Here is a 56,408-nt window from a genome sequence, read left to right as displayed (position 1 = left end):
TTGCCGTCGCCCGCGTGGGCCAGGGTGCAGATCGGCACGTCGTGGCGGGCCGCGATGGTCTCGATGGCGCGCACCGCCTCGGCCAGCCGGGAGCGCGGCACCGCGATGTCCTCGATCAGGGGCCGGCCCAGGCGTTCGATGGCGGGCAGCGCCTGGCGGCGGGCGGCCAGCAGGGGCGCCGGGTCGGTGGCGCTGCGGATCGTGGTGGCGCCCTTGGTCAGCACCTCCAGGGCCCGGGCGGCCTCGTCGGGCCCGCCGTCGGTCTGCACGATCAGCAGGGCCGCGCCCGCCGCGCGCAGGGCCGGGTCGACGGCGTCGAGGGTGGCCTCGTCGAGCAGCTCGGCCAGCACGGGCTGGATGCGGGCCTCGGCCAGGGCGACCGACGCGGCCGCGGCCGCTGCCACGTCGGGATAGGACGCGGCAATGGTGGCATTCGGCGGGGGCAGCGGGCGCAGCCGCAGCGTCGCGCCGACCACGATGCCCAGCGTCCCTTCCGAGCCGACGAACAGGGCGGTCAGGTCGTAGCCGGCCACACCCTTGAGGGTGGCCCGGCCGGTGCTGATCCGTTCGCCGCTGGACAGCACGACGTCGAGGCCGAGCACGGCGTCGCGGGTGACGCCGTACTTGGCGCAGCGCAGGCCGCCCGCGTTGGTGGCGATGTTGCCGCCGATGGTGGAGACGGTCAGGCTGGCCGGGTCGGGGGCGTAGCTCAGCCCGTGCTCGCCGGCCGCCCGGTCGAGGTCGGCCGTGATCACGCCGGGTTCGACCACGGCGACCCCGTCGGCCGGGCGGATCTCGACGATCCGGTTCATCCGGCTCAGGTCGAGCACGATCGCGCCCGCCCCGGCGGCGCTCGAGCCGGTCAGGGCGGTGCCGGCGCCGCGGGCCACCACCGGCGTACGGGAAAGGGTGGCCGCGCGGAGAACCTCCTGCACGTCCTCGGGCGTACGGGGGAAGGCGACCGCGTCGGGCAGCCCGTCGGGTTCCCATCCCGAGCGGTCGAGGCGCCGGGACGCGCGCAGGCCGGGGTCGCGCGACACGATCATGCGACGGGCCGCGACGGGTCGGACGACCAGGCCGACCACGATCCGGGGTAGAGGGCGGCGTCGATGCCGGCGACGGCCAGCGCGACGATCTCGTGGGCCGCGGTCACGCCCGATCCGCAGTAGACGCCGACCGGTCCCGTCACGTCCGCGAAGCGTTCCCGCAGCTCCGCGGCCGGGCGGAAGAGCTGGTCGGCGCCGAGGTTGCCGGTGGTGGGCGCGGAGACGGCGCCGGGGATGTGCCCGGCCCGCGGGTCGATCGGCTCCACCTCGCCGCGGTAGCGCTCGCCCGCCCGGGCGTCCAGCAGCGTCCCCCGCGACGGCAGGCCGGCGGCCTCGTCGGCGGTGATCGTGGGCAGGTGACCGGCCCGCAGCACGACGTCGCCGAGGGCCCGGGGCCGGGCGTCGCCGGTGGCCTCGGTGTGCCCGGCGGCCCGCCAGGCGGCCAGCCCGCCGTCGAGCAGGCGCACGTCGGGCACCCCGGCCCAGCGCAGCAGCCACCAGGCGCGGGCCGCGGCCAGCCCGCCGGTGTTGTCGTAGACGACGACCGAGCGGCCCCGGGTCAGGCCCCAGCCGCGGGCCGCGGCCTGCAGCCGGTCGATCGGTGGCAGCGGGTGGCGGCCGGCGCCGGGAGCGTGCGGACCGGCCAGTTCGGTGTCGAGGTCGACGAAGACCGCGCCGGGCAGGTGGCCCTCGCGGTAGTGGGCCCGGCCGTCGGGGTCGCCGAGCGCCCAGCGCACGTCGAGCAGCAGCGGCGGTTCTGGCTGCGCGACCCGGTGGTAGAGCTCCTCCACTCCGATCAGCACCGGGCGGTCGGTGGTCGTGCCTGGTCGCACCGGCTCGGGCACGGCCAGGCCGGGCAGGGTGGCCACCAGGTCGGTGTCGTCGAGCGAGACGGGTGGCGTGCCCTCGGCGACCGCCCGGTGGATGCGGGCCTGCAGCGCGGCGGTGGCCGGGACGGGCACCCCGTGCAGGCGGCCGAGCAGCACGATCTCACCGTCGAGGTAGTCGCTCTCGGGGGCGCCGGCCCGGGCCAGGCTCTGCCGGGTCGAGTTGCCGGCGCGGGACCGGCCGGGCACGTCGGCCACCCGGAAGTCGCCGGGGGCGGGGGTGGCGGGCGTGATGCCGGCGGCCGCGTAGACCGTCCGGGCCTCGTCCTTGAGCAGGGTCAGCGCGGCGTCGCGGAGCTCGCTCGGCGGGTAGAGCGCGTCGAGCGTGTTGACCAGGTTGCCGAGCAGCTTGGCGGCCTTGTGCGACACGATGTCGGTGGTCTCGTGCGCGACGAACCCGGCCCGGCGCAGGTCGGCGGCGATGTGCTCGACCGCAGGGTCGGCCGTGAACGGGTAGCGGCCCAGCCACAGCACGGCGGGCGTGGGCCAGCCGTGGTTGACCACCTCGCCCGGGGTCACGAAGGTGGCCGGGATCCACACCACGGCCCCGATCACGCGGGCGAACGAGCGCAGCGCGGTCCGCTCGTTGGCCAGCCCGTTCTGCAGGGTGACCACGGGCAGCTCGGCGGCCGCGACGCCGGTGCCGCCGTCGGCCCGCTTGACCGGGCGCCAGGCCCACTCCCGTACGGCGGCCTCGGTGTCGGTGCTCTTGGTGGCCAGCAGCAGCACGTCGTCCGCGGTGAGCTGCACCTCGGCCGGGCCGGCGGCGACCGGCACCGGCAGCTGGTGCTCGCCGTCGGGGCGCAGGTAGGTCAGGCCGCGTTCGCGCAGGGCGGCCAGCTGGGCGCCGCGGGCGATCAGCAGGGTCTCGGCACCGGCCCGATGCAGCTCGGCGGCGAGGGAGGCGCCCACCGCGCCCGCGCCGATCACCACGTAACGACTCATCGCATTGCCCTTCTAACCTATGGAAGCACTAGGAATTAGAAGCATGGTCGCGGCCGCGGGCCCGTGTCCAGCGCCAAATCCCGATCGGATCGATTAAAAGTTCTTATCAATCGGTTGTTAGCGTCCGGCGACATGGGACCTGTGCTGGACATTCTCGCGCTGCGCAGCCTGGTGGCGGTGGCCGACTGTGGTGGCTTTCACCGTGCCGCCGAGGCGCTGCGGGTCAGTCAGTCGGCGGTCAGTCAGCACGTGCGCCGCCTGGAGAAGGTGATCGGCCGTCCGGTGGTCGAGCGGCAGGGGCGGGCCACCGTGTTCACCCCGGACGGGCAGTCGCTGCTGGCGGAGGCCCGGCGCGTCCTCGCCGCGCACGACGCCGCGTTGCGCCGGCTGCTGGTCGGGCCGGAGCGCCCGGCCGTCACCGTCGGCACCACCGAGCACGCGGCCGACCTGCTGCTGCCCGCCATCACGGCCGCGCTGCCCGGCCATCAGGTGCGGTTCCGCATCGACCGCACCCGCCGGCTCGACGCCGCGGTCGACCGGGGTTCGCTCGACGTGGCCGTGCATCTGTCCGAGGCGTCGGCGGCCGACGGGGTGCCGGTCGGATCGCTCCCGCTGACCTGGTACGCGGCCACCGGCTGGGAGTCGCCGGCGGGCCCCTGGCCCGTGGTGGCCATCGAGGAGCCCTGCGTGTTGCGGCGCCGGGCGCTGACCGCGTTGACCACGCGCGGGCTCGACCCGTACGTGGTCTGCGACAGCGGCTACGTCGCGGGTGTGCTCGAGGCGGTGCGCAGTGGGCTGGGGGTCGCGCTGATGGCCACGGCCGCGACGACGCCCGACGGTCTGCGCGAGCGCGACGACCTGCCCGCGGTGCCGCCCGCGGCGATGAGCCTGCGCGCCCGGTCCGGGGCCGACCCGCAGGTCGTGGCGTCGGTCACCGAGGCCCTGCACGCGGTGCTGGCACAAGGTCGTCGATAAGTAAAGGTGATCGATCCGATCGCGAATCGGTGTTGGACGCCCTTCCCAAAGACCTACTAGCTTGGTAGGTGTTATAGGCAATCAGCCCAGCCGGAAGGTCCATCATGACGCTCGCCCACGAGACCGTGGTCCGCACCTGGAACGAGCCCGATCCCGTCCCCCTGCGCGGCACGTTCATCCTGTTCCCCGGGCGGGGCGAGTCACCGCAGGTCTACGAGCGCCTCGGCAAGCGGCTGGCCGCCGACGCCTACCGGGTGCACGTGGTCACCTCGCCCAGCGACTCCGCCGAGCAGGCCCGTGCGCAGCTCGACAACCTGCTCGAGACGGCCGACCCGGAGAAGCCGCGCATCGTCGCCGGCTCGGACGGGGGTGCCGCCTTCGCCGCCCACCTGGCCGCCGTGGGTGCCCTGCCCGGCGTGAACGCGCTGGTGCTGGCCGGGTTGCCGACCACCGCGGCGGCGGGCGCGAGCCGCGACTGGGGCGACGAGCTGGACGCCCGCAGCTTCTGCCCCACCCACCGCGGCAAGATCAACACCGTTTCCCTCGTACGGCCGGGGGAGCTCTTCACCGACCTGCCGGCCGACTGGTTCGCCACCGGTGCGGCCGCCCGCATCGCGCTCCCCGTGCTGGGCCTGCACGGCCGCGACGACAGGGTCAGCGCCCTGGCCGACGCGGCCGCCTTCTACGCCGCCGTGCCCCGGGCCGAGCTGGTGAGCATCGCCGGCGGCCCGCACGATGTGCTCAACGACCAGACCCACCGCACCGTGGCGGCGACGATCGTGCTGTTCCTGGAGCGGCTGCGCAACGGCGGCGACCTGGCCCCGATTGCCGTGCCGGTGACCCGATGACCATCCAGTTCATCAGCGCCGTCAACGTCAACCCCAGCAACGAGCTCAACCGGCTCGGCCGGGCCGGCATCGACCTGCCGTTCTTCACCCGCTACGTCAACGCGCTGGAGGACGCGGGCTTCGACTACACGCTCTGCGCGTACGCGTCGTCGTTCTCCGACCAGTTCGCGATCGCCAACCAGATCGTGGCCCGCAGCGAGCGGGTGGCGCCGATCGTGGCCCTGCGCCCCAACACGATCTACCCCACGGTCGCGGCCAAGGCCCTGGCCACGCTCGACCAGTTCGGCGCGGGGCGGGCGGTGGTGCACTTCATCAGCGGGGGCAGTGACGCCGAGCAGGCCCGCGAGGGCGACTACCTGACCAAGGACCAGCGGTACGCCCGTACGGCCGAATACATCGACATCGTCCGCAAGGTCTGGACCAGCACCGAGCCGTTCGACCACGAGGGCGAGTTCTACACGTTCGAGAACTTCCTCAGCCTGGTCCGCCCCACCCACGGCACCATCCCGGTCTCCGTCGGCGGGTCCTCGGCCGAGGCGTACCGGGTCGGTGGCTCCCGCGGCGACATCTTCGGGCTGTGGGGCGAGCCGCTGGCCGACACGCGGGCCCAGATCGACGCGGTGAACGCGCAAGCCGCGGCGGCCGGGCGCACCGACCGCCCGCGCATCTGGGTCACCTTCCGCCCGATCATCGCGGCCACGGAAGAGCTGGCCTGGGCCAAGGCCGAGCGCATCCTCGGTGTGCTGCAGCAGGGCGGCCCGAGCTCGTTCCGGTCCGTCCTGGGCGGCGCGGCCCCGCAGAACGTCGGCTCGCAGCGGCTGCTGGAGATCGCCGGCCGCGGGGACGTGCACGACCGGGCGCTGTGGACCCCCACCGCCACCGCCACCAACGCCGCCGGTGCCTCGACCGCCCTGGTCGGCACGCCCGAGACGGTGGCCGCGGCGATCCTCGACTACGTCGACCTGGGCGCCGACCTCATCTCGATCCGCGGCTACGACAACCTCAACGACCTCATCGACTACGGCCGGCACATCCTGCCGCTGGTGCGCCAGGAGCTGGCCCACCGGGAAGCCACGGGGCAGCGCGGCCCCCTGCAGGACGAACACCCCGGGGCATTCGCAGAGAGGACCCCCGCATGACCGACTTCGACACCACCATCCCGCCCACGGCCTCGCCCGAGGTGGAGTTCATCAGTTTGTCCCACCTCAATCCGTCGACCGAGCTCGAGCCGATCCCGACCCGCGGCATCGACCTCAAGTACTTCCGGCGGTACGTGCGGTCGCTGGAGGAGGGCGGCTACGACTACACCCTGCTGCCGTACGGGTCCGGCAGCGCCGACTCGTTCGTCACGGCCAGTGCCGTCGGGACGCTCACCGAGCGGATCAAGCCGATCGTCGCGCTGCGCCCCAACACCACGCCCCCGACCGTGGCCGCGCAGAAGCTGGCCACCCTCGACCAGCTCACCGAGGGCCGCGCGGTGGTCCACCTGATCTCCGGCGGCAGCGACGCCGAGCAGGCCCGCCAAGGTGACTACCTGCCCAAGCACCAGCGGTACGCGCGCACGTCGGAATACATCGACGTGATGCGCCGCTCGTGGACCGAGCCGGCCGCGTTCAGCCACGAGGGCGAGTTCTACAAGTTCGACGGCTTCGGACCGGGCTTCGCGCCGTACGGGAATCCGATCCCGATCTCGATCGGCGGGCAGTCCGACGAGGCGTTCGCCGTGGGCGGGACCAAGGCCGACATCTTCAGCTTCTGGGGCGAGCCGCTGGCCGACCTGCGCAGCGAGATCGACCGGGTGCACGGGCTGGCCCGCGACGCCGGTCGCAGCACGCTGCCGCGCATCTGGGTCACCTTCCGGCCGATCATCGCGCAGACCGACGAGCTGGCCTGGCGCAAGGCCAAGGTGTACGTGGAGAAGATCGCGGCCAACTTCGCCACCGTCCGGCCGCAGCTGCAGGGCACCCCGCAGAACATCGGCTCGCAGCGCGCCCTGGCCTTCGCCAACCGGTCCGAGCTCTACGACCGGGCGCTGTGGACCCGTACGGCCGCCGTGACCAACGCCGCCGGCGCCTCGACCGCGCTCGTCGGCTCGCCCGAGACGGTGGCCGCGGCGATCCTCGACTACGTCGACCAGGGCGCCTCGCTGGTCTCGATCCGCGGCTACGACACCCTGGCCGACGCCGTCGACTACGGCCGCTTCGTGCTTCCGCTGGTCCGGCAGGAGATCGCGCACCGCAAGGCGACCGGGCAGCGCGGCTCGCTGCAGGCCGAGCACCTGGGCAACTACCGCCCCGAGTACGCCCAGTTCGCGAGCACCCCGTGACGTACGCGTTCCCGGCGCCCGATCTCTGCGACGCCGCCCTGGCCGCGGTCACCGCAGAGATCGCCAAGACCGCGGGCGAGTACGACCGCACCGGCGAGCTGCCGTGGGCCGGCATCGAGGCCGCCCACCGCGCCGGGCTGCTCACCGCCACCGTCGGCCGGCAGTACGGCGGACCCGGGCTGGGACCGCGCGAGACCGCCCGCATCCTCATCGCCATCGGCGAGGGCGACGCCTCGGTCGGCCTGATCGCGGCCAACTCGCTCACCACCCACGCCGCCCAGGCCGCCACCGGCAGCTGGCCCGCCGCCCGCTACGACGACCTGCTGCGCCGCTCGCAGACCGGGCCCGCCCTGGTCAACGCGATCCGGGCCGAACCCGAACTGGGCGCCCCGGCCCGTGGCGGCCTGCCCAGAACCACCCTGACTCCGGCGGCCGACGGCTGGCGGCTCAACGGCCGCAAGGCGTACGCCACCGGCGGTGCGGGCCTGGCCTACCACGTCGTGTGGGCGGTCGAGGGCGAGCGGGTCGGCCACGTGCTCGTCCCCGGCGACGCACCCGGCATCACCTGGATCGACACCTGGGACCACCTGGGGCTGCGCGCCTCCAACACCCACGACGTGGTCTACACCGACGTCGCGGTGCCGGCCGACGCGTTCGTCGAGATCCCGCGCGGGGCCGGCGGCGTCTACCGCGACCCGGCGGCGGTGGCCGGACCGGGCAGCTTCGGCCATCCGGCGCTCTACATCGGCGTGGCCCGTGCCGCCCGGACGGCCTTCGCCGAGTTCGCCCGCGGCCGGGTGCCCGCCGCGCTCGGCCGACCGATCGCCGAGACCGAACGCATCCAGGTCGTGGCGGGCGAGATCGATCTGCAGATCACCCAGGCCGAGACCCTGCTGTACGGCGCCCTGCTGCGCGCCGAGGCGGGGGAGAAGCCCGACTTCTCGGCGATCAAAGTGGCCATCGCCCGCTCGGTGATCGCCGCGACCCAGACCGCGGTGGCCGCCCTCGGCAACCCCGGACTGTCCCGCCACAACCCCCTCGAACGACACCTGCGCGACGCCCTCTGCATCCGTGTGCACCCGCCCCAGGAGGACACTGTCCTGCTGGCCGCGGGCCGCCGAGTTCTTAAGGACACTCCCCGATGAAGCTCTTCAAACCCCTCGCCGCGACGGCCGCCGCCCTGCTGGCGCTGACCGGCTGCGGCAGTGGCGGCGGCGACCAGGCGGGCGCGGCCAACGGCACGCTCAAGGTCTCGTTCTGGCCCGACAACGCCGCCTTCCCCTGCATCGACCCGTTCCAGGTCTACTGGATCGAACACCGCTCGATCATCCGCAACTTCGCCGACTCGCTGACCGACCAGGACCCGGAAACCGGCAAGATCGTGCCGTGGCTGGCCCGGAGCTGGCAGATCAGCCCGGACGGCAAGACGTACACGTTCAAGCTGCGCGACGGCGTCACCTTCGCCAACGGCAAGAAGCTGGACGCGCAGGCCGTCGCCGACAACGCTGCGGGCTGGATCGCCACCGTCAAAGCCACCAACGGCGCCGCGTTCGGGGCCTCCTACGTCCAGGGCCTGACCGGGGCCAAGGTGGTCGACCCGCTGACCGTCGAGCTGCAGCTGTCCCAGCCCAACTCGTCGTTCCTGCAGGCCACCTCGACCACCAACCTGGCCATCACCGACCCGGCGGAGTTCCAGCTGCCCCCGGCCGAACGGTGCACCGGCAAGGGCGTGGTCGGCTCCGGCCTGTTCCAGCTCGACCACTACACGCCCAAGGTCGAGACCGTGCTGACCAAGCGGGCCGGCTACACCTGGGGCTCCGAGCTGGTGCAGAACAAGGGCGAGGCCAAGGTCGACCGGGTCGTCTTCAATTACGTGGCCGAGGACAGCGTCCGCACCGGCAACCTGATCAGCGGGGCCACCGACATCGCCTGGCCCCGCAACCCGTTCACCCCGCAGGACAGGCAACTGATCGAGAAGAGCGGCGACACCGTGGAGAAGCGGGCGCTGCCCGGCCCCGCGTACGCGCTCTACGCCAACACCTCGGCGGGCAAGCCGCTGGCCGATGCCGCCGTGCGCAAGGCTCTGTACAAGGCGATCGACCTCAAGACGTACGCGGGAACGGTTTTCGGGCCTGACTACCCCGTGGTGCAGGGGGCCTTCAACTCGACCACGCCCTACTTCAAGGCCGAGACCGACAAGCTCGCGTACGACCCCGAAGGCGCCCAAAAAATCCTCGAGGACGCCGGCTGGACCGCGGGCGCCGACGGCATCCGGGCCAAGAACGGCACCCCGCTGCGGCTGGAATACCCGATCACCCAGGGCACCGCGGGCGCCGAACTGCTGCAGGCCCAGCTCAAGCAGGTCGGCATCAACCTCGAACTGCGCACGCTGACCACCGCCCAGCAGGCCACCTACACCAAAGAGGGCGCCTACGACCTGGCCCAGACCTACTTCACCCGGGCCGACCCGGGCGCGCTGCAGTTCATCCTCAACCCCGACGTGGCCAACTCCAAGGCCCTGGCCCAGCGCTCCGCCTCCCCCGAGGTGATCAAGGGCATCCAGGGCCTGTTCGCCAAGGCGCTCGGCACGACCGACGCCCAGCAGACCGAGCAGGCGTACGCGGAGCTGCAGGACTACCTGCTCGACCAGGGCGTCGTGTTCCCGCTGTTCGAGCGGCTGCAGTACGCCGGGGTCAGCGACAAGGTGAAGGGTTTCGCGTTCACCTCCGAGAGCTTCCTGCGGCTCAACGACGTGACCAAGGGCTGACGACGATGACCAGGTATGTCCTCGGCCGGGTCGGGCAGGCGGTGGCGGTGCTGTGGGCCGCGTACACGCTGACCTTCGCGATCCTCTACCTGCTGCCCAGCGACCCGATGGAACTGCAACTGGCCGCGGCCGGGGTGCAGACCGACAGCCTGACCGCCTCGCAAGTGGACGCGATCAAGCAGCAGTTCGGGCTCGACGAGTCGATCGGGGCGCAGTACTGGCACCACCTCACCGGCCTGCTGCGCGGCGACTTCGGCACCTCGCTGACCCAGCAGGTGCCGGTGAGCGACCTGCTGGCCCAGCGGATCGGGCCCACGCTGCAGCTCAGCCTGAGCGCGGCAGTGGTGTCGCTGGTGGCCGGCTCGGCCCTGGCCTACCTGGCCACCTTCGTCACCCGCGGCTGGCTGCGCACCCTGCTCAGCCGGCTGCCCGCCCTGGGCGCCTCGTTCCCGCAGTTCTTCGTGGCGCTTTTTCTCATCCAGTTCTTCTCGTTCCGGCTCGGCTGGTTCCCGGCCACCGGCACCACCGGGTTCACCTCGCTGGTGATGCCGGTGCTGACCATCTCGGTGCTGGCGTCGGCGGTGCTGGCTCAGGTGCTGATCAAAAGCTTCGACGAGACGCTGGCCCAGCCCTACATCACCACGGCCCGGGCCAAAGGGCTGTCCCGGTCGGCCGTGCATCTGCGGCACGCCTTCCGCAACGCGGCGCTGCCGGCGATGACGATCCTGGGTGTCATCGTCGGGCTCACCGTCACCAGCTCCATCGTCACCGAGACGGTCTTCACCCGCGAAGGTGTGGGCAAGCTGGCCCAGGAGGCCGTGCTGGCCCAGGACGTGCCGGTGGTGCTGGCCGTCGTCACCGTGGCCGCGGCAGTGTTCGTCCTGGTCAATCTCGTCGTTGATCTGCTCTACCCGCTGCTGGACCCGCGGATCGTTGCTGTCCGGCGGGGTCCCGCTTCCGGCTCACCCACCTCCTCCACGTCCCCCACCTCGTCTTCGCCCGCCTCTTCCGCCTCTCCCGCTTCCGTCGCCGAAGGAGGCGCGCTGTGACCGCCACCCTGGCCGAGCCCGAAGTGGAAAGCCCCGAGATCACGCCCGAGCCGGCGGCCGGCCGGTTGACCGCAGCCCTGATCCGGCGCCCGCTGGTGCTGCTGGCCCTGCTCTACGTGGCCTTCATCGTGGTCTCGGCGTTCTGGCCGAGCCTGTTCACCTCGTACGGGCCGATCGACACCGACCCGGGCTCGGTCGCCCTGCCACCCGGCCTCGACCACCTCTTCGGCACCGACATCTACGGCCGCGATCTGTGGAGCCGGGTCCTGCACGGGTCGGCGCTGACCATCCAGGCCACGCTGATCGCGCTCGGCATCGCCGTCGTGGCCGGGCTCACGCTGGGCATCGTCTCCGGTTTCTTCGGCAGCTACACCGACTCCCTCCTGATGCGCTTCGTCGACGTGCTGCTGGCCATCCCGGGCCTGTTGCTCGCCCTGTCCATCGTGACCGCGCTCGGCTACGGCACCGTCCCCGTGGCGGTCGCCGTGGGCGTCGGCATCGTCCCCGGATTCGCCCGCACCACCCGGGCCGAGGTACTGCGGGTCAAAACCCTCCCGTACGTGGAAGCCGCGCGCGCCGGCGGCGCGTCGTGGACCCGGGTGCTGCTGCGGCACATCCTGCCCAACTCGTGGGGGCCGGTTGCCGTGCTGGCCGTGCTCGACGCCGGGGTGGCCATCATCGCCATCGCGTCGCTCAGCTTCCTCGGCTTCGGCGCCGCCCCACCCGCCGCCGAATGGGGAACCCTCATCGCCGACGGCCGCAACTACCTGATCACATCGTGGTGGTTGTCCCTGCTGCCCGGCCTCTTCGTGGCGTTGCTGGTGCTCAGCCTCAACCACATCTCCAAAACCCTGCAGGAGCTGACCCGATGACGCTGCCCTTCCTCGTGTTTTCTTCCGCGCCGGAGCTGACCCGATGACGCTTGTCCGCATCAGGGGGCTCGACGTCGGCTACGCCCGGCACCGCGCCGTCCTGCCCGCCGTCACCGGGCTCGACCTGACCGTCGCCCAGGGCGAAGTCGTGGCGATCGTGGGGGAGTCCGGCTCCGGCAAGACCACCACCGCCAACGCGCTCATCGGCCTGCTGCCCGCCAACGGCCGCATCACCGCCGGCTCGGCCGTCGTCAACGGCGTGGAAACCGCGGGCGCCAAGGAACGTGTGCTCCGGGGCCTGCGCGGCTCGGTGGTGGGGCTCATCCCGCAGGACCCGATGGTCGGCCTCAACCCCACCCAGCGCGTCGGGGCCCAGGTCGCCGAGGCCGTGCGCCTGCGCGGCGTGCCCGGCCCGCGCGCCCACACCGAGGCGCTGGCGTTCCTCGAAGAAGCCGGCGTGCCCGACCCGGCCCTGCGCGCCCGCCAGTACCCGCACGAACTCTCCGGCGGCCTGCGCCAACGTGTGCTGATCGCGATCGCCCTGGCCGGCCGGCCCAAACTGATCATCGCCGACGAGCCGACCAGCGCCCTCGACGTCACCGTGCAGAAACGCATTCTCGACCACTTGGAAGGCCTCGTCCGCGACCAGGGCATCTCCCTGCTCATCATCACCCACGACCTGGCGGTGGCGGCCGACCGCGCCGACCGCATCGTGGTGATGCGCGACGGCCGCAAGGTCGAGGAGGGCGAACCCGGCCAGATCCTGCACTTCCCGGCCCAGCCCTACACCCGCCGCCTGGTCGAGGCCGCGACGCCCGCTTTCCCGCGCCCGGCCCCGGTTCCGCCCGCTGCGGCGCGCCCCGAAGCGGCGCGTCTCGCCGAGCCGGTGTCGCCCGATGTCCCTGGCTCCGAAACGGTCTCGCGCCCCGCCGCGGCTCCGGCCGCCGCCTCCGAGGCGTTTCCGCAGGTCGTGGCACACCTGCCCGGCTTGTCCGAGGTGGCGAGTGGTGCAGCCACCGTCCTCCCCCGCCCACCCAAGGGAGATGCGGGCGACCATAACGCGAACGGGACCGTGATCCACGGGTGTCCACAGGGGAACGGCGAGACGATCCCCACCCCCGTTCTGGCCCTCCACGAGGTAAGCAAGATCTTCTCGGTCAGCGACCCCCGGCGCGGCCGGCGCGGCTTCAACGCACTGGAGCACGTCAGCTTCGAGGTGCCCCGGGGCCGCACGCACGCGCTGGTCGGTGAGTCGGGTTGCGGCAAGACGACGACCCTGCGCATCGCCCTCGGCCTCGAAACCGCGACGAGCGGCTCGGTGCGGCTGGACGGCACCGAGATCGCCGGGCTTTCCTGGAGCCGGATGCGGCCGCTGCGGCGCAAGGCCCAGCTGGTGCATCAGGATCCGTTCGCCACGCTCGACCCCAAATTCTCCGTACGGGAGTCGATCGTCGAGCCGCTGGTGTCGTTCCGGGTCGGCAACCGCCGCAGCCGTGAGGCCCGCGCCCGGGAACTGCTCGACCAGGTGGCGCTGCCCGTGTCCTATCTGGACCGTAAGCCGCGCGAGTTGTCCGGCGGTCAGCGCCAGCGGGTCGCCATCGCCCGCGCGCTGGCCCTGCAGCCCGAGCTGATCATGTTGGACGAGCCGGTGTCCGCGCTCGACGTGCTGGTGCAGGAGCAGATCCTGCGGTTGCTGGCCGAGCTGCAGCGCGAACTCGGGTTGTCGTACCTGTTCGTCTCGCACGACCTGGCCGTGGTGGCGCGGATCGCGCACACGGTGTCGGTCATGAGCGGCGGCCGCATCGTCGAGCAGGGCCGGGTCGCCGACGTCTTCACCGATCCGGGCAGCCCCCGTACGAGGGAACTGGTCGACGCCGTCCCGGGCCGGCGCGCCGATGCCGCCTGATCCGCCGCGGACGCCGTTACCCGCGCTCAAAGCCCAGTTCCGAGGGGCTCGCGACCATCCCGGCCCCGCCCTCGTGGCCACCCTCACCGGCCTGATCAACGGGGCCACGATGGTCGCCGGGGCGCTCGCGATCGGCTGGGCCACCGACCACGTCGTCCTGCCCGCACTGAACGCGGATTCCGTGCCTTCCGGCGCCTGGTGGACGGCCGCCGCGCTGATCCTGGGCGTCTCGGCCGTACGGTGGAGCACGATTTTCCTGCGCGGCCTGGCCACCGGGCGCGTGCAGTACCGGGCGCAGGCCGAGACCCGCCGCGCCGTCGTGCACCGCTATCTGGTGCTCGACCAGCAGTGGCACCGCGATCGCAGGCCCGGCCGGCTGCTGGCTCACGCCGTCTCCGACGTGGACGCGCTGTGGTCACCCATGCAGTTCGCCTACTTCGCGTTCGGCATGGTCTTCATGCTGCTGCTCGCGCTGACCGAGTTGTTCTTCCGCGACCTCGCGCTGGGCTTGATCGGCTTGGCCCTGGTGGTGCTGGTGCTCGGACTCAACGTCGTCCATCAGCGCCTGCTCGCGCCGCGGGCCCGCGACGCCCAGCAGGCCCGCGGTGTCGTCGGCGGCGTCGCGCACGAGTCGATCGAGGGTGACGCGGTGGTCCGCAGCCTGGGTCTGGCCGACGTCGAGGATCAGCGTTTCGCGCCCGGGGTCGAACGGCTGCGCCGGGCCGATCTGCGGATGGCCGGTATCAGCTCGGTGTTCGACCCGGTGCTGGAGCTGCTGCCCACCGCGGCCGTCCTCGTCGTGCTGGCCGTCGGCTCGCCGCGCGTGCAGTCCGGCACGCTCAGCGTCGGTGATCTGGTCGGTGTGGTCTACCTGCTGATCACGGTGGCCATCCCGCTCAACGTGATCAGCCGGTTCCTGTCGATGCTGCCGATGGCGGCCGCCGGTCACGAGCGGGTGCAGTCGGTGCTGCGGAGTCAAGACCTTTCCCCGTACGGCGGGGAGCGCCTCACCGGAGACCGTCCCCTGCGGGTCGAGCTGCGCGGGGCGGGCATCACCCGGTCCGGCCGCCGGTTGCTGCGCGACGCCGGCCTGACCCTCGAGCCGGGCACGACGACGGTCGTGGTCGGCGCCGTCGGTGCGGGCAAGTCCACGCTGCTCGACCTGGCCGGCGGGCAGGGCCACCCGTCGGCGGGCGCGGTGCTGTTCGACGGCGTGGACGTACGGGACCTGGCCGCCGGGGTGGTGCCGTCGACGGTGGCGGTGGTGTCGCAGAACGCGTTCCTGTTCGCCGAGCCGATCCGCGACAACCTGATGCTCGACCGCTCCTACGACGATTCCAAGCTCTGGGCGGCCCTGCGGGTGGCGGCGGCCGACGATTTCGTGCGCGACCTCCCGTACGGGTTGGACACGGTGGTCGGCGAGCGCGGTGCCACCCTCTCCGGCGGCCAGCGTCAACGGCTGTGCATCGCCCGCGCGGTGCTCCGCGAACCCCGCCTCCTCGTGCTCGACGACGCCACGTCCGCCCTCGACTCGCGGGTCGAACGTCAGGTGCTCGACGGCCTGGCCGCGGCCGGCGGCCCCACCGTGCTGCTGGCCACGAACCGCCCCCGTGCCGTCGGCCGGGCCGACCGCGTGGTGCTCGTGAGCGCGGGCCGGATCGCCGCCGCCGGGACCGCGGCCGAACTGCTCGCCGTGGACGAGTACCGCCGCATCATCACGGCCTACGAGAACGCGCCCGCGTCCGCCCCCACCGGTGGTGAAGGCGCGTGAGCACGCTCGTACGGGGGTGGAGCTCGGCCGCCCTGCGGGTGTCGCCGGAGCTGCGGCAGGGGCTCGTGCTCACGAGTGTGCTGGCGTTGCTGGCCGGGGGCGGGCGGATCGTGGCGCCGCTGACGGTGCAGCGCACTGTCGACGCCGGGCTGGGCGCGCACCCGGTGGGGGCGGCCGTCGCTGTCGGCGCCGGAGCGGTGCTGGTCGCGGGGGCCTCCTCGATGGTGCTCAACCGGCGTCTGCACCACAGGGTCGAAGGTCATCTGGCCGCCCTGCGCCGAACCGGGTTGCGACGTGTGCACTCGATGCCGGCCGCCACGGTCGACCGCACGCCCAGCGCCGACCTGGTGGCCCGGCTGACCAGCGACGTCGACCAGGTGACGACGTTCCTGCAGGGCGGCGGCATCCAGTTCGTCACCAACGCCGCCCAGCTGGTCATCGCGACCGTGATCCTGCTGGTCTACAGCTGGCAGCTCGCGCTGCCCGTGCTCGTGCTGGCCGCGCTGCTGATCGCCGTCATGATGGGCATGCAGCGGCTGATCGCCCGCCGCTACGACGTGGCGCGGCGTGACCTGTCGCGGCTGCAGAGCGTGATCGCGGAGTCGATCGCGGGCGGCGCGGTGATCCGGTCGACCGGCACCGAGGACAGGACCCGGGCCAAGCTCGACGACGCGGTCGACCGGGCCCGCGACAGCCTGCTGCGCACGCTGCCCCCGTTGCACGGCAACACGTCGCTGGGTGAGCTGACCATCTCCGCCATGACCGTGACCGTGCTGCTGGGCGGCGTCTGGTGGTCGCTCGGCGGCAACCCGCCCCGGCTCAGCGCGGGCGAGGTGGTCGCCATGGTCTTCCTGGTCACGTTCTTCGTCCGGCCGCTGCAGTTCCTGGTGCAGAGCCTGGGCGAGGCCCAGAACGCGCTCACCGGCTGGCGGCGGGCCCTCGAACTGGCCGCCGCACCGAGCGCGGAGGTGCCCGGTGGTGCCCCGCTGCCCGGCGGGCCGGTCGAGGTGCGGCTGCGCGACGTCTCGGCCCGCTACGGCGACGGGCCGTTGGTGCTGCACGACGTGACCGTCGGCATCGGGGCGGGGGAGCACGTGGCGGTGGTCGGGCGTACCGGCTCCGGCAAGTCCACCTTCGCCAAGCTGCTGACCCGGCGCCTCGACCCGGCCGGCGGCACGGTGCTGCTGGGCGGGGTGCCCCTGGACCGGCTCGCGCCGACGGCCCGGCGGGTCGTCATCGTGCCGCAGGACCCGTTCCTGTTCGACGGCACGCTGGCCGAGAACGTGCGGCTCGGCTCGCCCGGGGGCGACGTCGTACGGATCCTCTCCGAACTCGGCCTGCACGACTGGTTCGCCACGCTGCCCGACGGGCTCGACACCCGGGTCGGCCTGCGGGGCGAGCGTCTGTCGGTGGGCGAGCGGCAGCTGGTCGCGCTGGCCCGTACGGCGTTGGCCGATCCCGACCTGGTCGTCTACGACGAGGCCACCTCGGGCGTCGACCCCGCCACCGACGTCGCCGTGCAGCGGGCCCTGGCCGTGCTGACCCGCGGCCGCACCACTGTCTCGATCGCGCACCGCATGCTCACCGCCGAGACGGCCGACCGGGTGCTGGTCTTCGACGCCGGCCGCATCGTCCAGTCCGGCCCGCACGACGTGCTGGTGCGCGAACCCGGCCCGTACGCGGCCCTGATCGAAGCCTGGAGTCATCGATGACGCGCGGCTGTCCCACCGGCGTGGCCGAGCTGGTCGCGCCGTCCCCCGGGTAGAAGGAGTGCCGGATGACCATGCAGTCAGCCCTGGAACCGACCCGTCTCCGTCAGGTCTTCGGCGCCTTCCCCACGGGCGTCACGGTGGTCGCGGCCGAGGTCGGCGGCGTGCCCCTCGGCATGGCGGCGAGCTCGTTCGTGTCCGTGTCGCTCGACCCGCCGCTGGTCTCGGTCTGCGTGGCCCGCACCTCGGGCACCTGGCCGCGGCTGCGCCGGGCGGTGCGCGTGGGGGTGAGCGTGCTCGGCGTCCATCAGGAGCAGATCTGCCGCCGGCTGAGCGCCCGCGGCGCCGACCGGTTCGCCGGCCTGACCCGGCGCACCAGCCCGGACGGCGCGATCCTGATCGAGGAGGCGAGTGCCTGGCTCGACTGCGCGATCGAGCGGGAGATCCCGGCCGGCGACCACGACATCGTGCTGCTGCGGGTGCACGACCTCGACGCCGACCCGCTGACCGCGCCACTGGTCTTCCACGGCAGCCGCTACCGCCGTCTGCACGCCGGCGAGTGAGCGTGTCCTTTGCCGCGTGCCCGTAAAACATAGTAGAGTGCGCATGTGAACATGCTTCAGCGCGCCCGGGCCCGGAACTGATGGGTCACGGACACGACCACGGGCCCACCGCGACCGGCAGCCACCGCGGCCTCCTCGCGGCGGTGCTGGGCATCTCCGTCGCCATCTTCGCCGTCGAAGTCGTGGGCGCGGTGCTCACCGGCAGCCTCGCGCTGCTCGCCGACGCCGGGCACGTGCTGGCCGACGCCGGCGGGGTCGCCCTGGCCCTCGGGGCCACCCTGCTCGCGGCGCGCCCCGCCTCCGGGCGGCGGACGTTCGGCTGGGCCCGCGCCGAGATCCTGGCGGCCGCGGTCAACGGCCTGATCCTGTCCGGCATCGGCGTCTACGTGTTCGTCGAAGGCATCCGCCGCCTGATCGACCCGGCCGCCGTCGAGCCCGGCGGGATGGCCCTGTTCGGCGTCATCGGCCTGATCGGCAACCTGATCGGCGTCGCCCTGCTCTACCGCGCCCGTACGGCCAGCCTCAACCTGAAAGGCGCGTTCCTCGAGGTCGCGACCGACACGGTCACCTCAGTCGGCGTGCTCATCGCGGCCGGCGTGATCGCGTGGACCGGTTTCACCCGGGCCGACCCGATGGTGTCGGTGCTGATCGGCCTGATCATCGTGCCGCGCGCGCTCAAGCTGCTGCGCGAGGCGGTCAGCATCCTGCTCGAAACCGCGCCCGCCGACGTCGACCTCGACCAGATCCGGGCCCACATCGTCGGCCTCGACCACGTCAAGGACGTGCACGACCTGCACGTGCTCACCGTCACGTCCGGGCTGCCCGTGCTGAGCGCGCACGTCGTCGTCGACGACTCCTGCTTCCACGACGGCCACGCACCGCAACTGCTCGACTCGATGCAGACGTGCCTGGCCGGGCACTTCGACGTCGAACACTCCACGTTCCAGCTCGAACCGGTCGGCCACGCCGAACACGAACACCCGACCCACCGCTAGCTGCTGCTCACGCTTCCGCGGCCGGCCGCGCTCGTCCGTTACCGTCGGCCATGGGCCTTTCTCGCGAGATCTCCGTGACCACCGCCGAAGCTGCCTTCAACGCTGTCCCGGAAACGTTCTACACGCACAACGACCAGCGCGGCGAGACCCTGCACCGGTCCGCCCGGGAGTCGATCCGCCGTGAGGTGACGGCGCTGCGGGTGCCCGCGGGAGCGCGGGTGCTCGAAGTCGGCACCGGGTCGGGCTACTCCGGCGCGGTGCTCGCCGCCCTGGCCGGCCCGGACGGGCGGGTGACGAGCGTCGACATCAGCGAGCACCTGACCGGCTGGGCCAACCTGCTGCACCGCCGGCGCGGCGCCACCACTGTCACCTGCCACACCGGCGACGGCGCGGGCGGCTTCCCGTCGCAGGCCCCGTACGACCGTGTCGTCGCATGGTGCACCTTCGAGCGGCTCCCGCAGGCGTGGGTGGAACAGGTCGCCCCGCGCGGCCGGATCGTGGCCTGCCTGCCGATCGCCGCGCAGCCTTCCGCCACCCTGATCACGACCGTCACGGTTGAGGCGGGGCGGCCGTTGGTCGAGGAGGTCACCTTCGGCGGGTACGCCCAGAGCACCCCGGCCGCCGTCGAGGACGCGCTGACCGTGCCGGGCCGCTGGGTCGACTGGAGCACCCGCGGCCCGGCACCGTCCTGGATCTCGATCGGCTGGCGGGCCCGCGACGACCGTCTGCGCACCGGCGCGCGCACCCTCCTCGATCGGCTCCTGTCGCCGGGACACACCGAGACGTACGGCGGGGAGAGCTTGGACTGGCCCTCCTGGAACGTCTACTCCGCCGTCGCCGGTGGCCCGCAGCGGACTGTCGTGTCCTTGCACGCGCGGGCCCGGGGGATCGGCCGTTCGGGCACCGGCTCGGCCGCCGTGATCTTCGTGGACGGCACGATCATCGCCGACCGGCCCGGCTCGCCGTCGCTCGGCGTGCTCAAACGGTGGCTGGACGACTGGGAACGGGCGGGTCGTCCCGGCGCGTCGCGCTACGTGGGCGATCTGCGGCCGTACGAGGGAACGGGTCGGCCCGGCTGGGATCTGCGTGCGCGGCTGAGGCCGGCGGGCCGGTAGGGGCTCGGTGGGTGCAGCAGTACCACCCGCATCGGGGGATTGCGGGGCAGCATGGAGGGCGGGCGGCCGCCTTGACTGTGTTCCAGGAACACACGTTTGTCTGGAGCTCTTCCCGACACCGAGAGGTGATTTCGATGGCACCGCGGAATCCGAACCCCACCGTGGCCGAGGATCTTCTGCTTCTGTTGTTCCAGCCCGGCTCGGGGACGATCGCCGGGGAGAACACGTTGTTCTACGTGCTCGGTGGGGCGGTCCTGGCCGACCTGGCGCTCGGTGAGCACGTGCGTACGGAGACCGGGCGCATGGGGAGCGCGCTCGTGGTGGCGGTCGAGGAGCGGCCACCGGCGGACGACCTGCTGCGAGCCGGGTGGGACTACGTGCGCCCGAAGCCGCGGGGTGTGCAGACCGTGCTGGCCGCGATCGGTCCGACGTTGCGCGGGCCCGTGATCGACCGGCTGGTCGAGCGGGGCGACCTGAGCCGGTCCAGCCGCAAGACCCTCGGAATCTTCAACACCACCGCCCTCGAGGAGGGGCCGACGGAGCGCCGCGCCGGGCTCCTGGACGATGTGCGCGCGGTTCTCGCCGACGGGGCGGACCCCGATCCCCGTACGGCGGCACTGGCCGCGCTGATCTCCGGAAGTGGCACTCTGCCGCAGTTCGACCCGGTCATCCCGTGGACCAGCCCCACGATCACCCGGGCCAAGGAGCTCGAGCAGGGCAACTGGGGCGCCGGGGCCGCGGCCGAGGCCGTGACCCGCACGGTCACCGCGACCATCATCAACAGCGTCATCGTGGCCACCACGGTGCTGCCGCAGCAGTGAGGTGACCCGGTTCACCGGCGGCCGGCTGGACTGTGTGGCCGGAACGCGGTTTCCACTGGGGTGATGCCGACTCTCCCGCTGCCGCATCAACTGTTCCTGCTGAGCCATCAGCCCGCGAAGGGCCGGCTCGACGACGACAGCGCCGCCGTGCGGGGTTCGCTGCTGAGCGGGGCCGCGGTCGCCGAGCTGAGCCTGGCCGGGCTGGTGCGCGACCGTGGTGGCAAGGCCGAGCGGACCGGCGCGGCCGTGCCCGCGGCGCTCGACGGGTTCCTGGCCGCGGTGCTCGGTGACGTGCCGCCTGACCGGCCCCGGCGCTGGTTCGACGTGCTGGAGCAGCGCTGGGCGGCCGCGGAGCAGACCGTACGGGAGCAGCTGGTCGCGGCCGGGCTCGTCACGGCCGAGCAGCACCGGATCCTGGGGTTGATGCGCACCGAGCGGATCGACGTCACCGATCCCGCGGCGGCCGAGGCGTTGCGGAGCCGGGTGCGTGGCACGGTGGACGACCCCGCCGGGGCCGCCATCGGCGACGCGGTGCTGGCCGTGCTGGCGTACGACGGCAACGTGAGCAGCGTGTTCGGGTGGCGTGACCGGTGGGGCCGCAAGCCCGCGGTGCGCGCGCTCAACGACCGCGTCGACGCCGCCCTGCCGGGCCTGCGCAAGGCCCTGTTCCAGTCGATCGCTCTGCGCCGGGCCGCCTGAGCCCGGCGGCCGCCACGAGCAGACCGGTGGGGCGGACCGTGACGTGGCAGGCAAATAGCATGATCGACGGCATGACTCGCGGACATCGGCGGCCGGCCCTCGGCGCTTTTCTCCTGATCTGCGCGCTGCTGAGCGCGTGCGGCGAAGCAGAGCCCGCGGCCGCGCCGCCGGTGGTCCCGCCGCCGGTGGTCCCGTCGTCCCGGGCGGCCACCGACGTGCGGCCGTTGCAGCAGCTGGAGCGCCGGTTCGGGGCGCGGCTGGGCGTCCACGCCGTCGACACCGGCACCGGTGCCACGGTCGCCTATCGGGCCGACGAGCGGTTCGCGCACGCGTCGACGTTCAAGGCGCTGCTGGCCGGGGTGCTGCTCGACCGGCTCCCGGACGCCGAGCTGCGCCGGGTCGTCCGGTACACCGAGGACGACCTGCTGGAGTGGGCGCCGATCACCTCGCGGCACGTGCGTACCGGGATGGCGGTCGACGCCCTGATCGCGGCCGCGGTGCAGCACAGCGACAACACCGCCGCCAACCTGCTGCTCGACCTGGTCGGCGGCCCGCCGGGGCTGCAACGCGCCCTGCGGGACATCGGTGACACGACCACCGACGTGAGCCGGAACGAGCCGGCGCTCAACACGGCCGTGCCGGGGGACCGGCGGGACACCAGCACGCCGCGGGCGCTCGGCACCGACCTGCACCGGTACGTCCTCGGTGACCTGCTGCCCGGGACCCGGCGCCAGAAGCTGATCGGCCTGCTGGCCGGCAACACCACCGGCGACTCGTTCATCCGGGCCGGGGTGCCGCCGGGGTGGCGGGTCGGCGACAAGACGGGCAGCGGTGGCTACGGCACCCGCAACGACATCGCCGTCGTCTGGCCGCCCACCGGCGGCCCGCTCGTCGTCGCCGTCCAGTCGGATCGCGGCCGGCCCGGCGCCCCGTCCGACGACGCCCTGATCGCGGAGGCGACCAAGGTGGTCGTCGCGGCCCTCCGCGGCTGACGGGTGCTGTCGTGGTGAGTTCCGCGCGGCCGCGACGCACGAGGCCCCGGGCCCGCTGGTGCCGGCCTTCCTGTCCGCCCTGCGCCCGGGTGGCCGGGGCGGACGACCGTGTGACCGTGTGACCCGATGCTGGACCACGGCGGGCCGTTTGACCCGGTGGTGGGAACACGGTTTGCAATGGGACAGATGAAGACCGCCGGGCGCTGGGTGCCGCTGTTGCCGTTGACGGTGGTCGCATCGGCGCTGGCCTGGCTCAACCGCAGTCCGTGGTGGGGCTGGGCCGCCGTCGCCGCGCTGCTGGCCGCGCTGGTGCTGACCGCGCGCTGGTGGCTGCGGGGCCGGGCGCTCCTCCGTACGGGGGCCTGGCTGCTCGCGGCGGTCCTCGTGGGCGCCACGGCGGTGGCGATCGGGCCGCCCCTGCGCACGCGGGTGGCCGGCGGTGAGGATCGGCGGGCGACCGCGGCCGTGCCGACCCGCGAGGGGCCGGTCACCGGTGTGTACGACGACGATCGTACGGTCGAGGTTTTCGCCGGCATCCCGTACGCGCGGCCGCCCGTGGGTGACCTGCGCTGGCGGGCGCCGGAGCCACCCGTACGGCGGGCCGGGGTGTTCGCCGCGGACCGGTTCTCCGCCGTGCCCGAGCAGGCCACGCCGACGTTCCTGACCCGCGCGCTGGCGCAGGTGAAGCAGGCGCCGCTGGAGGGCACGCTGCTCAACCCGTACCCGGCCGACGAGGACAGCCTGACCCTCAACATCTGGCGCAGCGCGCGACCGGCCGTGCAGAAACGGCCCGTGCTCGTCTACATCGCCGGGGGCGGCTTCGCGACCGGCTCGGGCGCCCTGCCCCTCTACGACGGTGCGGCCCTGGCTGCCCGGGGCGACATCCTCACCGTCACCTTCAACTACCGGCTGGGCGTGCTCGGTTTCCTGGCCCACCCCGAGCTGGCCGCGGAGTCCGGGCACGACGCCTCGGGCAACTACGGGATCCTGGACCAGATCGCCGCGCTGACGTGGGTGCGCGACAACATCGCGGCGTTCGGCGGCGACCCGGAGCGGGTGACGGTCGCGGGGGAGTCGGCCGGTGGGGAGAGCGTCTGCATCCTGGGCGCCACCCCGCTCGCCGCGGGGCTGGTGGACGGGCTGATCGGGGCCAGTGGCGCCTGCATGGGCACCACCGGCGACCGGCGCGACGGCCACCAGGCCGACACCCGGGCCACGGCCGAGGCGGCGGGCCGGCGGTTGAGCGAGCGGCTGAACGGCGCCACGGTGCGGGAGATGCGGGACATGCCGGCCGGTGTGATCCGCGCAGCCGCCGAACCGCTCGACGTGCACTGGCGGCCGTCCGTCGACGGGTACGTGCTGAACCGGCCGCCCGCTGAGATCTACGCCGCCGGTGACCAGCTCGACGTGCCCCTGCTGGCCGGCAGCAACGCCGACGAGTCCTCGCTCGGCCTGCTCGACCCGCCCGGCACCGGCGTCGACGCGTACCGGCGAACGGCCGTGGAGACGTACGGGAAGGACGTTGAGGCTTTTCTCCGGCTCTATCCCGGCGACACTCCCGGGCAGGTGCTCGACTCGCTGCTGCGGTCGACCACCGACCGGGTCATGACGCGCGCCATGCACCGGTGGGCCCGGCTGCAGACCACGGCTTACCTCTACTACTTCACCCGTGTGCCGCCCGAGGAAGGACTCGAGAAGTACGGCGCCTACCACGGGGCCGAGGTGATGTACGCCTTCGACAACCTGGGCCACGACGGCGACGCGACCTACACGGGGACGGACCACCGGCTGCGCGACCACCTCAGCGCGTACTGGGTCAACTTCGTGCTGCGCGGCGACCCCAACGGGCCCGGCCTGACCCGCTGGCCCACCGTGAAACAGGCCCCCGAGCAGGTGCTGGAACTCGGCGACCGGATCGCGATGGTCCCCCGCCCGCACGCCGCCGCGGTCGACTTCTGGATGCGTTACCAGGGTCCCATCGCCTGATCGGGGCCGCGACGCCATAGCATCGCAACGGTGAAGAAGTACGTGCTCTTCGACCACGACGGCGTGCTGGTGGACACCGAGTACTGGTACTTCCGGGCCGGTGCGCGGGCCCTGGCCGACATCGGCTTCACGGTGGACAGAGACCAGTACACCCGGGACATGAACCAGAGCGGGGGCACCTGGGCCCGGGCCCGGGCGGCCGGCGTCGACGAGCAGACCCTCGGCCGGCAGCGCGCAGTCCGGGACGCCTACTACCAGGAGTATCTGCGAACGGAGGACATCGAGATCGACGGTGTCGCCGACGCGCTGGCCGAGCTGTCCGCGCACGTACGGATGGCCATCGTGACGACCTCGAAACGGGCCGACTTCGCCGTCATCCACGAGAAACGCCGGATCCGGCAGTTCATGGAGTTCGTGCTGGTGCGTGAGGACTACGGCCAGGCCAAGCCGCACCCGGAGCCGTATCTGACCGGCCTGCGGCGCTTCGGTGCGGCCGCGGCGGAGACGCTGGTGGTCGAGGACTCCGGCCGGGGACTGGCCGCGGCCGTGGCGGCGGGAATCGATTGCGCCGTCGTCCACAACGAATTCACCAAGACTCACGACTTCTCGCGGGCCACCCACCGCATCGGCCGCCTGGCCGAGCTGACCGCCGTCGTCCGCCAACCGGCGTCATAGGCCGTCCAGGCCGATCAGGGCGTTCCGCAGGGCCTGCTCCTGCTCGGTCCGCCGCTGACTAGCGTCCCCGCTTCTCGCGGCGGAGCACGGCGGAGGAGTAGCGGGCCGGGGTCAGGGCCCACTCCGCCGGCGCGAAGCCGGTCGGCAGGCCCGGCCGGCGCCACGTCTCCGGCGGGTGCCCGGCCGGCAGCCACTCCCGGCGCCAGATGCCCAGGGCGGTGTCCAGGTCGGCCAGGGCCGGGGTGAGCTCGTCGGGCAGCGGGGTGCGCAGGTGCTCGGCCCAGAGCCGGACCCGCAGGTCGCGCACGGCCGGACCGGTGGTGACGAACGTGGACGTGATCTCGCTGTCGGTGCCGACCATCGAGCGGCTGAAGAAGTTGGCCGAGCCGATGCTGGCGAACACGTCGTCGACCAGCATCAGCTTGGTGTGCACGGTCAGGTTGTCGACGCGGTACATGACCACGTTGCGGCGGGCGGTCACGGGCAGCCGGGCCAGCACCCGCCACCGCAGGTCGTGGGTGATCACCGGGTGGACGGTGCTGTCGCCGCCGTCGGCCGGGTCTTTGCGGCCGGAACCGATCAGGATGATTTTGACGCCGCGCCGGGCCGCGGCGCGCAACCGGCCGTACAGCTGGAAGCGCGGGTCGCCGCCGGGGGCCTCGTGGAAGTACTGGTCCTCCAGGTAGATGTAGCGGTCGGCGGCCTCGATGGCGGTGGTCATCGAGTGGTAGATCTCCTGGATGCCGGCCCGCACGACGTTGGCCCGGCGCAGACGGCGCAGTCCGCGGTGGCGGTAGAGCATCCACGGCCGGTACGAGCGCACCACCTGCACCGCCGTGCCCTCGGCGGGATGCTCCGGCTGGGGCGGCACCGGGGGCAGGTCGAGCGGCGGGTTGACCGGGTTGAGTTCGGTCAGTTCACCGCTGGGCAGGTGGAAGTATTCCGGCGGCAGGTTCTTGGCGATCCGGCGCGGCGGCAGGGCGGCGCTGTTCTGCCAGCGGAACTGGAAGGTCTCCCAGACCCGTACGGCGGCCGGGCCGTGCAGGCGGGCCGCCGCGTCGTGCCAGCCCCACCGGTGGGCGCCGAGCCGCAGGCGGTGGTGCGGCGAGTGGTCGAACCGGCTCGGTGACAGGTCCAGACCCCCCACGTACGCGGTGAGGACGCCCCCGTGGCGGAACACGACCAGCTTCTGGTGGTTGGAGCCGAGGATCGGGCCGGACCAGTCGAGCAGCACCCGGTCCTCCAGCGGGGTCCCCGCGTCGTCGCTCCCCGACGGCTTCCAGGCCCGGATCACCCGCGCGGCCAGGGTGTTGGCCCGGAACGGCCCGAACGGCAGCCACGGGATGCCCCCGGAGAACTCGGCCGCGCTGAGCACGATCCGTACGTCGGTGCCGTTGGCCGCCTTCTCCGCGAGCACGTCGGTGAACGGCCGGTAGCCCGCCTCGCCGGGCACCCGCCCGGTCAGGTCGAGCTGCGGGTCGGCCTGGTAGCTGGCGATGTAGACGGCGTCGCCGGGGCCCAGGGCGGCCATCTGCCCGGCCAGTTCGGTGAAGTACGTGACGCCGTCGATGATCGGCTCGAACAGCGAGTTCTCGGTGAACGTCGGGCACGCCTCGGTGGCCGCCGGCAGGTAGCGGCCGATCAGATCAGTCAGGGACGGCGCGTGGGGCATGCGCAGATTAAAGCGGGTAACCGGTTGCGCCGTCACCTCGGCCCGGCTAGCTTGTCTTTCAACCACTGAGTTGAAAGGACCGCGATGCTCGTCGACACGCTGTCCCGGACGTTCGCCGCCCTGGCCGATCCGACCCGGCGCGACATCGTGGCCCGGCTGTCGGCCGGCGACGCCACGGTCAACCAGCTCGCCGAGCCGTACGCGATGAGTCTGCAAGCGGTCTACAAGCATCTGCGGGTGCTGGAGGAGGCGGGCGTGGTGAGCCGGCCCGCGGGACCGCAGCCGCGCTCGGTGCGCCTCGAGCTGGGGTCGCTGGACCTGATGGACGGCTGGCTCGAGCAGGCCCGGCGCCGGGCCGAAGAACGCTACCAGCGCCTCGACCGGGTGCTGGCCGAGATGGAGGACGAGGAGCCCGGCCCATGACGCACATCGAGGCGGACCCGCATCTGCCGATCATCCGGATCACCCGCGAGTTCCGGGCCTCCCCGGCGCGGCTGCTGCGGGCGCACACGGAGCCCGAGCTGTTCGCCCGCTGGATCGGCCCCGACACCCTGCAGACCCGCGTCGAGCACTGGGATGCCCGTACGGGGGGAAGTTTCCGGTACGTGTCGGTGCGCGACGGCGAGGAGTGGGCCTTCCGCGGCTGCTTCCACGAGATCCGTCCCGACCGGCTGGTGCAGACCTTCACGTACGAGGGCGATCCCGACGGGGTGGCCCTGAACACGCTGTGGTTCGACGAACTGGGCGAGGGCCGCACCCGGCTGCGCACGCAGTCGCTGGTCGACAGCTTCGAGTCCCGCGACAGCTGGCTGAAGAGCGGCATGGAGGTCGGCCTGCAGGACGGATATCGCAAACTGGAGAGGATGCTGAGCAATGACGCTGGCTGACCTGACCGCCGCCGAGCGGCACCGCACGATCGCGGGCACGTTCACCGAGCGGGTCCGCGCCACCAAGGCGTGGGACGCCCCCGCGCCGGTGCCCGGCTGGACCGCCCGCGACGTGGTGCGCCACCTCGTGGAGTGGTTCCCCGGTTTCCTGGCCGGGGGCACCGGCATCCAGCTGCCGCGCGGGCCCGGCGCCGACGAGGACCCGGTCGCGGCCTGGCAGACCCACGCCGGCGGGGTGCAGGCGGTGCTGGACGATCCGGCCGCCCCGTCGCGCCGGTTCACCAACCCGCACACCGGTGAGCTGCCGCTGGACCAGGCGATCGACCGCTTCTACACCAGTGATGTCTTCATGCACACGTGGGATCTGGCCCGCGCCACCGGCCAGGACGACCGGCTCGACGCGGACTACGCGGAGCTGCTGGTGACCGGGATGGAGCCGATGGAGGAGCTGATCCGCAACTCCGGCCAGTACGGTCCCCGCGTCCCCGTGCCGGCCGGCGCCGGCGCGCAGACCCGGCTGCTCGGCTTCATCGGCCGCGACCCGTTCTGGACGCCGTGAAGGCCTCCTGAGGCTCAGACGGGCAGCGGGGTCGCGCGGAACGTGCCCGCCGGGTCGTACCGCCGCTTGACCGCCAGCAGCCGCTCGCGGTTCGGGCCGTACGCGTGGGCGATCTGGTCGGTCTCGTCGTCGGCCAGCAGGTTGACGTAGCCGCCCGGCAACGCGTCGGGCCGCAGCGTCTCGGACACGTGGCGGGCCCATCGGCGATGGCTGCCGGCGTCGGGGTCGCCCGCCTCCCACATCGCGATGTTCTCGATCATCACGTGGGGCCGGCGCACGGCGAAAGCGGTGTCCGCAACCGCCGTACGAGTGGGGGCGCCGTGCAGCGAATGCACCGAGACGGAGCACAGCGGCGAGGTCGCGGACTCGCCGGCCGCGACGATCGCGGCGACTGCGGCGGGCGTCAGACCCGGCAGGTTGCGTGGCCGGATCTCGACATGGCGGCCGAACGGGAACAGGGCGTCGATGCCCGCCTGCATCTGGGCCTGCGACGCCGGCCCGACCTGAACCATCAGCGGGTCACCGGCCGCGGCCACCGCGGCCAGCACCCTCTCGCCCGCTTGCGGGTCGCCGCACCAGACCGGGGCGGCGAACGCCGCGGGCCGGCCGTCCGGCCCGGTGAAGACGCCGCACTGGATCGTCAGCTCGTCGGGGGCGGCCAGCATCTGCTCGCCGAGCGCGGTGAGCACCGAGGACGCCTGCGCCCAGGGGAACAGAATCATGCCGCCGATCAGTGCGGGCACCCGGTGCAGCCGGACACGCAGCGTGGTGACCACACCGAAGTTGGGGCCACCGCCACGCAGCGCCCACAGCAGCTCCGGGTCGTCACCGGTGTCGATCACCGTGCCGTCGGCCAGCACGACCTCGGCCCCCAGCACGTTGTCGGCGGCCAGCCCGAACCGGCCCGAGAGCGGGCCGTAACCGCCGGCCAGGCTCAGGCCCACCATGCCGACGGCGCCCGCCGTGCCGGTCGCGGCGACGTAGCCGTACGGCGCGATCGCGGCCACCAGATCCGCGGCCGTCGCGCCGCCCCGCAGCTCGGCGAGGCCGGCCGGCGCGTCGACGGTCACCCCGCGCAGGCCGGACAGATCGAGGGTGAGCCCGCCGGCGGCCAGCGCCGAGCCGGTCCAGCCGTGGCCGCCGCCGCGCACCGAGAGGGCCAGGCCGGCCTCCGCCGCGGCGCGGACACCGGCCTGCACGTCGGCCGTCGAGGTGCACCGCACCACTGCGGACGGACGGTGCTCGACGGCGCCGTTCCAGAGTGAGCAACAGGATTCGTACGCGGGTCCGGATGTGACCGTCATGTCGTCGGAGATCGTCACGTGTGCCCCCACCTGATCGAGCCGCTGAGCGGGATCATAGGGCCTGGCCGGACGCCGTGGGGAGGACCGCCGCCCGCGCCGGGCCGGCACGGGCCGTCCGGGGCCCAGGCCAGGGCCCCCGGCTGCAGGCCGGTGCCGAGCTCGAACCGGGTCATCGCGGTGCCGGTCGCCGCGAAGACGAAGACGTCGGGCTCGTACGGGGCGTCGCTGCCCACGGCGAGGCGCGTGCCGCCGGGGTTCAGCTCGATCGCGTTCGGGCCCGTGCCGGTGTCGTACGTGCGGCCGGCCTTGGTCAGGTCGGCCGTCACGAACGACTGCGCGGCGTACGGTGTGCCGCTCGCGGTGTACACGGTCTCGTCGGTCGGGTCGAGGGCCGCGTCCCAGAGGTCGGAGCCCACCGAGGCGTGGTCGGTCCGGCTCACCTCGGTCAACGTGCCGTTGGCGCCGATCGCGAACGAGTAGCCCGTCCAGGGACTCAGACCCTGCTGGCCCACGAACAGCACCTTGCTGGTGCGCGGCGCGGTGGCCGGCAGCGGCGGGGTGAAGAAGGAGATGCCGGTCAGCCGGGTCGCCACGACGGAGAACGGACGAGCCAGGTGGCTCCAGGCAAACACAGCCGTGACCGCGGGGCTGCCCCCGGCCTTGTCAGATCGAGGGCAGCGGGATCCCGGGCAGGTCCCGGGACAGCGTCAGGCGCGGCGCCACTTCTGGTTGGCGCCACCGACACAGGTCCACAAGTGGAGGACGGCGCCGTTGTCCGGGTTCCACTCGGCGATGTCCACGCACTTGCCGGCCTGCGGGTTGACCAGGTCGCCGGCCGCGCTCAGCACGAACTGCTGGGCCGCGGTGCCGTTGCAGGTGTAGATCTGCACGGCCGCGCCGTCGTGGGTGGCGGCGTCCGCGACGTCCAGGCACTTGTTGTTCTCGGTGCGCACGGTGCCGTCGACGAACTGCCACTTCTGGTTGGTGCCGTCGGTGCAGTCCCACACGTGCACGCGCTGCCGGTCGGCGAAGTTCCAGTTCGGCACGTCGATGCACTTGTTGTTCCAGTTGCTGGCGATCCGGGTCGTGCCGCCGGCCGGGGGCGGGGTTTCAGCCGGCGTGCAGCTGTTGTCCGCGGTCACGTTGTCGGTGTGCCGGGTGCCGGCCGCGCGGAACGCGTTGACCCGGGCGGTGGCCTGGGCCGGGGTGAGCACCTGCTTCTTGGCGTGGAACACGTAGTCGACGTTCTCGTGCCAGACGCTGGTGCCGCCGCTGTGCCCGGTCAGGTCGATGAACCACTGGTTGAAGTCGATCGACATGTTCTGCCGGGGGTAGAACTTGCCGCCGTGGGTGCCGACGAGCTGGCCGTCGATGTAGTAGCGGACCTCGCCGCCGGACACCGTGGCCATGACGTCCCGCCAGCCCGCGATGCTGCGGCTCTGGCTGCTGTACTGCCGGTCCTGCACCCACGGATCGGGCTGGTAGGTGTACCAGGTGGTCTGGAAGTTGGTGGGCCCGGTCGCGCCCCAGCCGCCGTTGGGCAGGTATTCGCTGAAGTCGAGCTCGCTGTAGATCGGGTCCATCGCGTAGCGCAGCGGCGAGATCGTGTAGAAGGTCTGGTTGACCAGGTCGCCGTCGTTGCCGGAGACGGGGGTGTCGGCGAACTTGATCCGGGCGAAGTAGGTGCCCTCGAAGAACCGCCGGTCCGGCAGCGACATCTCGGCGTGCGTGGTGCCCGCGCCGGTGCCGTTGGTGGTGGCCTGCAGGCGGGCGACCGTCTGCCCGTCGACCGTGGGGAACGAGACGTTGCCGGCCGACCAGGTGGCGCCGGGCACGCCCGGGCCGCCCGCACTGGTGCGGATGTGCCAGCCGCGCTGGGCCAGCGCCGGGTCGGACGCGGAGGCGTACGAGAAATCGTCGAACAGCACGCCGCAGGTGACAGCGGCCCGGGCGGGCGTGGCCGTGGTGGCGCCGGCCGCGACGAGCCCGGTAGCGGCGACGACGGCGGCGGCTGCGGCGTGGAGCGTGCGGCGTATCAGGGCATGGGCCATCAGGGACATCCTCGGGGGACAGGGGATGGGGATGGCCCACAGCATCACGGCGGCCGTCGACGCCAGTCAATGGATGTGAACAAACTTTTTTACCACTGGTCAACTTTGAGGTAATTATTACTGTCGATCTTCCCTCGTGCACCCCGCCGATCCGTGCGGCCGGGACGGGGTGGTCCGTTTGCTGCTGTGGCGGGGCCTCGGTAGTCTTCGCCGGGTCCGCTGACAGAACAGGCTCTGACCACATCATGAGCATGCCGTTGCGTCCCGGCGACCCCACCCGGCTCGGCGCCTATGAGCTGCTCGGCCGGCTCGGCCAGGGGGGCATGGGCAGCGTCTTCGTGGCGCGTGCGCCCGACGAGCGCCTGGTTGCGATCAAGGTGATCCGGCCCGAGTTCGCCGACGACCCCGAGTTCCGCGGCCGGTTCCGCAGCGAGGTCAGCCGGGCCCGGCAGGTGCCGCCGTTCTCGACCGCCGCGGTGCTCGACGCCGCGCCCGATCACGACCCGCCGTACCTGGTGGTCGAATACGTCGACGGTCCGTCCCTGACCGCGTACGTGGGGGAACGGGGTCCGCTCTCCGGGGCCGCCCTGCAGGGTGTGGCCGTGGGCGTCGCCACCGCGCTGACCGCGATCCACGGCGCCGGGGTCATCCACCGCGACCTCAAGCCGGGCAACGTGCTGTTCGCGCTGGGCGGCATCAAGGTGATCGACTTCGGCATCGCCCGGGCCTTCGAGGCGACCAGCCGGCACACCAGCACCGACCAGATGGTCGGCACGGTGGCCTACATGGCGCCGGAGCGCCTCGACCCCGCCTTCGGCGCCGAGGTGACCACGGCCGTCGACGTCTTCGCGTGGGGCGCGGTCGTCACCTACGCGGCCACCAGTCACACCCCGTTCGCGGGCGAGTCGCCCACCGTGACCGCGATGCGCATCCTGACCCAGCCGCCGGACACCTCGGGCGTGCCGGAGCCGCTGCGCAGTGTGGTCGAGGCCGCGCTGGCCAAGTATCCGCAGGACCGGCCGACCGCGCGTGAGCTGCTCGACCTGCTGCTGGACGGGCCGGCCCGGGCGGGGTTCCGGCCGGCGCCGGCGGCGACTCCGCCCATGCCTGCGCCGGACGACGTCGTCGAGGACCCGGCGCCGCACCGCAGGCCCGGCAGCCGGGTGCGCCGCTGGGCGGTGGCCGGGGTGGTCCTGGCCACGCTGCTGACAGCCGGCCTGATCGGTGGGCACCTGCTCAGCGCCAACCAGGCAACCGGCTCGACCGGCCCGGCCGTGTCGTCGGGCCCGGCCCCGGCCCCGGTCGACCCGCTGACCGCGATCCTGGCCGGCGACCGCCGCTTCTCGCTGCAGCTCGGGGAGACCGGCCGGTTCTTCATGCTGGAGGACGCCCCGGCCGAGGTGGAGCTCTCGGACGGCACGGGCTCCCGGTCGCAGTTCGTGCTGGAGCCGGTGGGCGTCGACTACATGATCCAGTCGCTGACCAACGAGGGGTACGCCGGCCCGCCGGTCTGCCTCGGCGTCAAGATCGATCCCAGCGTGACCATCTCGCCGCTGGTCGGCACGACCTGCACCCCGACCAAGGCCACGCTGTTCTCTCTCGTCGAGGCGGGCCGGGACGCCGCCGGGAGGCCCGCCTACAGCTTCGGCAACGCGTACGGGTTCGTGCTCTGGGACGACCGGGCCAAGCGCTCGACGGTCGAGGAGACCGGTGACGCCCGGTACGCCGACCGGTTCACCTTCGTCGACCGCGGGGAGCCGCCGGCCTCCGCGTCGCCGAAACCGTCCACAGCGTCCGAGCCGAAGCCGACGACGGCTGCGCCCACCGGCCCGAAGCTCGTCGACGCGGACGTGTCGGGGCTGAAGAACCTGGGCGTCGCCCTCGGCGTCCCGGTCGTCATCACCCTGACCGCCGACGCGGGCGGCTCCCACCACCTGCGCTCGCACCCGGACGGGTCGGTCGACCTGACCGGCACCGGGGTCACCGAGTCGACCCGGATGACCATGAAGCCGGCCCGGGTCCGCAAACGCTCCGACGCCAACGAGAACCAGGTCCAGATCGTGGCCACGCCCAAGGTGCCCGCGGCCGGGGCGCCGGCCTGCCTCACCGACGTGCGCGAGACCGTGCTGCGCATGCAGCCGTGCCGGCCGGGTGACGCCACCCAGGCCTGGAAGCTGACCCCGGCCGGTGACTCCGGCCTGTTCGAGGTGCAGGGCGCCCACACGGTCCTGCGCAGTGAGGACGGCTCGCTGCTCAAGGAGGGCGGCTGGTCCGCCTTCGACGCGATCGCCGTCGCCTGACCCCCTGATCCGCCAGTTGCCCCGTCGAGCGGGCGATCGGCCGTGGCGCCGTGCCCGAACGCGCCAGCCGGCCCAGGCGACAGTGCGGCTGAGAGAAAATTTCACATTTACATCTATGAATAGCGTGTGACTCTTCTTACACTCGCCCGACGGTGATCGATCGGAGGGAGTTCCCCGGTGGCGAGATGGCGCAAACTGGCGGCGGCCTTACTGGTGGCGGGGCTGGTCGGGGCGGCGCCCGCGCCCGCCTCCGCGGCCCCGGCCTGGAGCCCCGCGCAGGATCTGGAAGGTCTGTGCGCGACGCTTCAGGTCTTCGACGGCACGACGTCGAAGGGCTACGTCCGGCGTGACTCCGTCGGCTACGGCTTCACCGGCACCGCGTCGGCCGCCGAGCCGTTCCGGTTCGAGGCCACCCAGCTCGGGCGCTACCTGCTGCGCGACTCCACCGGCAAACCGCCCTATCAGACCGTCGTGGGCTGGGTGTGGGCCGGTGACGCGTACGGGGACAGGGCCGACTGGACGGTGAGTGCCGCCGACGGCAAGTACCGTTTCGTCTCCACCGCGACCGGTCAGCAGCTGGGCGTCCACCTCGGCGGGCTCGGCGCGGGCAACAGCAACTCGACAGTCGCGCTGGCCCCGGCCACCGGCTGCGCCGCCGTGCCCGACATCGCCACCGGCGTCAGCGGCACCCCGGCCCCCGGTGTCGACGCCGGCGGCAAGCTGGTCGGCTGGATCGACGCCCACGCGCACATCACCGCGGGCGAGGCGTTCGGCGGCTCGCTGCACTGCGGCGACGCGTACGCTCCGGGCGGCGCCCCCGTCGCGCTCAAGGGCTGCCCGTCGCACGCGACGCTCGGCTGGGGCGCGCTGCTCGAGGCGATCATCGCGGGCACCGACCCGATCAACTCGGCCGAGGACGGCTGGCCCACGTTCGGCGATTGGCCGCAGTACGACACGATGCTGCACGAGGCCTCGTACTTCCGCAGCCTGGAACGCTCCTGGCAGTCCGGGCAGCGGGTGCTCAACGTGCTGCTGGTGGCCAACCGGGTGATCTGCGGGCTCACCCTCGAGCACACCTCGTGCGACGAGATGGACCAGATCCGGGCCCAGGCCACCTATCTGCGCAAGATGCAGGACTATGTGGACGCCCGCAGCGGCGGCCCCGGCAAGGGCTGGTTCCGGCTGGCCACCACCCCGGCCCAGGTGCGTCAGATCGCCGCCCAGGGCAAGCTGGCGGTCACCATCGGCGTGGAGAACTCCGAGATCTTCGGCTGCCGCGAGGTCAACGACGTCCCGCAGTGCACCAAGGCTCAGATCGACGCGGGCCTCGACGAACTGGCCGCCATCGGCGTCAGCGGTCTCTATCCCGTGCACAAGTTCGACAACGCGTTCGGCGGCACCCGCTTCGACGAGGGTGTCACCGGCGCCGCGGTCAACGTCGGCAACCTGATCTCCACCGGGCACTGGTGGCAGGCGACCTCCTGCACCGGCCCCTCCGACAACGAGCAGCCGATCGTCAGCGACGACTTCGCCCGGCTGCTGCAGCTCGGGGTGAACCTGCCGGCCGGGGCGATCCTGCCGGTCTACCCGAGCGGCAAGATCTGCAACGTCCGCGGGCTGACCGACCTCGGCCGCTACCTGATCGAGCGGATGATGGACCGCGGCATGATCATCCACATCGACCACATGAGCGTGAAGGCCGCCTCGGCCGTGCTCGACCTGGCCCAGCAGGCCAACTACCCGGGCGTCGCGTCGGTGCACAGCTGGTCCGACCCCTCGATGATCAACCGGATGCTCGGGGTCGGCGGGTTCGTCGCCGGGTACGCGTTCGCAGCCACCCCCGACGGCCAGGACACCCACACCTTCCTCGAGGAGTGGCGCACCAACACCGGCCTGGCCAACGGCTCGAAGATCACCGGCTACGGGGTCGGCACCGACGTCAACGGGCTGGGCACGCAGGCCGCCCCGCGTCAGGACGCCGCATCCCGCCCGCTGGTCTACCCGTTCACCGCCACCAACGGCACCCGGGTGACCAAGCAGGTCTACGGCTCGCGCACCTTCGACCTCAACACCGACGGCGTGGCCCAGTACGGCCTGTACGCCGACTGGATCACCGACCTGATCAACCAGGCCGGCCCGGACGCCGCCCAGCTGCGCCGCCAGCTGCTCAGCGGGGCCGAGGCGTACACGGTCATGTGGGAGAAGGCTCGCGCCTGACCGGCCGACGCCGCCCGGCCAACTCTGGCCGCCAGGAGTTCCCTGGTGAGCCGACGGAGCCGGGCGGCGTCGCCGGGGTCGGACGAGGCGTTGCGTGGTCGAGCACATCACCGTGCCCTTCCTCATCGGGGTGACCGGCACCGTCGCCGTACGGGCCGAGACGTAGCCCGCCCCGCCGGCCGGATCTGCGACCGCAGTCGGATGCCGGGAGAGCCGCCGCTGGCTATCGTGAGGTCGCCATGCCCGGTTCAGTTCAGTCGATCCTGCTCCGCGACGGCGCGTCCGCGTTCGGCGTCGCCGTGCTGTGTGCTGCCTCCGCCTGGCCGTCGGTGGTGGCGCTGCTGGTCACCGCGGCGATGTGCGCGCCGCTGGCGGTGCGCCGCGTGCGCCCCCGGCTCGCGCTGGTGGCGTTGACGGGTGCGGCCGCGTTGCACGTGACCATGCTGGACGGCCCCAACGCGTCGATCATCGCCGTTCCGGTCGTGCTGTACAGCCTGGCGCGGTGGTCCGGTCCGGCCGACGCCCGTACGGCTCTGGCCGTCGGCCTGGCCGGCTCGGTGATCGGCCCCGTCCGGTGGTTCGCGCCCGGCCTGGTGAACCCGACCGCCGGGGCCTGGGCTACGACGATCGCGGCGTACGCGGGGGTGGTCGTGGCCTTCTACGTCGCCGGGCGCCGGGCCCGCGAGACGGCTGAGCGCGCGCTCGCCGAGCGGGAAAGCGTCCTGCTGGCGGCGGCCGCTGAGGAACGCACCGCGCTGGCCCGCGAGGTGCACGACATCGTGGCGCACTCCCTGGCGGTCATCGCGGTGCAGGCCGAGGGCGGCCGGGCGGTCACCGCGAAGAAGCCGGAGCGCGCGCCCGACATCCTCGCCGTCATCGCGGACGCGTCCCGCGGGGCCCTCGACGAATTGCGCGAGCTGGTCGCCGTGCTGCGCGCCGACGGCCGGACCGTCCCGGCCCCCCATCGACCCGCGCCCGGCCTCGGCGACCTCGGGGAGCTGGTGTCGCGCCTCGACGGGCGAGCCCGGCTGCGGCTGGCCGGCGACCGGGAACGGGTAGGTCCGCTGGCCGCGCTGACGATCTACCGGCTCGTCCAGGAGAGCCTGACCAACGTGCTCCGCCACGCGGGCCCCGCCGCACGAGTGGAGGTACGGGTGCACATCGATGCCCGCGAGGTGCTGGTGAGCGTCACCGACGACGGCCGCGGCGGCTTCCCGGACCCGGCGGGACGCGGCACCGGCCTGATCGCCATGCGCGAGCGGGTCCAGCTGCACGAGGGCCTGCTGACCGCCGCGCCCCGGCCCGGGGGCGGCTTCGAGGTGCGGGCCGTGCTGCCGCTGCCCGGCCCGGGGGCGGCGCCCGGATGAGCCTGCGCGTGTTCATCGCCGACGACCAGCGACTGGTCCGCGACGGGCTCAGGATGATGCTCGAGTCCTGCGACGACCTGGTCGTGGTGGGGGAGGCCGGGGACGGCCGGGCCGCCGTCGACGCCCTGCGCGGCCTGGGCGCGGACGTGGTGCTGATGGACGTCCGGATGCCGGTCATGGACGGCGTCGAGGCGACCCGGGCGCTCAGCGAGCTCGGCCATCCGGCGCGGGTGCTCATCCTCACCACCTTCGACCTCGACGAGTACGCGTTCACCGCGTTGCGCGCGGGGGCGGCGGGTTTCCTGCTCAAGGACGCCCGCCAGGCGGAGCTGCAGAACGCGGTGCGTGAGGTGGCCGCCGGAGGAGCGGTCGTCGCCCCGAGCACCACCCGGCGGCTGCTGCCGTATCTGATCGACCGGCTGCCGGGCGGCCGGGCCGGGCCGGACGCGCGGCTCGGCACCCTGACCCCCCGCGAGACCGAGGTGCTCACCGAGATCGCCGCCGGGGCGACGAACGCCGAGATCGCGACGCGTCTGCACATGGCGGAGGCGACGGTCAAGACGCACATCGGCAACCTGTTCGCCAAGCTGCACTGCCGCGACCGCGTCGCCCTGGTGCTGTTCGCCTTCGACGCCGGTCTGCGACCAGGGTCGCAGGCGCGCGGCCCGAGCTCGCCACCGTAGTCGGATCCGCGCAGGTCACCGGCTTTCTACGGTCGTCCTATGATCGATACGTCAGCCATTGCGGACCCGTCGCGGCCGGCCTCGGCGCGCGGGCTCAGCAAGACCTACGGAACGGGGCCGACCGCCGTGGCCGCCCTGCGCGGGGTCACCGTGGAATTCGCCCGGGGCACGTTCACCGCCGTCATGGGACCGTCCGGGTCCGGCAAGTCGACGCTCATGCACTGCCTGGCCGGGCTGGACCGGCCCACCGGCGGGCACGTGTACGTGAGCGGCCGCGACCTGACGACGCTGGACGACCGGCAGCTCACCCGGATCCGCCGCGACCACATCGGGTTCGTCTTCCAGTCGTTCAATCTCGTCCCGACGCTGACCGCGCGGCAGAACATCCTGTTGCCGCTCGACCTGGCCGGCCGGCGCGCCGACCCGGCACGGCTCGGCGCCACGGTCGCGGCGCTGGGCCTCGGCGATCGTCTCGACCACCGGCCCGGCGAGTTGTCGGGTGGGCAGCAGCAGCGCGTCGCGATCGCCCGGGCCCTGGTCACCGAGCCCGACGTCGTCTTCGCCGACGAGCCGACCGGTGCGCTCGACTCGAGCACCGCCGCCGGCCTGTTGGAGCTTTTGCGGCGCTCGTGCCACGAGCTCGGTCAGACCGTCGTCATGGTCACCCACGACCCGATCGCCGCCGCCCACGCCGACCGGGCGCTGCTGCTCAGCGACGGCCTGCTCGTACGGGAGCTCGAGCGACCCACCGCGGCCGCCGTGCTCGACCAGATGCGGAGCTCGGCGTCATGACTGTGCTGCGGATAGCCCTGGCCGAGCTGCGGCAGCATCCGCGGCGGGTCGTTGCGGTGGTCGTGTCGATCGTGTTGGCCGTGGGCTACCTGGTCGCCTCCGTGACGGTGCTGGCCGGCACCACCACCGCTCTCGAGCGCGGCGTCATCGAACGCACCGCCGGGACCGACGTGGTGGTGACGCTGCGGGCCATGGATCCACGCGCGCAGGCGGCCCTGGCCCATCGGGTCGCGGCGGTGCCCGGGGTCGCCTCAGCTGACCTCAGCTACCTGTCGCGCGGCTCGGTCAGCGGCTCGTCGGAGTGGGTGCAGCAGCAGTCCGTGCCGGCCAACGCGAAGCTGCGCTGGACGGACCTGACCGCTGGGCGCTGGCCGGCCGGGCCCGACGACATCGCGCTCGGCGCGACCACCGCCCGCCAGCTGAACCTGCGCCTCGGTGACCGTGTCACCGTGCACGACACCACCTCCTCGGTCACGCTGACGGTGACCGGTCTGGTGCGCGAGAGCGGCTCGTTGCTCTCCGGGCTGGCGCAGCGCTCGTTCGTCGCGCCTTCGTACTACACCGGTGCCCCCTCCATCCGCACCTCGCTGCAGACGGAGATCCTGGTCGTCGGGGACGGCTCGGTGGCCGCCGCCCGGCTCGCGGCCGAGGTGACCGCGGTGGCCGGTGACAACCGGGTGGAGACCTCGACCTCGTTCGGCCGGCGCAAGATGAGCGAGGCCACCGGCGGAGTCTTCGTCCTGCACCTGATGCTGCTGGTCTTCGGCGCGATCGCCCTGCTGGTCGGCGCGATCATGATCGTCAACACGTTCGTCGTGCTGGTGGCCCAGCGGCGAAGGCAGATCGGGTTGCTGCGCGCGCTGGGGGCCGGGCGGTGGCAGATCCTGCGGGCGCTGCTGGCCGAGGCGGCGGCGATCGGTGTCGCCGGCGCGGTGCTGGGCACGGGGGCCGGAATCGGGCTGGCCGCCGTCGTCGCGGCCGCGCTGGACGGCCCGCTGACCGTGCCGGTCGGGCAGGTGAGCGCACTGGCCGCGGTGGGGGTGGCGGTGACCCTGGCCGCGGTGCTGGTGCCGGCCCGGCAGGCGATGCGGGTGGCGCCGCTGGACGCCCTGCGACCGGTCGCCGACCGCCCGGCCGAGCGCCGCTTCGCGCGCTTGCGGGCGGCCGCCGCCGCTCTGCTCGGCTGCATCGGGCTGGCCGGCATCGCGTGGGGCTCCGGCGAGCGGCCGTACGCTCTGCTGTTCACCGTGGGCGGGGCCTTCGTGGCGGCGGTGGCGCTGCTGTCAGCGTCCGGGATCATCGTGCCGGCGCTGCTGCGCGGCGTGGGCCGGGCCCTGCGGCGTGGGCGCCCCACCGTCCGGCTGGCCCACCTGAACGTCGTCCGCAACCCGGGCCGGACGGCCGCCACCGCCGCGGCCCTCATGCTGGCCGTCGGTCTGGTGGTCACCCTGCAGGTCGGCGCGGCGAGCATGACGGCCACCGCGGAACGCAACCTGAGCGAGCAGTTCCCCATCGACGTGACGGTCTCCGTCTTCGGCGGCGCCCTGCCCGAGCGCACGATCCGCGACGTCGCCGGGGTGGCCGGGGTCGCCGAGGTGGCGGCGCTGCCGTCCGCGCGGGTCCGGGCCGGCCTGCGCGGGCGCACCACCGACGTCGTCGTGCTCAGCCCCGGCCCGGACGCGCTGGCCCTGGTCCCGGTGCCCGTGCCGCCGTTGCGAAACACCGTCCTGGCCGACCCGTACCTGCTGGCCGACACGGGCGTCCGGGACGGGACACGGGTCACCTTGACCGGTCCGTCCGGCTCGGTGACCGTACCGGTCAGGGCGCATGACCTGGCCCCCGCCGACGCGATGGTGGTGGGCCCGGACGTCATGCGCGCTCTCGACGCGCGGGCGCCCGCCGGCACCCTGTGGGCCCGCACGCGCCCGGACGCCGACATCACCGCCCTCCGCTCCCAGCTGCGGGCGGTGGTGGCCCCGATCACCGGCGCCGAGGTGGGCGGTGGCCTGTCGGCGAAGGCCGGCTACCGGGAGTTCCTCGAGAAGCTGCTGACCGTCACCCTCATGCTGCTGGGCGTGGCCGTTTTGATCGCGCTGATCGGGGTGGGCAACACCCTGGGCCTGTCGGTGCTGGAACGCGCCCGCGAGTCGGCGCTGCTGCGTGCGCTCGGGCTGCAGGGCCGCCAGCTGCGATGGATGCTCGCGATCGAGGCGACCCTGCTCAGCCTGGCCGGCACGGTTCTCGGTACGGCCGCCGGCGTCCTCTTCGGTTACCTCGGCACGCGGGCCCTCAGCGACGAGGTCAACTTTCGCACGGTGGTGTTCTCGGTGTCCCCGCCGCGGCTGCTGACGGTGGCGGCGGTGGCCTTGGCGGCCGGGGTGCTCGCCTCGGTGCTCCCCGGCCGTCGGGCGGCCCGGGCCGCCCCGATCGAGGCCCTGACCGACTAGGCCCGGCCGCAGGCGCCGTAGCGGGCGGCGCGGAAGTGGCGGACGACGTCGGCCGGGACGCCGGGGCAGATGTCGGCGGTGCCGCTGCTGAGCACCCGCCAGGTGCCGGCGGTGTGCTTCCAGACCACGTAGGACTCGTCGGAGTTGGAGCGCTCGGGCACCGTCGTGGCCGCGTAGTCCTGGAAGCAGACGATCTTGGTGAACGTGGAGCCGGGAAACACCCCGTCGTCCGGGTTGGTGCGCAGCGCCTTCTGCAGGCCGGCGTTGGTCACCGGGCACGCCTTGGCCGGGCGGGCCGGGGGCCGGCTGGTGGGCGGCGCGGAGGTGGCGCCGGCCGGGCTGGTCGCGGTGGTGGCCGGCGGCGTGGTAGGGGCGGCGCCGGCGCCGGCCGACGTGGTGGAGGTGGCGGGCGCGGGCACCGGCGCCGCCGCGCCGCCGACTCGTTCGACGCCGCCGGAGCATCCGCTCAGCAGGGTGGTGGCGCAGGCGGTGGCAGTGACAACGGCCAGGAGAGACTTACGCATGACCTGAAACCCCGTTCATGGTTCGCACGACTGTGTTGTCTGGTGCGATGCGGCTCCTGACGCCTCAGTTCTCGTGATCAGGTCACGGAAGTGTAACGGCGTGGTGGCTCCTCGCCCGTCTCGCCGTCGATGCGTTCGCGGAGAAAATCCGCGTGCCCGTTGTGCCGGGCGTACTCCTCGATCATGTGCAGGTAGATCCAGCGCAGCGTGTAGTCCTCGCCGGGGCTGGCCTCGTCGGGGCTGCGCCCGGCCACGGCCGCCCGCGATCGGGCGACGCTGGTCTGATAGCTGGCCAGATCGTCGGCGGCCCGGCCGGCGGCTCGGGGCGCTCGGGCCTGATCCAACGCGACATGCCGGCACCCTGCGGCACGGACGAGAGGGCGGCGTGGCCTCACGACCCCAGGCGCGCCGCCGACGCCGACCTGTCCCGCTGGGCCGGCAGGGCCACGGCGGGGGAGTCGTCCGCGACGGGGTGCACTTCCGGCAGCGGCTCGGGCGCCATGACCGGCACCGCGCGGCCCGCGGGCGCCGGCGGGACGGGTTCGTCGAGGAACACCCGGCGTACCACCCGCTCGGATGCGCGGCCGTCGTCGAGGTAGCAGAAGCGCTTGCGGAACAGCGCACGGGCGCTGGTCGCGGCCGGGCCGGAGACCGCGCCGGAGACGAACAGGCCGGCCAGCTCGTTCTCGTCGTCGGTGGCGACGCCCGGGCCCTCGGCGAAGACGTCGAGGTAGGCGCCGCGGGTGGCCCGGTACTTGTCCCAGTCGGCCGCGTAGATCGCGATGGGCCGGTCGAGCACCGCGTAGTCGAACATGACCGACGAGTAGTCGGTGATCAGCATGTCGGCCGCCAGGTAGATGTCCTCGACCCGCGGGTAGTCGCTCAGGTCGACGATCCCGGGGTGCCCGGCCGGCACGTGCGAGCGATCGAAGTGGTGCACCCGCACCAGCAGCACCGTCCCGTCGGGCAGCCGGTCGGCGAAACTCTCCACGTTGAGCAGGGCGTCGCTGCCGAACTCGTAGTCGCGATAGGTCGGCAAGTAGGCCACGGCGACCTGACCGGGCCGCAGGCCGAGCCGCTCGCGGGCCGCGGCCACGTCGTCCGGGGTGGCGGTGGCCAGCACGTCGTTACGCGGGTAGCCGGTTTCGAGCGTCTCGTAGTTGCACGGGTAGGCCCGCTCCCAGATCTCGCTCGTGTAGGCGTTGGGGCTGACGCTGTAGGTCCAGCGGTCGCTCCGCTCGAGCAGGGCGGCCATGTCCAGGTCGCCCAGACCGGACGGGTGTTTGAGCTGGTCCACGCCCATCGCCTTGGCCGGGGTGCCGTGGTTGGTCGACAGGTGGATCGCGCCGTCGCGCTTGACCACCCAGCCGCGGTAGTTGACGTTGGTGATCAGGTACTTGGCCTGGGCCAGCGCCCGGAGGTGCGCCTTCGTGCCGATCGTCACCGTCTCGACGCCGGCCGGCACCTCGGCCTCCGCACCCGGCTTGATCTCCCACACGCCCCGTACGCCGGGGGCCAGCTCGGTCATCTTCTCGTAGACCGCGCGCGGGTTGCACACGTAGCCCTTGCCCCAGTACGCGGAGTAGACGGCCAGGTTCTCGTCCATGGGCCGGCGCAGCCGGGACCGGTAGTAGAGCATGTTGAGCCGGGTCCGCAGCCGCACCGCGTTGCGCACCTCGACCAGGCGGGGCTTGGCTGCCGCGGCCGCGTCCAGCCCGGAGCGGAAGGTGCGCCACTGCGCGTACGAGTTGCGGGCGACGATCCGGTGCCCGGCCCCCTCCCGGCCGCCGGGGAACGTGTAGCCGGCGGGAACGTGCCGGCGGTAGGCCGCGGCGACCGCGCGGAAGAACTCCTTACGGTCGGCCCGGGCGATCCGTTCGGGGTTCTCCAGCACCAGCAGGCACTGGTAGAGCATGCGCTCGAAGACCAGGTGGCGGAACGGCGCGGCCCGCTCGCCGATCGCGTCGAGCCGCTGGAAGAGCGCGTCCCACTGGTCGAGCACCTCGAAGTGCCGGCGGCCGGGGGTCGACGTGATGGCCCCGCGGCGGCGCTGCCGGTAGTAGACACAGACCCGTTCGAGCACGCTGATCCGGTCGGCCAGCATCAGCACGGGGTAGCCGACCGGAACGTCCTCGTAGAGCCCGGTCGGGTAGGTGATGTCGTTCTTGAGCAGGAAGTCCCGGTTGTAGATCTTGTTCCAGGCGACGTGGAAGATCCGGATCGCGGCCGGGTGCTCGGCCAGCGTGAACGTGCGCGGGAACTTCGCCGATGCCACCAGGGCGGAGAGCCGGCTGTGCTTCGTCGTGGTGTCCCACCACACCTTCGCGTAGTCGACCACCAGCACGTCGGGCTCGGCCGTCCGCAGCCGGTCGGCCACCGCGGCCAGCGCGCCCGGGGCGATCCAGTCGTCGCTGTCGATGAACCAGACGTACTCGCCGGCGGTGTGCCCGAGGCCGGCGTTGCGCGCCTCGCCCAGGCCCACGTTCCGCTCCAGGTGCACCACGCGGACGCGGCTGTCGCGGGCGGCGTACTCGTCGAGGATCGCGCCGCTGTGGTCGGGCGAGCAGTCGTCGACCGCGATCACCTCGAAGTCGGTGAACGACTGCTCGAGGATGGAGTCGAGGCATTCCCGAAGGTAGGCCTGCACCCGATAGACGGGAAGGACAATACTCAGCAGCGGCATGCGTCTGAACCTCGCGACAGGGGGAACGGCGGCGTGACGCTACCAGGAAGATTGGCGCCGGTCGGACTCGCGTAATGCGTTGTTTACCTTCAGGCCGGCTGAGGTCGCGTACTCAGGCAGGTTGAGTAGCGGCGGGGAAGCGGCGCCCACCAGGGAATTCATAGCGTTTGACCCGTGATCTCGACCCTGCGGCAATGGACGCTCCGGCTCGGCAGCCACGCGCTCAGCGGCATCTACGCCCTCTATCGCACGCACCCCGCGGTGTGGCGCTTCATGGCCCGGCACTACCGGCCCCGCCTCGCCGGTTTCGCCCGCCTCAACGCCTGGATGACCTGCCAGTTCGCGGCGCTCGACGTGCCCGCGTACGGCGATTTCCTGCGCCGCCACGGGTGGGAGTTCCGCTGGTTCGACCTGGACAGCTACCCGCCCACCACGAAGGCGTCCTACGTGCGGGCCTATCCGGAGCCGCAGCGCTGCCGGCACGGGCGGCTCGAGATCGAGGGCAGCGTGGTCGACGAGTCGTCGGGCTCGTCGGGGCAGCCGTTCAACTGGGTCCGCAGCCGGTCCGAGCTGCAGGCCGTGCATCGCAACCTGGCCGCGTACGCCACGATGATCTTTCCGGCCGGGCGCCGGTTCGTGATCAACGCGTACTCGATGGGTGCGTGGGCCACCGGCACGAACACCGGTATCGCGATGTCGCGGATCGCCATGGTCAAGAACACCGGACCCGACATTCGCAAGATCATCGACACGCTGCGGCATTTCGGCCCCGGTTTCGAGTACGTGGTGACCGCCTACCCGCCGTTCCTCAAGCGTCTGCTGGACGAGCTGGACGCCGAACGGTTCCCGTGGGACGAATACCGCATCTCCGGCCTGGTCGGCGGCGAGGGCATGACCGAGGCACTGCGCGACTACCTGGAGAAACGCTTCCGCAAGGTCCGCTCCGGTTACGGCGCTAGCGACCTGACCATCGGCATGGCCGGCGAGACCGAACTCAGCGTGTGGGTCCGCCGCCGCCTGCGCACCGACGCCGCGCTGCGGTCCCGGCTGCTCGGGCCGGGCGAGGAACGGCTGCCCATGGTGTTCCAGTACAACCCGCTGGAGACGTACCTGGAGACCACGGCCGGCTCGGAGCTGCTCTGCACGATCAACTCGACCGCCGTGGCCAACCCCAAGGTGCGTTACAACATCGGCGACGAGGCCCGGCTGGCCACGCTGCCCGAGGTGCTCGCGGCCATCGGCGATCCGGCGGCGCGGGCCGAGGCCGAGGCGGCGATGCGGGTCGACGGGATGCGCCTGCCGCTGCTGTTCCTCTTCGGCCGCAAGGACAGCACGATCTCGTACATGGGGGCCAACATCTACCCCCAGGACATCGAGTACGGGCTCTACGACGGCCTGTACGCGCATGTGCTCGAAGGTTTCTGCCTTGAGCTGGTGGAGGACGACCGGTTGGAGAGCCGGCCCACGATCCACCTCCAACTGCGTTCCGCCGTACGGGTGGCGGCCGCGCAGCGTGAGCTGCTGATCGATGCGTGCCGGGCCGGCGTGCTGGCCCACCTGACCCGCTCGAGCCGGGACTTCGCCGAGTCGCTGGCCGAGGACCCGTCGGCCGCCGACGTACGGATCGTCGTGCACGACCACGGCACCGGGCCGTTCGCCGGCTCCGCCACCAAGCTCAAGAACGTCTACCTCGTGAAGGGGAGCGCCGCATGAGGACCACCGACTTCAGCGCGGCCCCGCCGCAAGGGCGGGCGGACGCCATGTTCATCGGAGCCACGAAATACACCGGGCCGCTGGCCATGTGGCACACGATCCGCACCTGGTTCCCGATGGTGCGGCAGATGAAGCGGATGTCCGGCTACCGCTGGCACACCGTGTACTACCGGTTCCCGTACACGATCGGCACCATCGCCTTCTTCGAGGACCAGGACGCGATGCTCAAGTTCGCCCGCAGCCGCCACCACCGCGACCTGATGTGCTGGCTCACCGACGAAGGCGCGACCAACGCCACCGCCGGTTTCATCCGTCTGTTCACCGCCCAGCCGCACGGTTACAGCAACGGCACGTGGCGGGCCGAGGACGGCACCATGTCGCACATGCCGACGTGGACCCCGCTGTCCACCGAGACGACCGGCCCGCGGGTGCACCGCTGATGAAGGCCACGCCCGTTCTGTCGACCGCGGATCTCCGTGACTTCCGGTCGCTTCCCGTGCGGCTGCACCCCCGGAGCCTGTACGTGCCCCTGCCGGCCCCGGTCATCGCCCGGCACAGCAAGACCGCTTCCATGTACGTCGTACGGGACGGCAGCGGGCACGTCGTCGGCCGCACCAGCACCTACCGTTTCGGCCCGTGCCAGCTCTTCGGGCACACGGAGTTCACCGACGACGACACCGTCTTCGGTGCGCTGATGCAGGTCGTGACCGGCGCCGCCGCGGGGCGCCCGTTGTTCGGCCCGGTGTCGTTGCTGCCCAACCAGAGCGGCGGCGTCATCACCAGCGGCTTCGAGTCGCGCGGCTTCGTCGACTCGGCCTGGAACCCAGCCTACTACCCGGCGATGTACGAGCGGCACGGCTTCACCCGCCGCTTCGAGGCCGACACCTGGGCGATCGACGTGGCCGGCTCGGCCGGCGCGTACACGTTCGACGACAACCGGATCGCCGCCGAACGCCTGGTGATCCGGCACGGCACCCGCCGCGGGCTGCGCCACCAGCTGCCCGTCCTGCGCGAGATGCTCAACGCGAGCTTCGCGCAGCTCGGCTACTACACCGAGATCTCGGCGGCGCAGCTGGCCGAACAGACCGACGGGCTGGCTTACCTGCTCGACGAGGGCCTGCTGGTCTGGTTGGAGAAGGCGGGCCGCCCGGTGGCGTTCCTCGTGGCGGTCCCCGACATCTCCGAGTTCCTGATGCGTACGGGCGGCCGGCTCGGCCCCCTCGACCAGCTGCGGCTGCTGGCCACCCGGGCGCGCTACCGCCGGGACGCCGTGCTGGTGATCAAGGGTGTGGTGCCGTCCGCGCAAGGCCAGGGGTACATGACGCTGCTCAGCCGGGAGGTGCACCGGCACCTGGAGGCGAGCGGCTACCGGACGCTGCGCAGCACCTTCGTGGAGCGTGACAACACCGCGTCGGCCGCCTCCTACCGCCGGGCCGGTGGGCGGCCCCTGCACGGATACACCTTCTACCAGCGAGGTGCGGCATGAGCTGGGTCTCCGTCCTGCGCGAGCACGAGCCGCTGTTCCGGCGGGCGCCCAGCGCGCACAACACCCAGCCGTGGACGATCGACTACCGCGCCGACGAGATCGTCATCGGCGTGGACCCGGCCCGGTCCCTGCCCGACTCCGACCCGACCGGCCGCGACCTGGCCCTCGGGATGGGCGCGTTCGCCGAGACCTGCCTGATCGTCGCGGCCGACGCCGGCCTCTGCGTGGACTGCGACCTCAGCGACCCGCGGCTGATCCGGCTCGTGGCGGCCGCGCGGCGCTACGACACCAGGTTCCACCGGGCCGACGTCGACGCGCGGCGCGTCGCCCGCGGACCGTACGCGGAGGGGCTCCTGGACCTGGTGATCCTGGCCGCGCTCGAACCGGGGATCGTGCACGTGCGCAGCCGGGCCCTGGCCGGTGAGCTGGCCGCAGCCGACCGGTGGATGTTCGGCACCCCGCCGGTGGCCCGCGAGCTGCGCCACTGGCTACGGCTGGACCCGCGCGACCCGCGCTATCACCGTGACGGGCTGACCGACCGGGCGCTCGAACTGAGCCGGCCCGAGGCGCGGGTGCTCGCCGGGGCGCTGCGCGCTTATCCGCTGACCCGGCGGCTCGGCCTGCCCGCCCTGCTCGCGGCGGGCGGGCGCAACCTGCTCCGGTACGACGGCAGTGTGCTCGTGCTGACCGGGGAGGACGACGACGTGCGCGAGGCCGGGCGCCGCCTGCTGCGCACGTGGTTGCTGCTGGGGCGGTTCGGGCTGGCCGTGCACCCGCTCAGCCAGCTGCTGGACTGCCCGGCCACCGCGGGCCGCCTGACGGCCCGGGTCGGCGGCCGCCCGCTCGCCGTCTTCCGCGTCGGCCACCCCCGTCACGAACCAGATCGCTCAGCCCGCCTCCCACCCACCCACTGACATGTCAGTCATCCACGGCGCTCCGCTCCGCTGCTGACATTTCCGTTGCCCGCGCTGCCCGCTCCACTCGCTGACATTCCAGTTGGCCGCGGCGCTCCACTGACATATCAGTTGGCCGCGGGGTTCGGTTCACTTGCTGACATTTCAGCTGGCGCGGCATTCTGGTTTGCTCGCTGGCATGTCGGTTGGCCGCGCCGCTCGGTGCACCCGCTGGCATGTCAGTTGGCCGCGATATTCCGCTTCGCTGACATGTCAGTCGGCCCCGGGGTTCGGTTCGCTTGCTGACATTTCAGTTAGCCGCGGTGCTCCGCCGGTTTGCTGACGTTTCAGTTGGCCGCGGCACTCCGGTTGGCTGCTGGCATGTCAGTTGGCCGCGATTCCGCTTCGCTGACATGTCAGTCAGCCACGGCGCTCGGTTCGCTTGCTGACATTTCAGTTAGCTGCAGCGCTCCGCCGCTTTGCTGACATTTCAGTTAGCCGCGGCGCTCCGCCGCTTTGCTGACATTTCAGGTGGCCGCGGTGCTGGCGTCCGCGTACCGCAGGACCGCGCCGATGCCGTGCTCGACCGGCCCCTCATCCGGTCCGATCAGGATCAGCTCGGCGTCCGTCCCGGCGATGGCGCGGACCAGGGCGGCGTCGGCTCGCACCTTGACCGGACCGGTCACACCCGCCTCGCGCAGCACGTGATCGTCGACCGACAGCAGAGCCGGATCTTCCGGCGCCGTCCACAGCATGTCGGTGGACGACTCGTCGTTGACCAGCAGCACCGTGTCGACCTGGCCCCGCTGCAGCCGCGCCACCACGTCGACCAGCCCGGTGCTCGCGGTGCCGTCGCCCAGCTGGGCACGGAAACGGTCCAGCACCTCCCGGACCTGGCGGTCGGCGGCCTCGGCCACGGCCTGGATCGTCACGTCGTCCAGCCCCGACTCGTCGGCGCCGGCGTGCCGGGAGCCCGCGTCGGTCGAAACCACCCGGCCCTGCCAGCGTTTGGGCAGCCGCCCGATCAGCGCCGGCACGGCGCGGACGTCCCCGCCGACCACGATGACCTCGGCCCCGACAGTGTCGGCGAGGTCCGCCGCCGCGGCCGCGACGTCGCCGGCGTTGCGCTTCCACGACTCCTCCACCGCGTGCAGGTAGTGCAGGTGCGACCAGCCGCCGGCGTGCACCTTGCGCATCGGGAAGGTGGCGCTGCCGGTCACTTCCCGGTGCCGGGGCACACCACCGGCCGACAGGGCGTCGAGGTCGGCCCCGGTCCGGTCGGCCAGCACCCGTACGTAGGGGACCTCCTCGCCCCGCTGGGCCAGCAGCGGCATCACGTGCGGCAGCGGTTCCAGGCAGGCCACGTCGGTGGCAGGCGGGGCGGGCAGCGTCTGCACCAGGGCAACCTCGCCGTCCGAGGCGAAGATCGCCAGGCCGTGCGGTCCGGGCTCGGCCGGCTGGTCCCGCACCGCGTCCGCCACCGCGTCCAGGGTGGCCTTGTCGGCGCCCTGCTCGGTGAGCCGCTCGCGCAGGCCGCGCCAGCGCAGGGCGATCTCGTGGCCGGCGTTCTCGCCGGACCGGGTGGCGTCCAGGTAGACGGACACCCAGGCGCCCGGGCGGTCGAACAGGGAGCGCAGGAAGTCGAGTTTCACGGTGGGGCACCTTCCGCTCGTCGGGGTCGCTGCCTACCCCGGAATCCGCGGATCTCACCGGCGGGCCTGCGCTCTTGACATCGATCGATGCCGGGCCTCTTATGGTTACCTGGAGGTAACATCATGATCCGGTGCCGCGCCGCCGTCGTCGCTCTAGCTCTGCTCGTGTCGATCCTCGCCGCTCCCGCTGCCTCGGCGGCCGCCGCACCGGCCTGTGCCACGCCCGCCCCCAGCACCACCCAGCCCGGCTATCTCGTCGCCGATCCGGCCTGCAACCTCGACGGGACGCCGTTCGTGGCCCTGCCCGGCGCGCAAGTGCACACCGGCATCACCGGCGGCGCCGCCTATCGCATCGAGGTGCCGGCACAGTGGAACGGCAGCCTGGTCGTCTACGCCCACGGTTACCGCGGCACCGGCACCACCGTCTACGTCGACAATCCGGCGCTGCGCGCGCACTACGTGGCCCGGGGTTACGCGTGGGCCGCCTCCAGCTACGCCACCAACGGTTACGACGTCGGCCAGGGTGTGCGCGACTCGGTCGCCCTGATCGACGTCTTCGGCCGCGTCACCGGCACCAAGGCACGCTCGGTGATCATGTCGGGCGCGTCGATGGGCGGGCACGTCACCGCGGTCGCGATCGAGGAACATCCGCGGCTGTTCGCCGGCGCGATGCCGTACTGCGGGGTCCTCGGCGACACGGCCCTCTACGACTACTTCCTCGACGCCAACGTCACCGCGGCCGCCCTGACCGACGTCAAAATCGAGTTCCCCCGTACGCCGGACGCCTCCTACCAGCAACGCTGGCGCGACCAGGTGGGTCGCATCGTCCCCGCCCTGGGCCTGCCGACCGGCTCCACAACCGCCGGCCGCACCTGGTCCGCGGTGCTGGAACGACGCAGCGGCGGCGAACGCCCCGGCTTCGACAGCGCGTTCACCTACTGGAACGCCGCCCCGTCGCTGCCCCCGCTGGCCGACCTGCCGTTCCTCTTCGGCCTCTACCCGGGCTTGCAGGGCGGCACGGCCGGGATCGCCCCCGGCAACGTCACCGACAACCGCCACACGCTCTACCGCAGCACCGACCGACTGTGGCCCGCAACGGCCGAGTGGCGCCTCAACCGCGACGTCCTCCGGGTGCGCCGCACCGCCACGGCCGACCCCGGCCTTTCCGGCATCCCCCGAGTCGACGGCAAACCCTCGATCCCGGTGCTGTCCCTGCACGACATCGGCGACCTGTTCGTACCGTTCTCGATGGAACAGAAATACGCCACCGAAGCCGCCCGCAACGGCCGTTCCCGCTTGTTCGTCTCCCGAGCCATCCGCGGCGTCGGCCACTGCGACTTCACGGCCCCCGAACTGACCGAAGCCTTCGACGACCTCACCACCTGGCTCCGCACGGGCCACCGCCCCACCGGCGACGCCATCCTCAACCCCCGCGCCGTGGCCGACCCCGCCTTCGGCTGCCGCTTCACCCGAGGTACCCGCAGCACCTTCGTCGCCCCGGCCTGCCCATCCACACCCTGACGCCACCCTCGTATTTGATCGTCAGCGGCGGTGAAGCCGCACCGAAGAGAGCGCGCCACCGGGACCGGCAGAAGTCAACCCGACTCCACTTCCCGGTAGCGAGCGTCCCGCCACCACGCGGTCAGCCGAGCGGCGATCGGCGCAGTTTCCACGAGTCCGGGTGACAGGCCGAAGTGATCGGTGATCTCGTCGTCCAGAAAACCGGCGACGTCGCTGGTGCCCGCCTCGGCGGCCAGCATCGTCAGCAGGGGCTCGATCATGCAGTCGTACTCGTCGGTATTGCTCACGGGATCGAAGACGCCGATGAAATCCCACTCGTTGAGTAAGGCTCTGAGTTCATTCGCTCGGTCAGCCACTACCTCAGGGTCACACGTCCGTGCAGGGCCCGAGACGCCGCCGCGCCTACTCGGTGCGCTCGTTCAGGCGCGCCGGACCGGATGGGAAGCCAGGCGCGCCGGACCGGATGGGAGCCAGGCGGGCCGGACCGGATGGGGAGCCGGGCGTACCAGTCAGGTTCAGTCACGCGGCTAGCATCCTCGGGTAGCCGACGACGCTTGGCCGAAGCGGGCGTCGAAGGTGCCCACTGACGTCACCGAGGACGTCGTTCGCGAGGTCGCACTGCCGGCCGGGCTGGTCGACAACAAGGTGTGCGCGATCGGCGGGGTCTGGTCGGGCCTGCGGCTGGTCATCCGCCGCGAGCACCGTGACCGGTCCCGTCGATGAGCGTGCAACCAAAACCGGTGGTTGCTCGTCTTGGTGCTCATGAAACGAAGAAAGGCCGCCCATGGCCCGCGGTGACGACGACTTCATCGCGTTCGCGCAGGCGAGTTCCGCGCGGCTGCAAAGGGCGGCGTATCTGCTCACCGGTGACCGGCATCAGGCCGAGGAGGCGGCGCAGGCCACCCTCGTCCGGGTTTACGCCGCCTGGGGGCGGGTTCGCCGCAAAGACCCTTACGCGTACGCCCGTACGGTGCTCACCAACCTGGTGACCGACCAGTGGCGCCGGCCGATGCGGGAGTACGCGACCGAGGTCATGCCGGAGCAGCCGGCCACGCAGGACGTTGCCGATGTCGTGTCGAAACGGCGCTGGCTGATCGGTGTGTTGCAGGGGTTGTCGCCGCGGGAACGGGCGGTGATCGTGCTGCGGCATTTCTTCGACGCCAGCGAGGCCGAGGTGGCCCGCGAACTGGGCCTGTCCGCGGGCACGGTGAAGAGCCTCAATTCGCGTGCCCTGGCGAAGCTGCGCATCACGGCCGGCCTGGTGCCGCCGCTACGTACCGAGACGGAAGCAGGGGTAGGACTGTGACGCAGCTGGAAGAACTGAAGGACGCCATGCATTCGCCGCCCGGCTTCGAGCCCGTGCCCGTGGATCTGCAGCAGGTGATGACCGCCGGGGGCCGCCTGCGGCGCCGGCGCCGGGTCGTCGTCGGTGGCGCGTCCGCGCTGACGGTGGCGGCCCTGCTGATCGGTGGCCACCAGATGGCCGGTCTGGGCGGCTCGATCCCGGTGGCCGGCCCGTCGATACCGGTGCCGTCCGCCCTCAACTCCTCGGCTCCGGGTGTGCTGGGCACCGTTGTCGAGACGGGCCGGCAGGCCGAGGGCCGGCGCTGGATCCTGTACGTCGAGACGGCCGACCCGAATAATCTGGACGAAACACTCACGTTGATTCTGGGGCGCACCAAGACGGGCACCATCGACGACTTCACCGCCGAGGTCGTGGGCCGCGACCAGGGCGCCGGTCGGATGGCGCCGGGCTTCCACGCCGTGCAGGCCGGACGCTTGGTCAACGGCCGTACGACCCCGACTTTCGGCTACTACGTCGGCGACGCCACCAGGATCACCGCCCGTGACGAGTCCACCGGCCGTACGGTCGAGGCGAAGCGGGTCCCGTGGAGCGGTTTCGAGCCCCCGGACAAGGCCCAGATCTTCTGGTTCGACTTCACCCAGGGGCAGCGCCCAGCCGTTCTGACCGACCTGCGAGCGTACGACGCCGACGGCACACCCAGGCACTATTGAGTACGGCGGCTCACGCGGGCGGGGGCGGTCCGCTCATAGGTTGACGGGCATGACTTCCGACATCGAGCTCGAACGTCCCGTCCGGCCCGCTGACATGCGTCGCCACCGTGGTCTGCACAACCGGCGCGGCCGCTTCGGCACCGTCGTCGAGGCGCTCGTCCAGGCGATCAACGCGTTCTTCGTCTGAGCCCGCGGGCGAGATCTGAGCCCGCGGGCGGGCCGCTCGCCGCCGGATGGCAAGCTCATGTCCCGTGACCGAGGATTTCGCACCGGACCGTCGCTCGTGAGGGCGGTCATCGTCGCGGCCGCGGTCGCGTTCATCGTCTCCCTGTTCACCACGCCGATAGCGATCCGCGTCTTCACCGCGCTCAAGGCGGGCCAGCCCATCCGGTCGATCGGGCCGGCCACCCACCTGACCAAGACGGGCACCCCCACGATGGGTGGCGTCGCGTTCATCCTGGCCACGGTGATCGCGTACGTGGCCGGGCACATCGCGCTGACCACCCTGCCCGAACGGCAGATCGCGCAGGAGGGGCCGACCATGACGGCCCTCGTGCTGCTCGGGCTGTTCGTCTTCTGCGGTGTGGTCGGCTTCCTGGACGACTTCCTCAAGGTGCGCCGGCGCAACTCCGACGGGCTGTCGGCCAAGGGCAAGCTGCTCGGCCAGGCGATCGTCGGCGGCGGGTTCGGGGTGGCCGCGCTCTACATGGCCAGCACGAACGGCCAGACCGTGGCCAGCGAGAACATCTCGCTGATCCGCGACATCAGCTGGCTCGACGTCGGCAAGGTGGGCTCGGTGATGATGTTCGTCTTCGTCATCACGGCGATGTCGAACGGGGTGAACCTCACCGACGGCCTCGACGGGCTGGCCACCGGCGCGTCGGTGCTGGTGCTGGGGGCGTACGCGCTGATCGGTTTCTGGCAGTACCGGCACTGGTGCGCCGACGACGGGTACGCCCGCGCGGACATCTACTGCTATCAGGTCCGCGACCCGCTGGAGATCGCCATGATCGCGGCCGCGGCGGCCGCCGCCTGCCTGGGCTTCCTGTGGTGGAACACGTCGCCGGCGCGGATCTTCATGGGTGACGTGGGTTCGCTGGCGCTGGGCGGCCTGATCGGCGGGCTCGCGGTGGCCACCCGCACCACGCTGCTGGCGATCCTGATCGGCGGGCTGTTCGTGCTGATCACGGTGACCTGGGTGATCCAGATCGTGTCGTTCCGCACCACCGGGCGGCGTGTGTTCCGGATGGTGCCGCTGCATCACCACTTCGAGCTGGCCGGGTGGAGCGAGGTCAACATCGTGGTCCGGTTCTGGATCGTGGCCGGCATCTGCGTGGCCGTCGGCCTGGGCCTGTTCTACTCCGACTTCCTGGCCGCCATGGGGTAGGCCGGGCGGGCCGGCGGGACGCAGGCAGCCATGGGGTCGGCCGGGGTGGGCCGGAGCCGGACGGCGAGCCGCAGGCCGCCACGGGTTTGGCCGGGCAGGCCGGCGTGGCGCAGGGCGTCAGCAGGGGTGGGGTCAGGCGGCGCGGGGCAGGTGGACGACGACGCGCAGGCCGCCGCCCTCGGCCGGGGTCGCGGTGATCGTGCCGCCGTGGGCCTGCACGATCGAGCGGGCGATGGCCAGGCCGAGCCCGCTGCCGCCGCTGTGGTCGATCCGGTCGGTGGCCAGCCGGGTGAACGGCTCGAACAGCCGGCCCACCTCCTCGGCCGGCACCACCGGGCCGGTGTTCGCCACGACCAGGGCGGCGCCGACGGTCACGGTCACCGTGCCGCCCGGCCGGTTGTATTTGATCGCGTTGTGGACCAGGTTGCGGAGCAGGCGTTCCAGCAGCACCCCGTCGCCTTCGATCCCGTACGGGGTCAGCTCGGTCTTGATCTTGACGTCGGCGTCAGCGGCCGCCCCCGCGTGCGCTTCCGTGACGGCGGCAGCGATGCGGTCCAGGGCTTGCGGGGTGCGCGTGGCCAGCCCTTGGTCGGCCTGGCTGAGCACCAGCAGGCCCTCGATGAGGCGCTCGTTGCGGGCGTTGGTCTCCAGCAACTGGCTGGCCAGCAGGGCCGACTGTTCCGGAGTGAGCGGCTCGGCCATGCCCACCTCGATCAGCGTGCGCTGCAGGGCGAGCGGGGTGCGCAGTTCGTGCGAGGCGTTGGCCGCGAACGTACGTTGCCCCTCGTAGCCCGCGGCGATGCCGTTCATCATCGTGTCGAGCGCCCGGCCCAGCCGTTTGAGCTCGTCGCGGCCGCGTCCGGGGCGGATCCGGTGGCCGAGGTTCTGCGGGCCGATCTGCTCGATGAGCGGCAGCATCCGGCGTACGGGCACCAGCACCCACCAGATCAGCAACGGCACGAGCAGGAGAGTCACCCCGAGCACGATGCCCCACTGCACGACGTTGTCGATCGGGATCTTGCGGCTGATCCGGCACTCCATGCCGTCGATGTCCTCGTAGCAGGGATACCAGGTCGGCAGCAGCGGCAGCTTGTACCAGAGGAACTGGGCGACGAAGACCCACGTGACCGTGACCGCCGTGGCCACGACCAGGCGGGCCCGCAGCCCCATCAGGGCAGCCCGAGGCGGTATCCGGCCCGCGGCACGGTCTGCACGACCTGCGGTTCGCCCAGTTTGCGGCGCAGCGTGGACACGGTCACCCGCACGACGTTGCTGAACGGGTCGGTGTGCTCGTCCCAGACCTGTTC

The 56,408-nt window shown here is 72.4% G+C and carries 51 protein-coding genes and 1 pseudogene (2 of these 52 only partly in view); 38 read left to right on the top strand and 14 right to left on the bottom strand.

The window, feature by feature from the left end:
* From BKA14_RS15620 to BKA14_RS43195, 3 genes and pseudogenes are all read right to left on the bottom strand, one after another.
* Positions 1-1,046, bottom strand: partial view of an FAD-binding oxidoreductase gene (locus BKA14_RS15620; protein ID WP_184951659.1) — the 5' portion only. It extends 250 nt beyond the left edge of the window; the window shows 1,046 of its 1,296 coding nt (coding positions 1-1,046); its start codon is at positions 1,044-1,046; its stop codon lies off the left edge, out of view.
* Entirely contained in the window at positions 1,043-1,849 is an 807-nt protein-coding gene (locus tag BKA14_RS43200) for a sulfurtransferase (RefSeq protein ID WP_203722550.1), read from the bottom strand. Before BKA14_RS43200 ends, BKA14_RS15620 begins: the two co-directional genes overlap by 4 nt.
* 129 nt (positions 1,850-1,978) lie before the next feature.
* Positions 1,979-2,878 (bottom strand): annotated as a pseudogene (locus BKA14_RS43195) (ketopantoate reductase family protein); the annotation flags it as partial.
* 132 nt (positions 2,879-3,010) lie between these two features.
* Here BKA14_RS43195 and BKA14_RS15610 point away from each other — a divergent pair.
* The 19 genes from BKA14_RS15610 (at position 3,011) to BKA14_RS15520 (ending at position 24,947) form a co-directional block, all read left to right on the top strand.
* Positions 3,011-3,853, top strand: a complete 843-nt coding sequence (locus BKA14_RS15610) for a LysR family transcriptional regulator (protein ID WP_184951657.1) — start codon at positions 3,011-3,013, stop codon at positions 3,851-3,853.
* A gap of 104 nt (positions 3,854-3,957) precedes the next feature.
* Positions 3,958-4,701: an alpha/beta hydrolase gene (locus tag BKA14_RS15605; RefSeq protein WP_184951656.1), complete on the top strand. Its 744-nt coding sequence runs from the start codon at positions 3,958-3,960 to the stop codon at positions 4,699-4,701.
* Positions 4,698-5,840 (top strand): LLM class flavin-dependent oxidoreductase, encoded by a 1,143-nt coding sequence (locus BKA14_RS15600; RefSeq protein WP_184951655.1) that lies wholly within the window; start codon positions 4,698-4,700, stop codon positions 5,838-5,840. The genes BKA14_RS15605 and BKA14_RS15600 overlap by 4 nt, the downstream gene beginning before the upstream one ends.
* The gene (locus tag BKA14_RS15595) at positions 5,837-7,027 is read left to right on the top strand and encodes an LLM class flavin-dependent oxidoreductase (protein ID WP_184951654.1); all 1,191 of its coding nucleotides are present in this window, start codon (positions 5,837-5,839) and stop codon (positions 7,025-7,027) included. The genes BKA14_RS15600 and BKA14_RS15595 overlap by 4 nt, the downstream gene beginning before the upstream one ends.
* Entirely contained in the window at positions 7,024-8,172 is a 1,149-nt protein-coding gene (locus BKA14_RS15590; protein ID WP_184951653.1) for an acyl-CoA dehydrogenase family protein, read from the top strand. Before BKA14_RS15595 ends, BKA14_RS15590 begins: the two co-directional genes overlap by 4 nt.
* A complete protein-coding gene (locus BKA14_RS15585) occupies positions 8,169-9,794 on the top strand; it encodes an ABC transporter substrate-binding protein (RefSeq protein ID WP_184951652.1) in 1,626 nt (541 codons plus the stop codon). The genes BKA14_RS15590 and BKA14_RS15585 overlap by 4 nt, the downstream gene beginning before the upstream one ends.
* A gap of 5 nt (positions 9,795-9,799) precedes the next feature.
* Complete coding sequence (locus tag BKA14_RS15580) at positions 9,800-10,843, top strand: ABC transporter permease (protein ID WP_184951651.1); 1,044 nt, start codon at positions 9,800-9,802, stop codon at positions 10,841-10,843.
* Positions 10,840-11,715 (top strand): ABC transporter permease, encoded by an 876-nt coding sequence (locus tag BKA14_RS15575; protein ID WP_184951650.1) that lies wholly within the window; start codon positions 10,840-10,842, stop codon positions 11,713-11,715. The genes BKA14_RS15580 and BKA14_RS15575 overlap by 4 nt, the downstream gene beginning before the upstream one ends.
* Positions 11,716-11,758: 43 nt before the next feature.
* Positions 11,759-13,621 (top strand): nickel ABC transporter ATP-binding protein NikE, encoded by a 1,863-nt coding sequence (gene nikE, locus BKA14_RS15570; protein WP_184951649.1) that lies wholly within the window; start codon positions 11,759-11,761, stop codon positions 13,619-13,621.
* Between the two features lie 73 nt (positions 13,622-13,694).
* Positions 13,695-15,392 (top strand): ABC transporter ATP-binding protein, encoded by a 1,698-nt coding sequence (locus BKA14_RS15565; RefSeq protein WP_203722533.1) that lies wholly within the window; start codon positions 13,695-13,697, stop codon positions 15,390-15,392.
* Complete coding sequence (locus tag BKA14_RS15560; protein WP_184951647.1) at positions 15,389-17,104, top strand: ABC transporter ATP-binding protein; 1,716 nt, start codon at positions 15,389-15,391, stop codon at positions 17,102-17,104. Before BKA14_RS15565 ends, BKA14_RS15560 begins: the two co-directional genes overlap by 4 nt.
* A 65-nt stretch (positions 17,105-17,169) precedes the next feature.
* On the top strand, positions 17,170-17,664 hold the full coding sequence (locus BKA14_RS15555; protein WP_184951646.1) for a flavin reductase family protein: 495 nt from the start codon (positions 17,170-17,172) through the stop codon (positions 17,662-17,664).
* A gap of 80 nt (positions 17,665-17,744) precedes the next feature.
* Positions 17,745-18,659 (top strand): cation diffusion facilitator family transporter, encoded by a 915-nt coding sequence (locus BKA14_RS15550; protein ID WP_184951645.1) that lies wholly within the window; start codon positions 17,745-17,747, stop codon positions 18,657-18,659.
* 50 nt (positions 18,660-18,709) lie between these two features.
* Positions 18,710-19,774 (top strand): protein-L-isoaspartate O-methyltransferase family protein, encoded by a 1,065-nt coding sequence (locus tag BKA14_RS15545; protein ID WP_184951644.1) that lies wholly within the window; start codon positions 18,710-18,712, stop codon positions 19,772-19,774.
* A gap of 134 nt (positions 19,775-19,908) precedes the next feature.
* Positions 19,909-20,595 carry a GOLPH3/VPS74 family protein gene (locus BKA14_RS15540; RefSeq protein ID WP_184951643.1) on the top strand — a complete coding sequence of 229 codons (687 nt, stop codon included), beginning with the start codon at positions 19,909-19,911 and terminating at the stop codon, positions 20,593-20,595.
* Between the two features lie 63 nt (positions 20,596-20,658).
* On the top strand, positions 20,659-21,294 hold the full coding sequence (locus tag BKA14_RS15535; protein ID WP_184951642.1) for a GOLPH3/VPS74 family protein: 636 nt from the start codon (positions 20,659-20,661) through the stop codon (positions 21,292-21,294).
* A 71-nt stretch (positions 21,295-21,365) separates the two neighbouring features.
* On the top strand, positions 21,366-22,286 hold the full coding sequence (gene bla / locus BKA14_RS15530) for a class A beta-lactamase (protein WP_184951641.1): 921 nt from the start codon (positions 21,366-21,368) through the stop codon (positions 22,284-22,286).
* A gap of 186 nt (positions 22,287-22,472) precedes the next feature.
* Positions 22,473-24,272: a carboxylesterase/lipase family protein gene (locus tag BKA14_RS15525; RefSeq protein ID WP_203722535.1), complete on the top strand. Its 1,800-nt coding sequence runs from the start codon at positions 22,473-22,475 to the stop codon at positions 24,270-24,272.
* 30 nt (positions 24,273-24,302) lie between these two features.
* Positions 24,303-24,947, top strand: coding sequence for an HAD family hydrolase (locus BKA14_RS15520; protein ID WP_184951639.1), 645 nt, complete (start codon positions 24,303-24,305; stop codon positions 24,945-24,947).
* 58 nt (positions 24,948-25,005) lie between these two features.
* On the opposite strand, the gene BKA14_RS15515 is transcribed toward BKA14_RS15520, so the two are convergent.
* Entirely contained in the window at positions 25,006-26,619 is a 1,614-nt protein-coding gene (locus BKA14_RS15515; RefSeq protein WP_184951638.1) for a phospholipase D-like domain-containing protein, read from the bottom strand.
* A gap of 84 nt (positions 26,620-26,703) precedes the next feature.
* Between BKA14_RS15515 and BKA14_RS15510 the strand changes: the two genes are divergently transcribed.
* Genes BKA14_RS15510 through BKA14_RS15500 form a run of 3 tightly spaced genes read left to right on the top strand, consistent with a single transcriptional unit; the run spans position 26,704 to position 28,065 of the window.
* Positions 26,704-27,042, top strand: a complete 339-nt coding sequence (locus BKA14_RS15510) for an ArsR/SmtB family transcription factor (RefSeq protein WP_184951637.1) — start codon at positions 26,704-26,706, stop codon at positions 27,040-27,042.
* Positions 27,039-27,506 (top strand): SRPBCC family protein, encoded by a 468-nt coding sequence (locus tag BKA14_RS15505; RefSeq protein WP_184951636.1) that lies wholly within the window; start codon positions 27,039-27,041, stop codon positions 27,504-27,506. Before BKA14_RS15510 ends, BKA14_RS15505 begins: the two co-directional genes overlap by 4 nt.
* Complete coding sequence (locus BKA14_RS15500) at positions 27,493-28,065, top strand: TIGR03086 family metal-binding protein (protein ID WP_184951635.1); 573 nt, start codon at positions 27,493-27,495, stop codon at positions 28,063-28,065. The genes BKA14_RS15505 and BKA14_RS15500 overlap by 14 nt, the downstream gene beginning before the upstream one ends.
* A 14-nt stretch (positions 28,066-28,079) precedes the next feature.
* Here the strand turns inward: BKA14_RS15500 and BKA14_RS15495 are convergent, their stop codons facing one another.
* The 3 genes from BKA14_RS15495 to BKA14_RS15485 all read right to left on the bottom strand — a co-directional run bounded on the left by BKA14_RS15495 (position 28,080) and on the right by BKA14_RS15485 (position 31,420).
* Entirely contained in the window at positions 28,080-29,387 is a 1,308-nt protein-coding gene (locus BKA14_RS15495; protein ID WP_221477273.1) for an FAD-binding oxidoreductase, read from the bottom strand.
* Complete coding sequence (locus tag BKA14_RS15490; protein ID WP_184951634.1) at positions 29,384-29,962, bottom strand: YncE family protein; 579 nt, start codon at positions 29,960-29,962, stop codon at positions 29,384-29,386. Before BKA14_RS15490 ends, BKA14_RS15495 begins: the two co-directional genes overlap by 4 nt.
* Positions 29,963-30,076: 114 nt before the next feature.
* Positions 30,077-31,420: a ricin-type beta-trefoil lectin domain protein gene (locus tag BKA14_RS15485; RefSeq protein WP_184951633.1), complete on the bottom strand. Its 1,344-nt coding sequence runs from the start codon at positions 31,418-31,420 to the stop codon at positions 30,077-30,079.
* A 245-nt stretch (positions 31,421-31,665) separates the two neighbouring features.
* Between BKA14_RS15485 and BKA14_RS15480 the strand changes: the two genes are divergently transcribed.
* From BKA14_RS15480 to BKA14_RS15455, 6 genes are all read left to right on the top strand, one after another.
* The gene (locus tag BKA14_RS15480) at positions 31,666-33,720 is read left to right on the top strand and encodes a serine/threonine-protein kinase (RefSeq protein WP_184951632.1); all 2,055 of its coding nucleotides are present in this window, start codon (positions 31,666-31,668) and stop codon (positions 33,718-33,720) included.
* Positions 33,721-33,897: 177 nt separating this feature from the next.
* Positions 33,898-35,937 carry an amidohydrolase family protein gene (locus BKA14_RS15475; RefSeq protein ID WP_184951631.1) on the top strand — a complete coding sequence of 680 codons (2,040 nt, stop codon included), beginning with the start codon at positions 33,898-33,900 and terminating at the stop codon, positions 35,935-35,937.
* Between the two features lie 239 nt (positions 35,938-36,176).
* Positions 36,177-37,304 (top strand): sensor histidine kinase, encoded by a 1,128-nt coding sequence (locus BKA14_RS15470; protein ID WP_184951630.1) that lies wholly within the window; start codon positions 36,177-36,179, stop codon positions 37,302-37,304.
* Positions 37,301-37,987: a response regulator transcription factor gene (locus BKA14_RS15465; RefSeq protein ID WP_184951629.1), complete on the top strand. Its 687-nt coding sequence runs from the start codon at positions 37,301-37,303 to the stop codon at positions 37,985-37,987. Before BKA14_RS15470 ends, BKA14_RS15465 begins: the two co-directional genes overlap by 4 nt.
* 39 nt (positions 37,988-38,026) lie before the next feature.
* Positions 38,027-38,779 carry an ABC transporter ATP-binding protein gene (locus BKA14_RS15460; RefSeq protein ID WP_184951628.1) on the top strand — a complete coding sequence of 251 codons (753 nt, stop codon included), beginning with the start codon at positions 38,027-38,029 and terminating at the stop codon, positions 38,777-38,779.
* On the top strand, positions 38,776-41,226 hold the full coding sequence (locus tag BKA14_RS15455; protein WP_184951627.1) for an FtsX-like permease family protein: 2,451 nt from the start codon (positions 38,776-38,778) through the stop codon (positions 41,224-41,226). The genes BKA14_RS15460 and BKA14_RS15455 overlap by 4 nt, the downstream gene beginning before the upstream one ends.
* Here BKA14_RS15455 and BKA14_RS15450 read toward each other — a convergent pair.
* The 3 genes from BKA14_RS15450 to BKA14_RS15440 form a co-directional block, all read right to left on the bottom strand.
* Positions 41,223-41,750 carry a hypothetical protein gene (locus BKA14_RS15450; RefSeq protein WP_184951626.1) on the bottom strand — a complete coding sequence of 176 codons (528 nt, stop codon included), beginning with the start codon at positions 41,748-41,750 and terminating at the stop codon, positions 41,223-41,225. The genes BKA14_RS15455 and BKA14_RS15450 overlap by 4 nt on opposite strands.
* Before the next feature lie 77 nt (positions 41,751-41,827).
* A complete protein-coding gene (locus tag BKA14_RS15445; protein WP_221477272.1) occupies positions 41,828-42,094 on the bottom strand; it encodes a mycothiol transferase in 267 nt (88 codons plus the stop codon).
* A 47-nt stretch (positions 42,095-42,141) separates the two neighbouring features.
* Complete coding sequence (locus BKA14_RS15440; protein ID WP_184951625.1) at positions 42,142-44,433, bottom strand: bifunctional glycosyltransferase/CDP-glycerol:glycerophosphate glycerophosphotransferase; 2,292 nt, start codon at positions 44,431-44,433, stop codon at positions 42,142-42,144.
* A 174-nt stretch (positions 44,434-44,607) separates the two neighbouring features.
* On the opposite strand from BKA14_RS15440, the gene BKA14_RS15435 reads away from it, so the two are divergent.
* The 4 genes from BKA14_RS15435 to BKA14_RS15420 are packed head-to-tail and all read left to right on the top strand — an operon-like array spanning position 44,608 to position 48,546.
* Positions 44,608-46,146 (top strand): phenylacetate--CoA ligase family protein, encoded by a 1,539-nt coding sequence (locus BKA14_RS15435; protein WP_184951624.1) that lies wholly within the window; start codon positions 44,608-44,610, stop codon positions 46,144-46,146.
* Positions 46,143-46,586 (top strand): DUF4188 domain-containing protein, encoded by a 444-nt coding sequence (locus BKA14_RS15430; RefSeq protein WP_184951623.1) that lies wholly within the window; start codon positions 46,143-46,145, stop codon positions 46,584-46,586. Before BKA14_RS15435 ends, BKA14_RS15430 begins: the two co-directional genes overlap by 4 nt.
* Entirely contained in the window at positions 46,586-47,632 is a 1,047-nt protein-coding gene (locus tag BKA14_RS15425) for a GNAT family N-acetyltransferase (RefSeq protein ID WP_184951622.1), read from the top strand. Before BKA14_RS15430 ends, BKA14_RS15425 begins: the two co-directional genes overlap by 1 nt.
* Positions 47,629-48,546 (top strand): nitroreductase family protein, encoded by a 918-nt coding sequence (locus tag BKA14_RS15420; RefSeq protein WP_184951621.1) that lies wholly within the window; start codon positions 47,629-47,631, stop codon positions 48,544-48,546. Before BKA14_RS15425 ends, BKA14_RS15420 begins: the two co-directional genes overlap by 4 nt.
* A gap of 506 nt (positions 48,547-49,052) precedes the next feature.
* Here the strand turns inward: BKA14_RS15420 and BKA14_RS15415 are convergent.
* Entirely contained in the window at positions 49,053-50,177 is a 1,125-nt protein-coding gene (locus BKA14_RS15415) for a baeRF2 domain-containing protein (protein WP_184951620.1), read from the bottom strand.
* A gap of 123 nt (positions 50,178-50,300) precedes the next feature.
* On the opposite strand from BKA14_RS15415, the gene BKA14_RS15410 reads away from it, so the two are divergent.
* The gene (locus tag BKA14_RS15410) at positions 50,301-51,698 is read left to right on the top strand and encodes an alpha/beta hydrolase family protein (RefSeq protein ID WP_239093239.1); all 1,398 of its coding nucleotides are present in this window, start codon (positions 50,301-50,303) and stop codon (positions 51,696-51,698) included.
* Between the two features lie 74 nt (positions 51,699-51,772).
* Here BKA14_RS15410 and BKA14_RS15405 read toward each other — a convergent pair whose 3' ends face one another.
* Positions 51,773-51,985, bottom strand: a complete 213-nt coding sequence (locus tag BKA14_RS15405; protein ID WP_221477271.1) for a hypothetical protein — start codon at positions 51,983-51,985, stop codon at positions 51,773-51,775.
* Between the two features lie 289 nt (positions 51,986-52,274).
* Here BKA14_RS15405 and BKA14_RS15400 point away from each other — a divergent pair, with 289 nt between their 5' ends.
* The 5 genes from BKA14_RS15400 (at position 52,275) to mraY (ending at position 55,101) form a co-directional block, all read left to right on the top strand.
* Positions 52,275-52,421: a hypothetical protein gene (locus BKA14_RS15400; RefSeq protein WP_203722544.1), complete on the top strand. Its 147-nt coding sequence runs from the start codon at positions 52,275-52,277 to the stop codon at positions 52,419-52,421.
* Positions 52,422-52,482: 61 nt separating this feature from the next.
* Positions 52,483-53,004 carry a SigE family RNA polymerase sigma factor gene (locus BKA14_RS15395; RefSeq protein ID WP_184951617.1) on the top strand — a complete coding sequence of 174 codons (522 nt, stop codon included), beginning with the start codon at positions 52,483-52,485 and terminating at the stop codon, positions 53,002-53,004.
* Positions 53,001-53,714: a hypothetical protein gene (locus BKA14_RS15390; protein ID WP_184951616.1), complete on the top strand. Its 714-nt coding sequence runs from the start codon at positions 53,001-53,003 to the stop codon at positions 53,712-53,714. The genes BKA14_RS15395 and BKA14_RS15390 overlap by 4 nt, the downstream gene beginning before the upstream one ends.
* 49 nt (positions 53,715-53,763) lie before the next feature.
* Positions 53,764-53,901 carry a hypothetical protein gene (locus tag BKA14_RS15385; RefSeq protein ID WP_184951615.1) on the top strand — a complete coding sequence of 46 codons (138 nt, stop codon included), beginning with the start codon at positions 53,764-53,766 and terminating at the stop codon, positions 53,899-53,901.
* Between the two features lie 96 nt (positions 53,902-53,997).
* The gene (gene mraY / locus BKA14_RS15380; protein ID WP_184951614.1) at positions 53,998-55,101 is read left to right on the top strand and encodes a phospho-N-acetylmuramoyl-pentapeptide-transferase; all 1,104 of its coding nucleotides are present in this window, start codon (positions 53,998-54,000) and stop codon (positions 55,099-55,101) included.
* A gap of 132 nt (positions 55,102-55,233) precedes the next feature.
* On the opposite strand, the gene BKA14_RS15375 is transcribed toward mraY, so the two are convergent.
* Together BKA14_RS15375 and BKA14_RS15370 are read right to left on the bottom strand one after the other, a co-directional pair.
* Positions 55,234-56,271 carry a HAMP domain-containing sensor histidine kinase gene (locus BKA14_RS15375; RefSeq protein ID WP_184951613.1) on the bottom strand — a complete coding sequence of 346 codons (1,038 nt, stop codon included), beginning with the start codon at positions 56,269-56,271 and terminating at the stop codon, positions 55,234-55,236.
* On the bottom strand, positions 56,271-56,408 hold the 3' portion of the coding sequence (locus BKA14_RS15370; RefSeq protein ID WP_184956768.1) for a response regulator transcription factor. The gene runs 525 nt beyond the window's last position; the window shows 138 of its 663 coding nt (coding positions 526-663); its start codon lies off the right edge, out of view; the stop codon is at positions 56,271-56,273. The genes BKA14_RS15375 and BKA14_RS15370 overlap by 1 nt, the downstream gene beginning before the upstream one ends.

The sequence above is a fragment of the Paractinoplanes abujensis genome (assembly GCF_014204895.1).
GTDB classification, from domain to species: domain Bacteria; phylum Actinomycetota; class Actinomycetes; order Mycobacteriales; family Micromonosporaceae; genus Actinoplanes; species Actinoplanes abujensis.
This window is presented reverse-complemented; position numbering and strand designations above follow the sequence as displayed.

What these genes read in the sequence shown, in the direction of transcription:
- BKA14_RS15610 (WP_184951657.1), top strand. Translation starts at nt 3,011, where the DNA reads ATGGGACCTGTGCTGGACATTCTCGCGCTGCGCAGCCTGGTGGCGGTG.
- BKA14_RS15605 (WP_184951656.1), top strand. Translation starts at nt 3,958, where the DNA reads ATGACGCTCGCCCACGAGACCGTGGTCCGCACCTGGAACGAGCCCGAT.
- BKA14_RS15600 (WP_184951655.1), top strand. Translation starts at nt 4,698, where the DNA reads ATGACCATCCAGTTCATCAGCGCCGTCAACGTCAACCCCAGCAACGAG.
- BKA14_RS15595 (WP_184951654.1), top strand. Translation starts at nt 5,837, where the DNA reads ATGACCGACTTCGACACCACCATCCCGCCCACGGCCTCGCCCGAGGTG.
- BKA14_RS15585 (WP_184951652.1), top strand. Translation starts at nt 8,169, where the DNA reads ATGAAGCTCTTCAAACCCCTCGCCGCGACGGCCGCCGCCCTGCTGGCG.
- BKA14_RS15580 (WP_184951651.1), top strand. Translation starts at nt 9,800, where the DNA reads ATGACCAGGTATGTCCTCGGCCGGGTCGGGCAGGCGGTGGCGGTGCTG.
- nikE (WP_184951649.1), top strand. Translation starts at nt 11,759, where the DNA reads ATGACGCTTGTCCGCATCAGGGGGCTCGACGTCGGCTACGCCCGGCAC.
- BKA14_RS15555 (WP_184951646.1), top strand. Translation starts at nt 17,170, where the DNA reads ATGACCATGCAGTCAGCCCTGGAACCGACCCGTCTCCGTCAGGTCTTC.
- BKA14_RS15550 (WP_184951645.1), top strand. Translation starts at nt 17,745, where the DNA reads ATGGGTCACGGACACGACCACGGGCCCACCGCGACCGGCAGCCACCGC.
- BKA14_RS15545 (WP_184951644.1), top strand. Translation starts at nt 18,710, where the DNA reads ATGGGCCTTTCTCGCGAGATCTCCGTGACCACCGCCGAAGCTGCCTTC.
- BKA14_RS15540 (WP_184951643.1), top strand. Translation starts at nt 19,909, where the DNA reads ATGGCACCGCGGAATCCGAACCCCACCGTGGCCGAGGATCTTCTGCTT.
- BKA14_RS15535 (WP_184951642.1), top strand. Translation starts at nt 20,659, where the DNA reads ATGCCGACTCTCCCGCTGCCGCATCAACTGTTCCTGCTGAGCCATCAG.
- bla (WP_184951641.1), top strand. Translation starts at nt 21,366, where the DNA reads ATGACTCGCGGACATCGGCGGCCGGCCCTCGGCGCTTTTCTCCTGATC.
- BKA14_RS15525 (WP_203722535.1), top strand. Translation starts at nt 22,473, where the DNA reads ATGAAGACCGCCGGGCGCTGGGTGCCGCTGTTGCCGTTGACGGTGGTC.
- BKA14_RS15515 (WP_184951638.1), bottom strand. Translation starts at nt 26,619, where the DNA reads ATGCCCCACGCGCCGTCCCTGACTGATCTGATCGGCCGCTACCTGCCG.
- BKA14_RS15510 (WP_184951637.1), top strand. Translation starts at nt 26,704, where the DNA reads ATGCTCGTCGACACGCTGTCCCGGACGTTCGCCGCCCTGGCCGATCCG.
- BKA14_RS15505 (WP_184951636.1), top strand. Translation starts at nt 27,039, where the DNA reads ATGACGCACATCGAGGCGGACCCGCATCTGCCGATCATCCGGATCACC.
- BKA14_RS15500 (WP_184951635.1), top strand. Translation starts at nt 27,493, where the DNA reads ATGACGCTGGCTGACCTGACCGCCGCCGAGCGGCACCGCACGATCGCG.
- BKA14_RS15485 (WP_184951633.1), bottom strand. Translation starts at nt 31,420, where the DNA reads ATGGCCCATGCCCTGATACGCCGCACGCTCCACGCCGCAGCCGCCGCC.
- BKA14_RS15480 (WP_184951632.1), top strand. Translation starts at nt 31,666, where the DNA reads ATGAGCATGCCGTTGCGTCCCGGCGACCCCACCCGGCTCGGCGCCTAT.
- BKA14_RS15470 (WP_184951630.1), top strand. Translation starts at nt 36,177, where the DNA reads ATGCCCGGTTCAGTTCAGTCGATCCTGCTCCGCGACGGCGCGTCCGCG.
- BKA14_RS15465 (WP_184951629.1), top strand. Translation starts at nt 37,301, where the DNA reads ATGAGCCTGCGCGTGTTCATCGCCGACGACCAGCGACTGGTCCGCGAC.
- BKA14_RS15460 (WP_184951628.1), top strand. Translation starts at nt 38,027, where the DNA reads ATGATCGATACGTCAGCCATTGCGGACCCGTCGCGGCCGGCCTCGGCG.
- BKA14_RS15455 (WP_184951627.1), top strand. Translation starts at nt 38,776, where the DNA reads ATGACTGTGCTGCGGATAGCCCTGGCCGAGCTGCGGCAGCATCCGCGG.
- BKA14_RS15450 (WP_184951626.1), bottom strand. Translation starts at nt 41,750, where the DNA reads ATGCGTAAGTCTCTCCTGGCCGTTGTCACTGCCACCGCCTGCGCCACC.
- BKA14_RS15440 (WP_184951625.1), bottom strand. Translation starts at nt 44,433, where the DNA reads ATGCCGCTGCTGAGTATTGTCCTTCCCGTCTATCGGGTGCAGGCCTAC.
- BKA14_RS15430 (WP_184951623.1), top strand. Translation starts at nt 46,143, where the DNA reads ATGAGGACCACCGACTTCAGCGCGGCCCCGCCGCAAGGGCGGGCGGAC.
- BKA14_RS15425 (WP_184951622.1), top strand. Translation starts at nt 46,586, where the DNA reads ATGAAGGCCACGCCCGTTCTGTCGACCGCGGATCTCCGTGACTTCCGG.
- BKA14_RS15420 (WP_184951621.1), top strand. Translation starts at nt 47,629, where the DNA reads ATGAGCTGGGTCTCCGTCCTGCGCGAGCACGAGCCGCTGTTCCGGCGG.
- BKA14_RS15410 (WP_239093239.1), top strand. Translation starts at nt 50,301, where the DNA reads ATGATCCGGTGCCGCGCCGCCGTCGTCGCTCTAGCTCTGCTCGTGTCG.
- BKA14_RS15395 (WP_184951617.1), top strand. Translation starts at nt 52,483, where the DNA reads ATGGCCCGCGGTGACGACGACTTCATCGCGTTCGCGCAGGCGAGTTCC.
- BKA14_RS15385 (WP_184951615.1), top strand. Translation starts at nt 53,764, where the DNA reads ATGACTTCCGACATCGAGCTCGAACGTCCCGTCCGGCCCGCTGACATG.
- BKA14_RS15375 (WP_184951613.1), bottom strand. Translation starts at nt 56,271, where the DNA reads ATGGGGCTGCGGGCCCGCCTGGTCGTGGCCACGGCGGTCACGGTCACG.